Annotated in this window: 52 protein-coding genes, 1 tRNA gene and 4 pseudogenes (2 of these 57 running past the window's edge); 26 read left to right on the top strand and 31 right to left on the bottom strand. The window is 71.3% G+C overall.

Features of this window, described 5'->3' with window-relative positions; all coding sequences use genetic code 11:
- The 3 genes from ACWC09_RS03470 to ACWC09_RS03460 form a co-directional block, all read left to right on the top strand.
- A protein-coding gene (locus ACWC09_RS03470) for an acyl-CoA dehydrogenase (RefSeq protein ID WP_450848040.1) crosses the window boundary here: on the top strand, positions 1-1593 show its 3' portion. The gene continues 234 nt to the left of window position 1, outside the view; only the last 1593 of its 1827 coding nucleotides appear in the window; the start codon falls outside the window, past its left edge; the stop codon is at positions 1591-1593.
- Between the two features lie 120 nt (positions 1594-1713).
- Positions 1714-3009 carry a M18 family aminopeptidase gene (locus ACWC09_RS03465; RefSeq protein ID WP_450848038.1) on the top strand — a complete coding sequence of 432 codons (1296 nt, stop codon included), beginning with the start codon at positions 1714-1716 and terminating at the stop codon, positions 3007-3009.
- A gap of 105 nt (positions 3010-3114) precedes the next feature.
- A complete protein-coding gene (locus tag ACWC09_RS03460; protein ID WP_450848036.1) occupies positions 3115-3366 on the top strand; it encodes a DUF6458 family protein in 252 nt (83 codons plus the stop codon).
- 259 nt (positions 3367-3625) lie between these two features.
- Here ACWC09_RS03460 and ACWC09_RS03455 read toward each other — a convergent pair whose 3' ends face one another.
- Together ACWC09_RS03455 and ACWC09_RS03450 are read right to left on the bottom strand one after the other, a co-directional pair.
- Positions 3626-4438 (bottom strand): calcium-binding protein, encoded by an 813-nt coding sequence (locus ACWC09_RS03455; protein WP_450848034.1) that lies wholly within the window; start codon positions 4436-4438, stop codon positions 3626-3628.
- Positions 4439-4633: 195 nt separating this feature from the next.
- The gene (locus tag ACWC09_RS03450) at positions 4634-5035 is read right to left on the bottom strand and encodes a cupin domain-containing protein (protein ID WP_450848033.1); all 402 of its coding nucleotides are present in this window, start codon (positions 5033-5035) and stop codon (positions 4634-4636) included.
- A gap of 51 nt (positions 5036-5086) precedes the next feature.
- On the opposite strand from ACWC09_RS03450, the gene ACWC09_RS03445 reads away from it, so the two are divergent.
- Positions 5087-6118: a helix-turn-helix domain-containing protein gene (locus tag ACWC09_RS03445; protein ID WP_450848031.1), complete on the top strand. Its 1032-nt coding sequence runs from the start codon at positions 5087-5089 to the stop codon at positions 6116-6118.
- Positions 6115-6609, top strand: a complete 495-nt coding sequence (locus ACWC09_RS03440) for an LURP-one-related/scramblase family protein (RefSeq protein WP_450848029.1) — start codon at positions 6115-6117, stop codon at positions 6607-6609. The genes ACWC09_RS03445 and ACWC09_RS03440 overlap by 4 nt, the downstream gene beginning before the upstream one ends.
- 15 nt (positions 6610-6624) lie before the next feature.
- Here ACWC09_RS03440 and ACWC09_RS03435 read toward each other — a convergent pair whose 3' ends face one another.
- Complete coding sequence (locus ACWC09_RS03435) at positions 6625-7422, bottom strand: carbon-nitrogen family hydrolase (protein ID WP_450848027.1); 798 nt, start codon at positions 7420-7422, stop codon at positions 6625-6627.
- A gap of 182 nt (positions 7423-7604) precedes the next feature.
- On the opposite strand from ACWC09_RS03435, the gene ACWC09_RS03430 reads away from it, so the two are divergent.
- The gene (locus ACWC09_RS03430; RefSeq protein ID WP_450848026.1) at positions 7605-8429 is read left to right on the top strand and encodes a maleylpyruvate isomerase family mycothiol-dependent enzyme; all 825 of its coding nucleotides are present in this window, start codon (positions 7605-7607) and stop codon (positions 8427-8429) included.
- A gap of 15 nt (positions 8430-8444) precedes the next feature.
- Here ACWC09_RS03430 and ACWC09_RS03425 read toward each other — a convergent pair whose 3' ends face one another.
- The 3 genes from ACWC09_RS03425 to ACWC09_RS03415 all read right to left on the bottom strand — a co-directional run bounded on the left by ACWC09_RS03425 (position 8445) and on the right by ACWC09_RS03415 (position 11358).
- Entirely contained in the window at positions 8445-9218 is a 774-nt protein-coding gene (locus ACWC09_RS03425) for a hypothetical protein (RefSeq protein WP_450848024.1), read from the bottom strand.
- Positions 9219-9394: 176 nt separating this feature from the next.
- Entirely contained in the window at positions 9395-10699 is a 1305-nt protein-coding gene (locus ACWC09_RS03420) for an MFS transporter (RefSeq protein ID WP_450848022.1), read from the bottom strand.
- Positions 10696-11358 carry a GntR family transcriptional regulator gene (locus tag ACWC09_RS03415; protein ID WP_450848020.1) on the bottom strand — a complete coding sequence of 221 codons (663 nt, stop codon included), beginning with the start codon at positions 11356-11358 and terminating at the stop codon, positions 10696-10698. The genes ACWC09_RS03420 and ACWC09_RS03415 overlap by 4 nt, the downstream gene beginning before the upstream one ends.
- Positions 11359-11555: 197 nt before the next feature.
- Between ACWC09_RS03415 and ACWC09_RS03410 the strand changes: the two genes are divergently transcribed.
- The 4 genes from ACWC09_RS03410 to ACWC09_RS03395 all read left to right on the top strand — a co-directional run bounded on the left by ACWC09_RS03410 (position 11556) and on the right by ACWC09_RS03395 (position 14855).
- Positions 11556-12467 (top strand): D-alanyl-D-alanine carboxypeptidase family protein, encoded by a 912-nt coding sequence (locus ACWC09_RS03410; protein ID WP_450848018.1) that lies wholly within the window; start codon positions 11556-11558, stop codon positions 12465-12467.
- Between the two features lie 73 nt (positions 12468-12540).
- Positions 12541-13080, top strand: coding sequence for an N-acetyltransferase family protein (locus ACWC09_RS03405; protein WP_450848016.1), 540 nt, complete (start codon positions 12541-12543; stop codon positions 13078-13080).
- Complete coding sequence (locus tag ACWC09_RS03400; protein WP_450848014.1) at positions 13077-13796, top strand: class I SAM-dependent methyltransferase; 720 nt, start codon at positions 13077-13079, stop codon at positions 13794-13796. Before ACWC09_RS03405 ends, ACWC09_RS03400 begins: the two co-directional genes overlap by 4 nt.
- A 99-nt stretch (positions 13797-13895) precedes the next feature.
- Positions 13896-14855: a BRO-N domain-containing protein gene (locus ACWC09_RS03395; protein ID WP_450848012.1), complete on the top strand. Its 960-nt coding sequence runs from the start codon at positions 13896-13898 to the stop codon at positions 14853-14855.
- An 84-nt stretch (positions 14856-14939) separates the two neighbouring features.
- Here the strand turns inward: ACWC09_RS03395 and ACWC09_RS03390 are convergent, their stop codons facing one another.
- From ACWC09_RS03390 to pdhA (ACWC09_RS03380), 3 genes are read right to left on the bottom strand one after another with little or no spacing between them, the layout of a single operon-like run.
- The gene (locus ACWC09_RS03390) at positions 14940-16352 is read right to left on the bottom strand and encodes a dihydrolipoamide acetyltransferase family protein (protein ID WP_450848010.1); all 1413 of its coding nucleotides are present in this window, start codon (positions 16350-16352) and stop codon (positions 14940-14942) included.
- 11 nt (positions 16353-16363) lie between these two features.
- The gene (locus ACWC09_RS03385; RefSeq protein WP_450848008.1) at positions 16364-17344 is read right to left on the bottom strand and encodes an alpha-ketoacid dehydrogenase subunit beta; all 981 of its coding nucleotides are present in this window, start codon (positions 17342-17344) and stop codon (positions 16364-16366) included.
- Position 17345: 1 nt separating this feature from the next.
- Positions 17346-18494: a pyruvate dehydrogenase (acetyl-transferring) E1 component subunit alpha gene (gene pdhA / locus ACWC09_RS03380; protein WP_450848006.1), complete on the bottom strand. Its 1149-nt coding sequence runs from the start codon at positions 18492-18494 to the stop codon at positions 17346-17348.
- 324 nt (positions 18495-18818) lie between these two features.
- On the opposite strand from pdhA (ACWC09_RS03380), the pseudogene ACWC09_RS03375 reads away from it, so the two are divergent.
- Positions 18819-18926, top strand: a pseudogene (locus tag ACWC09_RS03375) (DNA-binding response regulator); the annotation flags it as partial.
- A gap of 204 nt (positions 18927-19130) precedes the next feature.
- Positions 19131-20174, top strand: a complete 1044-nt coding sequence (locus ACWC09_RS03370; RefSeq protein WP_450848291.1) for a phosphotransferase — start codon at positions 19131-19133, stop codon at positions 20172-20174.
- Between the two features lie 107 nt (positions 20175-20281).
- On the opposite strand, the gene ACWC09_RS03365 is transcribed toward ACWC09_RS03370, so the two are convergent.
- A complete protein-coding gene (locus tag ACWC09_RS03365; protein WP_450848004.1) occupies positions 20282-21874 on the bottom strand; it encodes a protein kinase domain-containing protein in 1593 nt (530 codons plus the stop codon).
- A 334-nt stretch (positions 21875-22208) separates the two neighbouring features.
- On the opposite strand from ACWC09_RS03365, the gene ACWC09_RS03360 reads away from it, so the two are divergent.
- On the top strand, positions 22209-23852 hold the full coding sequence (locus ACWC09_RS03360) for a protein kinase domain-containing protein (protein WP_450848002.1): 1644 nt from the start codon (positions 22209-22211) through the stop codon (positions 23850-23852).
- A gap of 98 nt (positions 23853-23950) precedes the next feature.
- Here the strand turns inward: ACWC09_RS03360 and ACWC09_RS03355 are convergent, their stop codons facing one another.
- Together ACWC09_RS03355 and ACWC09_RS03350 are read right to left on the bottom strand one after the other, a co-directional pair.
- Entirely contained in the window at positions 23951-24496 is a 546-nt protein-coding gene (locus tag ACWC09_RS03355; RefSeq protein WP_450848000.1) for a bacterial proteasome activator family protein, read from the bottom strand.
- Between the two features lie 85 nt (positions 24497-24581).
- On the bottom strand, positions 24582-25127 hold the full coding sequence (locus tag ACWC09_RS03350) for a PadR family transcriptional regulator (RefSeq protein ID WP_450847998.1): 546 nt from the start codon (positions 25125-25127) through the stop codon (positions 24582-24584).
- A 79-nt stretch (positions 25128-25206) separates the two neighbouring features.
- Here ACWC09_RS03350 and ACWC09_RS03345 point away from each other — a divergent pair, with 79 nt between their 5' ends.
- Entirely contained in the window at positions 25207-25842 is a 636-nt protein-coding gene (locus ACWC09_RS03345; RefSeq protein WP_450847996.1) for a hypothetical protein, read from the top strand.
- Positions 25843-25844: 2 nt separating this feature from the next.
- Here ACWC09_RS03345 and ACWC09_RS03340 read toward each other — a convergent pair whose 3' ends face one another.
- From ACWC09_RS03340 to pdhA (ACWC09_RS03310), 7 genes and pseudogenes are all read right to left on the bottom strand, one after another.
- Complete coding sequence (locus ACWC09_RS03340) at positions 25845-26825, bottom strand: NAD(P)H-quinone oxidoreductase (protein ID WP_450847994.1); 981 nt, start codon at positions 26823-26825, stop codon at positions 25845-25847.
- Between the two features lie 76 nt (positions 26826-26901).
- Positions 26902-27412, bottom strand: a pseudogene (locus tag ACWC09_RS03335) (NAD-binding protein); the annotation flags it as partial.
- A 134-nt stretch (positions 27413-27546) separates the two neighbouring features.
- Positions 27547-28926: a molybdopterin molybdotransferase MoeA gene (locus ACWC09_RS03330; protein ID WP_450847993.1), complete on the bottom strand. Its 1380-nt coding sequence runs from the start codon at positions 28924-28926 to the stop codon at positions 27547-27549.
- Positions 28923-29861: an NTP transferase domain-containing protein gene (locus ACWC09_RS03325; RefSeq protein ID WP_450847991.1), complete on the bottom strand. Its 939-nt coding sequence runs from the start codon at positions 29859-29861 to the stop codon at positions 28923-28925. Before ACWC09_RS03325 ends, ACWC09_RS03330 begins: the two co-directional genes overlap by 4 nt.
- A gap of 102 nt (positions 29862-29963) precedes the next feature.
- The gene (locus ACWC09_RS03320; RefSeq protein ID WP_450847989.1) at positions 29964-31262 is read right to left on the bottom strand and encodes a dihydrolipoamide acetyltransferase family protein; all 1299 of its coding nucleotides are present in this window, start codon (positions 31260-31262) and stop codon (positions 29964-29966) included.
- On the bottom strand, positions 31262-32266 hold the full coding sequence (locus ACWC09_RS03315; RefSeq protein ID WP_450847988.1) for an alpha-ketoacid dehydrogenase subunit beta: 1005 nt from the start codon (positions 32264-32266) through the stop codon (positions 31262-31264). Before ACWC09_RS03315 ends, ACWC09_RS03320 begins: the two co-directional genes overlap by 1 nt.
- Positions 32266-33399, bottom strand: a complete 1134-nt coding sequence (gene pdhA, locus ACWC09_RS03310) for a pyruvate dehydrogenase (acetyl-transferring) E1 component subunit alpha (RefSeq protein WP_450847986.1) — start codon at positions 33397-33399, stop codon at positions 32266-32268. The genes ACWC09_RS03315 and pdhA (ACWC09_RS03310) overlap by 1 nt, the downstream gene beginning before the upstream one ends.
- Before the next feature lie 174 nt (positions 33400-33573).
- Here pdhA (ACWC09_RS03310) and ACWC09_RS03305 point away from each other — a divergent pair, with 174 nt between their 5' ends.
- Complete coding sequence (locus ACWC09_RS03305; protein ID WP_450847985.1) at positions 33574-34074, top strand: Lrp/AsnC family transcriptional regulator; 501 nt, start codon at positions 33574-33576, stop codon at positions 34072-34074.
- Between the two features lie 18 nt (positions 34075-34092).
- Here ACWC09_RS03305 and ACWC09_RS03300 read toward each other — a convergent pair whose 3' ends face one another.
- Both ACWC09_RS03300 and ACWC09_RS03295 read right to left on the bottom strand, forming a co-directional pair.
- Positions 34093-34683 carry a TetR/AcrR family transcriptional regulator gene (locus tag ACWC09_RS03300; protein ID WP_450847984.1) on the bottom strand — a complete coding sequence of 197 codons (591 nt, stop codon included), beginning with the start codon at positions 34681-34683 and terminating at the stop codon, positions 34093-34095.
- Positions 34680-36197 carry a 3-hydroxyacyl-CoA dehydrogenase gene (locus ACWC09_RS03295; protein WP_450847982.1) on the bottom strand — a complete coding sequence of 506 codons (1518 nt, stop codon included), beginning with the start codon at positions 36195-36197 and terminating at the stop codon, positions 34680-34682. The genes ACWC09_RS03300 and ACWC09_RS03295 overlap by 4 nt, the downstream gene beginning before the upstream one ends.
- A 182-nt stretch (positions 36198-36379) precedes the next feature.
- Between ACWC09_RS03295 and paaN the strand changes: the two genes are divergently transcribed.
- Positions 36380-38071 (top strand): phenylacetic acid degradation protein PaaN, encoded by a 1692-nt coding sequence (paaN, locus tag ACWC09_RS03290; protein WP_450847980.1) that lies wholly within the window; start codon positions 36380-36382, stop codon positions 38069-38071.
- Here the strand turns inward: paaN and ACWC09_RS03285 are convergent.
- The 3 genes from ACWC09_RS03285 to ACWC09_RS03275 are packed head-to-tail and all read right to left on the bottom strand — an operon-like array spanning position 38068 to position 40833.
- Complete coding sequence (locus tag ACWC09_RS03285) at positions 38068-38823, bottom strand: TrmH family RNA methyltransferase (RefSeq protein ID WP_450847979.1); 756 nt, start codon at positions 38821-38823, stop codon at positions 38068-38070. The two genes, paaN and ACWC09_RS03285, sit on opposite strands and share 4 nt — an antisense overlap.
- 10 nt (positions 38824-38833) lie before the next feature.
- Positions 38834-40066: an HTTM domain-containing protein gene (locus ACWC09_RS03280; RefSeq protein WP_450847977.1), complete on the bottom strand. Its 1233-nt coding sequence runs from the start codon at positions 40064-40066 to the stop codon at positions 38834-38836.
- Entirely contained in the window at positions 40063-40833 is a 771-nt protein-coding gene (locus ACWC09_RS03275; protein ID WP_450847975.1) for a DUF5819 family protein, read from the bottom strand. Before ACWC09_RS03275 ends, ACWC09_RS03280 begins: the two co-directional genes overlap by 4 nt.
- A 216-nt stretch (positions 40834-41049) precedes the next feature.
- Here ACWC09_RS03275 and paaA point away from each other — a divergent pair, with 216 nt between their 5' ends.
- The 6 genes from paaA (at position 41050) to ACWC09_RS03245 (ending at position 45932) form a co-directional block, all read left to right on the top strand.
- Entirely contained in the window at positions 41050-42042 is a 993-nt protein-coding gene (gene paaA / locus ACWC09_RS03270) for a 1,2-phenylacetyl-CoA epoxidase subunit PaaA (protein ID WP_450847973.1), read from the top strand.
- A complete protein-coding gene (paaB, locus tag ACWC09_RS03265; RefSeq protein WP_450847971.1) occupies positions 42039-42326 on the top strand; it encodes a 1,2-phenylacetyl-CoA epoxidase subunit PaaB in 288 nt (95 codons plus the stop codon). Before paaA ends, paaB begins: the two co-directional genes overlap by 4 nt.
- The gene (gene paaC / locus ACWC09_RS03260) at positions 42323-43045 is read left to right on the top strand and encodes a 1,2-phenylacetyl-CoA epoxidase subunit PaaC (protein ID WP_450847969.1); all 723 of its coding nucleotides are present in this window, start codon (positions 42323-42325) and stop codon (positions 43043-43045) included. Before paaB ends, paaC begins: the two co-directional genes overlap by 4 nt.
- Positions 43039-43638, top strand: a complete 600-nt coding sequence (paaD, locus tag ACWC09_RS03255) for a 1,2-phenylacetyl-CoA epoxidase subunit PaaD (protein WP_450847967.1) — start codon at positions 43039-43041, stop codon at positions 43636-43638. Before paaC ends, paaD begins: the two co-directional genes overlap by 7 nt.
- Positions 43639-44694 carry a 2Fe-2S iron-sulfur cluster-binding protein gene (locus tag ACWC09_RS03250; RefSeq protein ID WP_450847966.1) on the top strand — a complete coding sequence of 352 codons (1056 nt, stop codon included), beginning with the start codon at positions 43639-43641 and terminating at the stop codon, positions 44692-44694.
- Positions 44695-44798: 104 nt separating this feature from the next.
- Complete coding sequence (locus ACWC09_RS03245; RefSeq protein WP_450847964.1) at positions 44799-45932, top strand: acyl-CoA dehydrogenase family protein; 1134 nt, start codon at positions 44799-44801, stop codon at positions 45930-45932.
- Positions 45933-45956: 24 nt separating this feature from the next.
- Here the strand turns inward: ACWC09_RS03245 and ACWC09_RS03240 are convergent, their stop codons facing one another.
- The 6 genes and pseudogenes from ACWC09_RS03240 to ACWC09_RS03215 form a co-directional block, all read right to left on the bottom strand.
- Positions 45957-46286 carry a rhodanese-like domain-containing protein gene (locus tag ACWC09_RS03240; protein ID WP_450848289.1) on the bottom strand — a complete coding sequence of 110 codons (330 nt, stop codon included), beginning with the start codon at positions 46284-46286 and terminating at the stop codon, positions 45957-45959.
- A 117-nt stretch (positions 46287-46403) separates the two neighbouring features.
- A complete protein-coding gene (locus ACWC09_RS03235; RefSeq protein WP_450847962.1) occupies positions 46404-47249 on the bottom strand; it encodes a J domain-containing protein in 846 nt (281 codons plus the stop codon).
- Positions 47250-47794: 545 nt separating this feature from the next.
- Positions 47795-48265 (bottom strand): hypothetical protein, encoded by a 471-nt coding sequence (locus tag ACWC09_RS03230; protein ID WP_450847960.1) that lies wholly within the window; start codon positions 48263-48265, stop codon positions 47795-47797.
- Positions 48266-48313: 48 nt separating this feature from the next.
- Complete coding sequence (locus ACWC09_RS03225) at positions 48314-49726, bottom strand: DUF2252 domain-containing protein (RefSeq protein ID WP_450847958.1); 1413 nt, start codon at positions 49724-49726, stop codon at positions 48314-48316.
- 157 nt (positions 49727-49883) lie between these two features.
- Entirely contained in the window at positions 49884-50498 is a 615-nt protein-coding gene (locus ACWC09_RS03220) for a response regulator (protein ID WP_450848287.1), read from the bottom strand.
- A gap of 17 nt (positions 50499-50515) precedes the next feature.
- Positions 50516-51349: pseudogene (locus ACWC09_RS03215) on the bottom strand (sensor histidine kinase); the annotation flags it as partial.
- Here ACWC09_RS03215 and ACWC09_RS03210 point away from each other — a divergent pair.
- Positions 51338-52453: pseudogene (locus tag ACWC09_RS03210) on the top strand (ABC transporter permease); the annotation flags it as partial. The pseudogenes ACWC09_RS03215 and ACWC09_RS03210 overlap by 12 nt on opposite strands.
- A gap of 90 nt (positions 52454-52543) precedes the next feature.
- Here ACWC09_RS03210 and ACWC09_RS03205 read toward each other — a convergent pair.
- Positions 52544-52630 (bottom strand) — tRNA-Leu (locus ACWC09_RS03205).
- Positions 52631-53106: 476 nt separating this feature from the next.
- On the opposite strand from ACWC09_RS03205, the gene ACWC09_RS03200 reads away from it, so the two are divergent.
- The 3 genes from ACWC09_RS03200 to ACWC09_RS03190 form a co-directional block, all read left to right on the top strand.
- A complete protein-coding gene (locus ACWC09_RS03200; RefSeq protein WP_450847956.1) occupies positions 53107-53943 on the top strand; it encodes an FhaA domain-containing protein in 837 nt (278 codons plus the stop codon).
- Positions 53944-53953: 10 nt separating this feature from the next.
- A complete protein-coding gene (locus ACWC09_RS03195) occupies positions 53954-54469 on the top strand; it encodes an FHA domain-containing protein FhaB/FipA (RefSeq protein ID WP_450847954.1) in 516 nt (171 codons plus the stop codon).
- Between the two features lie 98 nt (positions 54470-54567).
- Positions 54568-55908, top strand: partial view of a Stp1/IreP family PP2C-type Ser/Thr phosphatase gene (locus ACWC09_RS03190; RefSeq protein ID WP_450848285.1) — the 5' portion only. 234 nt of this gene lie beyond the right edge of the window; only the first 1341 of its 1575 coding nucleotides appear in the window; it begins with the start codon at positions 54568-54570; its stop codon lies beyond the right edge, outside the window.

Genomic DNA, 55908 nt, shown 5'->3' with positions numbered 1-55908 from the left:
TCCTTCAAGAAGAGTTACAAGGCCTTCATGGAGTCCGAGTACTGGCGGCTGGGGCTGCCCGAGGAGATCGGTGGTACGACCTCTCCGCGCTCTCTGATCTGGTCCTACGCGGAGCTGCTGCTCGGCTCGAACCCGGCCGTGTGGATGTACGCCTCCGGCCCGGCGTTCGCCGGCATCCTCTACGACGAGGGCAACGACGTACAGAAGCACATCGCGAAGATCGCCGTGGAGAAGACCTGGGGGTCGACCATGGTGCTCACCGAGCCCGACGCCGGTTCGGACGTGGGTGCCGGCCGCACCAAGGCGATCCAGCAGGAGGACGGCTCCTGGCACATCGAGGGCGTGAAGCGGTTCATCACGTCCGGTGAGCACGACATGGAGGAGAACATCCTTCACTACGTGCTGGCGCGGCCGGAGGGTGCCGGTCCGGGCACCAAGGGGCTGTCGCTCTTCCTCGTACCGAAGTACCTCTTCGACTTCGAGACCGGTGAGCTGGGCGAGCGCAACGGCGTCTACGCCACCAACGTCGAGCACAAGATGGGCCTCAAGGCCTCCAACACCTGCGAGATGACCTTCGGCGACCAGCACCCCGCCAAGGGCTGGCTGATCGGCGACAAGCACGACGGCATCCGGCAGATGTTCCGGATCATCGAGTTCGCGCGGATGATGGTCGGCACCAAGGCGATCTCGACGCTGTCCACCGGCTATCTCAACGCTCTCGAGTACGCCAAGGAGCGCGTCCAGGGCACCGACCTGGCGAACTTCATGGACAAGACCGCGCCCAAGGTCACCATCACGCACCACCCGGACGTGCGCCGCTCGCTGATGACGCAGAAGGCGTACGCGGAGGGCATGCGCGCGCTGGTGCTGTACACGGCCTCCCTCCAGGACGAGATCCAGGTCAAGGAGGCCGCCGGCGAGGACATCGCCGCGCTGGAAGCGCTCAACGACCTGCTCCTGCCGATCGTGAAGGGCTACGGCTCCGAGAAGGGCTACGAGCAGCTCGCCCAGTCGCTGCAGACCTTCGGCGGCTCCGGCTTCCTGCAGGAGTACCCGATCGAGCAGTACATCCGCGACGCCAAGATCGACACCCTGTACGAGGGCACGACCGCGATCCAGGGCCAGGACTTCTTCTTCCGGAAGATCGTCCGAAACCAGGGCGCGGCGCTGAACTCCCTCGCCGAGGACATCAAGAAGTTCCTGGCGCTGGGCACCGGCGGCGAGGAGCTGGCGGGTGCCCGCGAGCACCTCGCGAAGGCGGCCGTCGAGCTGGAGGCGATCGTCGGTCTGATGCTGACCGACCTCGCGGCCACCGAGCAGGACACCAAGAACATCTACAAGGTCGGCCTGAACACCACCCGCCTTCTGCTGGCCTCCGGTGACGTGGTCGTCGGCTACCTGCTGCTCAAGGGCGCCGCGGTCGCCGCCGAGAAGCTGGAGACGGCCTCGGCGAAGGACAAGGCGTTCTACACGGGCAAGATCGCGGCGGCGAAGTTCTTCGCGGCCAACGTCCTGCCGGGCGTCACCGGTGCGCGCAAGCTCGCCGCGAACGTCGAGCTGGACCTGATGGAGCTGGACGAGGCGGCGTTCTAGGCCTTCCGGTTCCGGGTTCCAGCTGGGCCGGTTCTGGGTAGCCAAAACTCCACATCGCCCTCACGAGGGCCTGCTCCCCGTACGCGGAGCGGGCCCTCGTACGTCGTTAAGGTGAACCCCATGAGCGAACCCCCCCGCTTCGACCGCGGCCACACCGACGACCTCATGTCCTTCCTCACGGCGAGCCCGTCGCCGTACCACGCGGTGGCGAGTGCCGCCGAGCGACTGGAGAAGGCAGGGTTCAGGCAGGTCGCGGAGACGGACGCCTGGGACGGGACGACCGGCGGCAGGTACGTGCTGCGCGGCGGCGCGATCGTGGCCTGGTACGTCCCCGAGGGCGCGGCGCCCCACACGCCGTTCCGTATCGTCGGCGCGCACACCGACTCCCCGAACCTGCGGGTCAAGCCGCTGCCGGACACCGGGGCGCACGGCTGGCGTCAGGTGGCCGTGGAGATCTACGGCGGACCCCTGCTGAACTCCTGGCTGGACCGGGACCTGGGGCTGGCCGGCCGGCTCACCCTGCGGGACGGCTCGACGCGGCTGGTGAACGTGGACCGGCCGCTGCTGCGCGTTCCCCAGCTCGCCATCCATCTGGACCGTTCGGTGTCGGCGGAGGGGCTCAAGCTCGACAAGCAGCGCCATCTGACGCCCGTCTGGGGTCTGGGCAACGAGGTGCGCGACGGTGACCTGATCGCCTTCCTGGAGGAGACGGCGGGGCTGGGCGCCGGCGAGGTGACCGGCTGGGACCTGATGACGCACTCCGTGGAGCCGCCGGCGTATCTGGGCCGGGACAAGGAGCTGCTCGCCGGGCCGCGCATGGACAACCTGCTGTCGGTGCATTCCGCGGTGGCCGCGCTGACGGCGGTCTCCGGCGGTGGCGACCTGCCCTGCATCCCCGTGCTCGCCGCTTTCGACCACGAGGAGAACGGCTCCCAGTCGGACACCGGTGCGGACGGGCCGCTGCTCGGGAGCGTGCTGGAGCGGTCGGTGTTCGCGCGCGGCGGATCGTTCGAGGACCGGGCGAGAGCCTTCGCGGGCACGGTGTGCCTGTCGTCGGACACGGGCCACGCGGTGCACCCCAACTACGCGGAGCGGCACGACCCGACGCACCACCCGCGCGCCAACGGCGGCCCCATCCTCAAGGTCAACGTCAACAACCGCTACGCCACGGACGGTTCGGGCCGCGCGGTGTTCGCCGCGGCCTGCGAGAAGGCGGACATCCCGTTCCAGTCCTTCGTCTCCAACAACTCCATGCCCTGCGGCACGACGATCGGCCCGATCACCGCGGCCCGGCACGGCATCCGGACCGTCGACATCGGCGTCGCGATCCTCTCCATGCACAGCGCCCGTGAGTTGTGCGGCGCCGACGACCCGCACATGCTGGCGAACGCGCTGGTGGCGTTCCTGGAGGGGTAGCTTCCGCAGGAGGGACAGGTTCCGTCAGTCGCCCTGTGGGTACCCGGAGTTGACCCGGCCGGCCGGAGTGGCCGGACGACCGGAACCGACAGGGAGGCGACGCGCATGGGCCTCGGCGGATGCATCATCCTCATCGCCGTGGGAGCCATTCTCACGTTCGCGACCGACTGGCACATGAACGGGGTCAACCTCGACCTCGTCGGCATCATTCTCATGATCGTCGGACTGATCGGCGTCAGCACGTTCAGCGGTATCGCCCGCCGCCGCCGGGTGGTCGTACCGCCGACGACGCCGGTCATCGACGAGGAGGTCCACCACCACCGGCGGGACGGTTACGGCGACGGCTACGGCGTCTGATCGTCCATGCCGGCCAGGACCAGGGGCAGGCGGTCCGTCCCCTCCGCCGTGAGGCGGACGGACACGCCCCGGTCCTGCTGGTGCACGTGGCAGGCCGGGTGTGCGTCACCCGGATCGTCGTCGCGTGTCCACTCCTTCGCCCGCGAGCGTCCAACCGGAGCGGTCTGCCACCCGCCTCTGACAACGGCCCCGGCCGCCCGTCCTGGGCCCGTCGTCCCCGAGGCCGTCGGGCCCGTCACCCCCGATGCCGTCGGTGCCGTCAGCCCTGGCGGATCACGTCCGTGCCGGGGCCGCCGGAGAGCGTGTCGCTGCCCGGGCCGCCGTACAGCTTGTCGTTCCCGCTGTTGCCGTACAGCTTGTCGTTGCCGCTGTTCCCGTACAGGACGTCGTTGCCCTTGCCGCCGTAGAGGGTGTCGTCGTACGTCCCGCCGGTGATCGTGTCGTTGCCGTCGTCGCCGGACAGGTACTGGGCGCCGGAGCCGCCGTGCAGCGTGTCGTTGCCCGCGCCGCCCTGCACGATGTTGTCGCCGCCGCTCGCGGTGATCGTGTCGTTGCCGGCCTCGCCCCAGGCCAGGCCCTCCGCGCCCACGGTGATGGTGTCGTTGCCCGTGCCGCCCGAGACGTAGGCGCCGTCGAGACGGCCCGAGTCGGTGGACTTGTCGTTGCCGGTGCCCAGGGAGATCTGGGCGTAGGTGTAGATCTGGTCGGTGTTGTTGGCGTAGGCGAGCGTGTCGTTGCCGTCGCCGAGGTCCGCGATCAGGCCGGGGTACGGGTCCTGGCTGTCCACGAAGGTGACCGTGCAGGAGACCTTGGTGTGGTCCGAGCTGCTGGGGTAGGCACAGTCGTGGCCCGCGGTGATCGGGACGACGTCGTCGACCAGGTAGGTGATGCCCGTCTTGTCGGCGGTGAGCGACGCGGTGACGGTGGCCTTGTTGGTCTGGCCGGCGGCGGCCTTGTAGGTGAGCTGCCAGTCGTACTGGTTGACCGACGCGCCGGCCGACGACGTCGCCGCTCCGGCGGTTCCGGCCAGGGTGAGCGGGACGGCGAGGGCCGTACCGAGGACGAGCGTCACCGCTGAGACGGTACGTATCACCCGGCGGCGGACGGGACGAGAGAGCATGGTGGGACCTCCGAGAGGACTGTGCGGCGCTGTGCGCCCTGTGCATGATCCGACTCGGGGGTCGTCTGTTTGGTTGGTCAACTTTGTTGCACGCGCGCGAAGTTCACCTGCGGGACACCTCGTCGCCCGGTGGTGTGCGGGGGACGGTCAGGTGAGAGCGTGGCCGGCGGTCGCGTCCACATGGTCCGGCACCTCGTCGTGCCGGTCGCCCACCGAGAAGGTGCCGGTGGGTTCGAAGACCAGGATCTCGGCGGGCACCGGCGCACAGGGCTTGTGTTCGGTACCGCGCGGGACGGTGAACACCGAGCCCTTGGGGAGGACGACGGTGCGCTCGCCGGCCGGCTCCCTGAGGGAGATGTGCAGTTCGCCGTCGAGGACCAGGAAGAACTCGTCGGTGTGGTCGTGGACGTGCCAGACGTGCTCGCCCTCGACCTTCGCGACGCGTACGTCGTAGTCGTTGACGGTGGTGACGATGCGGGGGCTCCAGCGGTCGGTGAAGGACGCGAGGGCGGCGGAGAGGGAGACGGGTTCGCTCTGTGTGCTGGTCATGGGCTCATCGTCGGGGTGCCCGGGCCGGCGTACGAGTGCTAGGAATCGCACATGGCGCAAGAATCCTCTCAACCTCCTCCGCCCTCGCAGCCCTCTCGTCCCCGCCGGCCGCACCGGGTCGCGGTCGTCGTCGACGAGGGCACGAACCCCTTCGAAGTAGGCGTCGCCACCGAGCTGTTCGGGCTGCCGCGGCCCGAACTCGGGCTGTCGGGGCCGCTGTACGAGGTGACGTTGTGCGCGCCCGCGCGTGAGGTGCGCATGAACCACGGCTTCTTCACCCTGACCGGAGTGCCGGGTCTGGAGGCGGCGGACGACGCGGACACCCTCGTGGTGCCGGGCCGGCCCGACAACGTCGTCCCGCGCGCGGCGGCCGTCCTGGACGCGATCCGCCGTACGCACGCGCGTGGCGCGCGGGTGATGAGCCTGTGCACGGGAAGCTTCGCGCTCGCCGAGGCCGGGCTGCTGGACGGGCGGCGGGCCACCACCCACTGGATGTGGGCCGACCGCTTCCGGGCCCTGCATCCTGCGGTCCTGCTCGACCCGGACGTGCTGTTCGTCGACGAGGGCGACATCCTCACCGCCTCGGGCAGCGCCGCCGCCCTCGACCTGGGGCTGCACATCTGGCGGCTCGACCACGGCGCCGAGCTCGCCAACGCGGTCGCCCGGCGCCTGGTCTTCGCCGCGCACCGGGACGGCGGGCAGCGGCAGTTCGTGGAGCGGCCGGTGCCGGACGTGCCGGACGAGTCGCTCGGGCCGCTGCTGGCGTGGGCGCAGGAGCGGCTGGGGGAGCCGCTGACGGTGGCCGGGCTCGCCGCCCGCGCGGCCGTCTCCCCCGCCACACTGCACCGGCGCTTCCGGGCACAGCTGGGGACGACCCCGCTGGCCTGGCTGACGGGGGAGCGGGTGGCGCTGGCGTGCCGGCTCATCGAGCGGGGGGAGGAGCGGCTGGACGTGGTGGCGGCACGGAGCGGCCTGGGGACCGCGGCCAACCTGCGCGCGCGGGTGCGGGAGCGCACCGGACTCAGCCCGTCGGCCTACCGGCGGCGTTTCGGACCGGCCGCCGGGGAACCGGTGTGGGTATGAGATTCCTCGTACGCGACCGGCTCCTCGGCATCGGTGACGACTACTGGATCGAGGACGAGCACGGCTCCAAGGTGTTCCTCGTCGACGGCAAGGCCATGCGGCTGCGGGACACCTTCGAGCTCAAGGACACACGCGGGAGTGTCCTGATCGACATCCACCAGAAGATGTTCGCCCTGCGCGACACGATGGTGATCGAGCGGGACGGGAATACCCTCGCCACCATCAAGCGCAAACGACTGTCCCTGCTCCGCAACCACTACCGGGTGTCCCTGGTCGACGGCACCGAACTCGACGTCAGCGGCAAGATCCTCGACCGCGAGTTCGCCGTCGAGTACGACGGTGAGCTGCTGGCCGTCATCTCGCGCCGCTGGCTGCACGTCCGGGAGACGTACGGCGTCGACGTGGTCCGCGAGGACGCGGACCCGGCGCTGCTGATCGCGGTGGCGGTGTGCGTGATCCACCTGGCGGAGAAGGAGCGGGAGGACGACTGAGCGTCCGAGAGCCGACTACGCCCGGCGCGGGGGCTCCAGGCCGAGCAGGCGGTCCTTCAGTGCCGGGAACTGCTCGCGCGTCGTCGCGACCTTCGCCGGGTCGAGGTCCACGGTGAGGATCTCCTCGTCCGACCCCGCCTCCGCCAGCACCTCGCCCCACGGATCCACCACGATCGAGTGACCCGCCTGTGGAACCCCCGCATGTGTCCCGGCCGTTCCACAGGCAAGCACGAACGCCTGGTTCTCGACCGCCCGCGCCTGGGCCAGCAGCGTCCAGTGCGCCCGGCGGCGCTCCGGCCAGCCCGCCGGGATGACCAGGGTCTCGGCGCCGGCGTCGACGAGACCGCGGAAGAGTTCGGGGAAGCGGAGGTCGTAGCAGGTCGCCAGGCCGAGGGTCGTCTGCGGCAGACGAACCGTCACCAGTTCCTCGCCCGCGCCCATCAGCACGGCCTCGCCCTTGTCGAAGCCGAAGCGGTGGATCTTGCGGTAGGCGGCGGCCAGGTCGCCGGAGGGGGAGAAGACGAGGGAGGTGTTGTAGAGCGGACCTTCCGGGTCCCGCTCGGGAATGGACCCCGCGTGCAGCCACACGCCCGCGTCACTCGCCGCCTTGGCCATCGCCTCGTACGTCGGCCCGTCCAGCGGCTCGGCCTCGTCGGCGAACCCCTCGTAGGCGAACGCACCCGTGGTCCACAGCTCCGGCAGCACCACGAGATCGGCGCCCGCCTGCTCCCTTACCAGAGAAGCAACCCGGCCCCGACGCGATCCGACCGATTCGCCCGCTTCTACGGCGATCTGGATGAGAGAGGCGCGCATACTACCGCCGTCCTGGCATTCGAGCCGTTGATACGGGCCTACGATCGTCACACGAAAGCACTGCCGGGGTGCCTCACAGCAGCGTAACTTAGCGTCTCAAGACACCCGCCGAGTGCAGCCACCTCCCGCTGGCAACGCCGCCACCACCTGCCCGTGTACCGACCGCCGAGGGGTCCCGTTCCGTGAGTCTGCATCCCACCCTCCAGCCCTACGCCGACGCCTGGACCCACTCCATCGAAGCGATATCCGAGCTGGTGGGGCCGCTTGTGGAGGGAGAGTGGAATCGGCGGACGCCGTGCCCGGGCTGGTCGGTCCGAGACGTGGTCTCCCATGTCATCGGACTGGACTGCGAGATGCTCGGCGACCCGCGGCCCATCCACACTCTCCCCCGCGACCTCTTCCACGTCACCAACGACTACCAGCGCTACATGGAGATGCAGGTCGACGTCCGCCGCCACCACACGGCACCGGAGATGACCTCCGAGCTGGAGTACGTGATCATCCGCCGCAACCGCCAGCTGCGGAACGAGTCGCGCGACCCGGGCACCAAGGTGCGCGCTCCGCTCGGCAGCGAGCTCACGCTCGAGGAGTCCATGCGTCGGCACGCCTTCGACGTCTGGGTGCACGAGCAGGACCTGCGCGCCGCCCTCGGCCGCCCCGGCGACCTCGACTCCCCCGGCGCGCACATCGCCCGTGACGTGCTCCTCGCCGCGCTCCCCGAGGTGGTCGCCGAGAAGGCGGACGCGCCCCGGAGTTCGGCGATCGTCTTCGACGTGCACGGCCCGATCGAGTTCCTGCGCACCATCCGCGTCGACATCCAGGGCCGCGGCACCCTGGAGACGGCCCCCGCCCTGGGCCCCGCCGCCACCTTCACCCTCGACTGGGAGACCTACGTCCGCCTGGCCTGCGGCCGGGTGACGCCGGAGGCGGTGGCGGACCGGGTCAAGGCCGAGGGCGACCAGGAGCTGACGGCGGCGATCCTGCGGAACTTCGCGGTGACGGCGTAGCCGCGAGCCGGGGGCTCAGTGGTCCTCGGTGATCGTGGTGGCGACGCCGTCGGTGATCCGGACCTCGGCGTCCAGGCCCTTCTTCACGGCGGCCTCCAGCTGGTCCAGGGTGCAGCGCGTGGTGCCGGACGACGCCGAGTCACCGCAGATGGTGCCCGCGCCGTACACCTTGGTGTCGTCGGCGACGTAGAACGCCTGCTCGAAGCCCTTCTGGTCGGAGACCGTGTACTTGCCCGGTGCGAGGTAGGAGACGTTGCCGAACCAGGTGCCGTTGACGCCCTTCTTGCCGGTGCCGGTCGCGGCGTCGCGGCGCTCGCGTACGACAGTGGCGACGCCCTTGCTCATCGTCACGTCGGCGGTGACGGCGGCCTTCCTGGTCGCCGTCTCCAGCTCGTCCAGGGTGCAGCGCGCGCTGCCGCAGATGGTGCCGGCGCCGTAGACCTGTGTGCCGTCGGCGACGAAGAAGGCCTGGTCGGTCTTTCCGGAGATGTGCACGATGTACTTGCCCGGGGCGACGTAGCTGACCGTGCCGCCGGCGAAGGTGCCGCTCACGCCCTGCTGGGAGCTCGACGCGTTCTGGGCGGCCGTACCGGAGCCCTGCTTGCTCGACGAACCGGACGTCTTCGACGTCTTGGCCACGGACGTGTGCTGGGAGCCGGCGCTGCCCGTGGAGCTGTCGCTGCCCGTGGAACCGCTGCTGTGCGTCGAGCCGTTCTGGCACGCCGTCATCACCAGCCCGGCCGTGATCGCTGCGGTGACGACGGCGGCCTTGCGGAAGTGGCGGTTCATCGCGGGGTTCCCTTCGGAAGCGGGTAGTTCGTTCGAACGCGGTCGGTGCGTTCGACGACTATGAGGTTCCGAGAACCCCTCGGGTCACGCCCGTCCTCGCTTCACGACATCCCTGTCACACGCCCATGACAGAGCAACATCCCCGCTGTGAACGCCCGTTGGGGTGAACCGCGCCCTCAGGCGGGCACATGCACCGTCTCCACCCGGCTGGCCACCAGCCGCTCCCGCTCCCGGCGGGCGACCCGCCCGCGCAGCCGCAGGATCTGGCTGACGCCCAGGGCCTGGAGCACGAAGACCGCGGAGAAGGCGACCGCGTAGTTGTCGCCGGTCGCGTCGAGCAGTACGCCGATCAGGAACAGCGTGGTCATCGAGGCGACGAAGCCGCCCATGTTGGTGATGCCGGACGCCGTGCCCTGACGCTCCGGCGGGTTGGCCGGGCGGGCGAAGTCGAAGCCGATCATGGAGGCCGGGCCGCAGGCGCCGAGGACCGCGCACAGCACGACCAGCAGCCACATCGGCGCGTGGTCGGCCGGGTAGGCCAGCGTCACCGCCCACATCAGGGCCGTCGCGCCGACCGTGCCCAGCGCCAGCGGCAGCCGGGCCGTGTGGTGCCGGGCGACGATCTGGCCGTAGACGAGACCGACCAGCATGTTCGACAGGACGACCAGGGTGAGCAGTTCGCCGGCCGTGGCGCGGGACAGGCCCTGGGCCTGGACCAGGAAGGGCAGGCCCCACAGGAGCAGGAAGACCATCGCCGGGAACTGGGTGGTGAAGTGCACCCACATCCCGAGCCGGGTGCCGGGCTCGCGCCAGGAGGCGGCGATCTGGCGTCGCACGTAGGCCGCGCCCTGGTGCGGCATCGGCTCCGGCTCATGGCCCGCGGGGTGGTCCTTGAGGAACAGCAGCATCAGGACGAGGACCACGACACCGGCGAACGCGCTGCCCGCGAAGGCCGCGGTCCAGCCGACGCCGTGCAGCAGTCGGGCGATGACGAGGGTCGAGACCAGGTTGCCCGCCATGCCGACCAGGCCCGCGAGCTGTGCGACCAGCGGGCCGCGCCGGGCCGGGAACCAGCGTGTGCCGAGCCGCAGCACGCTGATGAACGTCATCGCGTCGCCGCACCCCAGCAGGGCGCGGGAGGCGAGGGCGGTGCCGTACGAGGGGGAGAAGGCGAAGCCCAGCTGACCGGCCGTGAACAGCACCACGCCGATGGTCAGCACCTTCTTGGTGCCGAGCCGGTCCACCAGCAGACCGACCGGTATCTGCATACCGGCGTAGACCAGCAACTGCAGGATCGAGAAGGTCGACAGCGCCGAGGCGTTGACATGGAAGCGGTCGGCCGCGTCGAGGCCGGCCACACCGAGGGACGTACGGAAGATGACGGCGACGAAGTAGACCGAGACGCCCACGCCCCAGACGGCCATCGCGCGCCGGCCGCCCGGAGGGTCGCCCGGGAGGGTGGTGTGGGCGGACGACCTCATCGGACCTCACCCCGCGCGAGGTGCGAGAACCAGCTGACGTGCCGGTTGACCACCGCGACCGCCGCCTCCGCGTCCCCCGAACGCAGCGCCTGAAGGATCTCCTCGTGCTCGACGAGGGTCTTGGCGATCCGGTCGGGGTGGGAGTGCAGGACGGCGACGCCCATCCGCAGCTGCCGGTCGCGGAGTTGGTCGTAGAGGCGGGAGAGGATCTCGTTCCCCCCGCTGCGGACGATCTCGGCGTGGAAGCAGCGGTCGGTGACCGCGGCCCCGGCGAGGTCACCGGCGGCAGCCTGCTGCTTCTGCTTGGCCAGCAGCTCCTCCAGGCGCTCCACCAGGCCCGCGGGGGCCGGTACGGCCTTGCGGGCGGCGTGCTGCTCGACCAGCAGCCGGGTCTCGACGACGTCCGCGATCTCCTGCGCGGAGACGGGCAGGACCAGGGCGCCCTTCTTCGGGTAGAGCTTGATCAGCCCTTCGACCTCCAGCCGCAGCAGCGCCTCGCGCACCGGTGTGCGCGAGACCCCGACGGCCTCGGCGAGCTCACCCTCCGTCAGAAGGGTGCCGCCCTCGTAGCGGCGCTCCAGGACACCCTGCTTGACGTGGGTGTAGACGCGGTCGGCGGCGGGTGGTTGCTTGATGGTCAGGGTCCCCGGCGTGGTCATGGGAACAGCATAGATACAACACGTACGCATGAGGTCGCCGGTCCACCATCCGGACGGTCGGGCCCCCGCCTCAGTAACCGCACAACCATCTGTGCTAGTTACGTGTCACACGAGTGCGGCCCCGTTTTCTCTCACCTCACTCTTGCCTCCAACTCGGCCGCACCGCAGGGGCATTCGACGTAATCGGGGTATTTCAGTTGATTACCGCCATCACCGGCATCAAGGGCAGCCGCTTCCGCCGAGCCGCCGCGGTCACCGTGACCGCAGGCGCCGTGCTCGCGAGCGGCGCCCTGGCCGCCGCGCCCGCGCAGGCTGTCACCAAGCCTTCGATCGTGGCCCAGGGCGGCTACGTGATGAACAACGCGAACGGCAAGACGCTGTACACGAAGGCAGCGGACACCAAGCGCTCCACCGGCTCCACCACCAAGATCATGACCGCCAAGGTCGTGCTCGCGCAGTCGAACCTGAACCTGGACAAGAAGGTCACGATCCAGAAGGCGTACAGCGACTACGTCGTCGCCAACAACGCCTCCCAGGCGCACCTGATCGTCGGAGACAAGGTCACCGTCCGTCAGCTGCTGTACGGGCTGATGCTGCCGTCCGGCTGCGACGCCGCGTACGCGCTCGCCGACACGTACGGCAGCGGCTCGACGCGGGCCAAGCGCGTGGCCAACTTCATCGGCAAGATGAACACCGCCGCGAAGAACCTGGGTCTGACGAACACCAAGTTCGACTCGTTCGACGGCATCGGCAACGGCAACAACTACTCGACGCCGCGCGACCTGACGAAGATCGCCAGCAGCGCGATGAAGAACTCCACGTTCCGCACGGTCGTGAAGACCAAGTCGTACACGGCGAAGACCATCACCAAGACGGGCTCCACCCGCACGATGTCGCCGTGGACCAACACGAACGGCCTGCTGAGCAGCTACAGCGGCACCATCGGCGTGAAGACGGGCTCCGGCCCCGAGGCCAAGTACTGCCTCGTCTTCGCCGCCACCCGCAACGGCAAGACGGTCATCGGCACCGTCCTCGCCTCCACCTCCATCGCCCAGCGCGAGGCGGACGCGAAGAAGCTGCTGAACTACGGGTTCGCGACGATCGGCTGACGTCGGTCGGGGCAGTAGCCCGAAGGGGCGCGGAGCGGGAACCACGCTTCGCGCCCTTCTCGTCCCCCGCACCATGACCCTCTTCTCCCTGCGCCCGGCCACCGCCGCCGACCTGGAAGCCGTGACGGACATCCACACGGCGGCCAGGATCGCGTACTACGAGGCGGGCGGATGGTCGGACGAGGAACTGACCTCGCCCGAGGCACGCGTGGAACGGCATGCGGCCTGGCAACGGGCGATCGAGCGCGAGGACCGGACGGTGCTGTGCGCCGTGCGGGCCGGAGGCGAGGTGGCCGGGGTGCTGTCGATGGGCCCGACCCACGAGGACGACGTCGCCCCCTCGACGGCCGGCCGGCTGTACCAGATCCATGTCCGGCCGGGCAGTTGGGGCGAGGGCATCGGCAGCCTGCTGCACGAGGGTTTCGTGAACCTTCTGCGCGAACGCTCGCTGACCACCGGCGTACTCGAGGCTTGGGAACGCAACACCCGGGCCCGGGCCTTCTACGCCCGTCACGGCTGGCGCCCCGACGGCCACGGCCGCCCGGGCCCGTGCGAGGCCGACTACGTACGCCTGCGGCTGGACTTGAACCGAGCCTCTGGAGTCGCGGGGTGACCGAGCCCACGTACCTCACCGCGATCCGCGAGTCGTACGACGCCGTCGCCGACGCCTATGCCGAACAGGTCCCCAGGCCGGCGGAACTGGATCCGCTGTCGCGCGCGTTGCTGAGAATGTTCGCGGAGACCGTGCGCGACTCCGCACTCGGCCCGGTGGCCGACGTCGGTTGCGGACCGGGCTTCGTGACGGCATATCTGGCCGGACTGGGCGTCCCCGCCTTCGGCATCGACCTGTCACCGAGGATGGTCGAGCTGGCCCGCGAGTCCCACCCCGAACTGCCCTTCAGCGTGGGCTCGATGACCGCCTTGGACATCGAGGACGGCACCTTGGGCGGCATCCTGGCCTACTTCTCCACCCACCACACCCCACCGGACCAACTCCCGCTCATCTACGCCGAATTCGCCCGCACTCTCGCGCCCAACGGCTGCCTGCTCCTGTCCGGCCACGTGGGCACCGAGGCCCACCTCCGTCCGACCCAGGCCTACGGTGGCCGCCCGGTCTCCTACGAGTCCCATCTCCTGCCGCTGGAACGGCTCGTGGAGCTCCTGGAGGAGGCGGGCCTGGCGGTGACGGCTCGGGTGGCACAGGAGCCGGCGGGGGGTGCGGGGAAGCGGGGGTTCGGGACGGTGGTGGCGCGGCGGCCTGCCTCGGTCCGACTGAAGAGCGCTGCTACACGGGCGCACGCGCGTACACCTGAGGACGCCGTTTCGTAGCGGAGTCTGCGATCTCTTCCCTCGTGATCGTGAACTTCCTTGTGTGGGTTGGCATATTCGATTTTCCCCGCCCTAGCGTCCGGGGCGGAGGTGGTTCACATGATCGAACCCAGCAAGCACCAGCCTCATCCCGGGGCGCAGAAGGACGCGATCGACCTCGGCGACTTCGTGTACGCGGCTACGGGAGCCCGCGTACGACGGCTGACGATGTCGGACGGGGCGCATTGGTTTCCGGCGGTGGATGTGTGCAAGGAGTTGGGGCACACCAACCCGCAGAAGGCACTCTCCGACCATGTCCCAGAGGACCATCGAGAAACTCTTGAGACCCTAACTGGAGGTTACGGTCTCAGCATTCCCGCAGGTAGGGAGTGGCGTCGAGACCTGAACGTCATCTCTCTGCAAGGTCTAATCCTTCTGGTCAACGCTTGTACCAAACCCGCCTGTCTGCCCTTCAAACAGTGGGCCGCAGAAGTGATCGCGACCGTCCAGCGAGAGGGTTCCTACACTCTCGAAGAGGCCGAGGTACAGCCCGCCGACCCCGGTGCCCCCATCGCGTACGCCATGCCGGATCAGGTCGCCGAGGCCATCGTCCGGCTGGAGGAGCGCAATCTTCAGGCCGACGAGCGGTTCGCCACCACTCAGGACAGGATCCTGGCCCTGCAGGAACAGATGGTGGAGCTGCAACGTGCCACCCTCGCCGCCCAGCAGATGATGGCCCAGGCCATGGAGCGCATCGCCGACCGGTTGGACGCGTTGACCCTCCACCATCCGGCACCCGCTGCCGAGTTCCCCACCCGCCCCACCACGGAGACCGTCCTGGCCGACTGGCGGCGGCGTCTGTCCGTGACCGAGGACGTCTGGACGGTCGCCGTGGTCATCGCGCCCGTTCTCGTCGAAGAGGGCGAGCTCCGGCAGCCGCTGGAATCGATCGCTGCCCGAACGGGACTCTCCGTGCACCGGGTCAATGAGTGCCTGCGGCTGTTGCGCAAGCACGCCTGTATCCGCTCGCAGGGTGCGGCGGCGGACGGGGCGCCGGTGTACGTGCTCAACCGGGGCTGATCAGTCCACCGAATGACAGAAGGGGCGGCCGCAAGCTGAAGTTGCGGCCGTCCCTTCAGTGTTCAACCTATCGTGCCCGGACCGTCACGCCCAGCTGATCAGCCTCTTGGGCTGTTCCAGGATGGCCGCCACGTCGGCGAGGACCTTGGAGCCGAGTTCGCCGTCGACCAGGCGGTGGTCGAAGGAGAGGGCCAGGGTGGTGACCTGGCGCGGCTTCACCTTGCCCTTGTGGACCCACGGCTGGAGCTTGATCGCACCGACCGCGAGGATCGCGGACTCGCCGGGGTTGAGGATGGGCGTGCCGGTGTCGATGCCGAAGACGCCGACGTTGGTGATGGTGACGGTCCCGCCCTGCATCGCGGCGGGCGAGGTCTTGCCCTCGCGGGCCGTCGACACCAGCTCCCCCAGCGACTCGGCCAGTTGCGGCAGTGTCTTGGCGTCCGCGTCCTTGATGTTCGGGACGATCAGGCCGCGCGGGGTGGCCGCGGCGATGCCCAGGTTGACGTAGTGCTTGAGCACGATCTCCTGGGCCGCCTCGTCCCAGGACGCGTTGATGTCCGGGTTGCGGCGGATGGCGACCAGCAGCGCCTTGGCGATCAGGAGCAGCGGGTTCACCCGCAGGCCCGTGAACTCCTTGTCCTGCTTGAGCTCCTCGACCAGCTTCAGCGTGCGGGTCACGTCCACCGTCACGAACTCCGTGACGTGCGGCGCCGTGAACGCCGAGCCGATCATCGCCGCCGCCGTGGCCTTGCGGACACCCTTGATCGGGACACGGGTCTCGCGAGCCGTGTCGTACGAGGAGACGGGAGCCGGGGGCACGGAGACGGCCGGGGTCGGAGCTGCCGTGACCGGCTCCGCCGCGGGTGCAGGTGCGACCGCCGCGTGCACGTCCTCGCGCGTGATGATGCCGTCCGGGCCGGACGGGGTGATCGTCGCGAGGTCGACGCCGAGGTCCTTCGCCAGCTTACGCACGGGCGGTTTGGCGAGCGGGCGCTCCTTCGGGGCCTCGACCACCGGCCCATGGCCGTTCAGCTCCGTCTGGAGCGCCGTCGAGGCCTGGGAGACCACGACCTCGGGGCCCTTGCGGGGGCGGCGCTTGGTCGAGGAGGCGGCGACGCCGTAGCCGACGAGCACCGGCTGGCGGCCGGAGCCCGCGGGCTTCTTCTCCTCGACGGCGGTCGGCGCGACAGCCTCCGCCGAAGCCGCAGCCGGGGCCTGGACCGGAGCCGCGGTGCCGCCCGAGACGTCCACCGCGATGATCGGCGTGCCGACATCCACGGTGGTGCCCTCGGGGAAGTGCAGGTCGCGGACCACGCCGTCGTACGGGATGGGCAGTTCCACCGCCGCCTTGGCCGTCTCGACCTCGCACACCACCTGGCCGTCGGTGACCGTGTCGCCGGGCTGGACGTACCACTTGAGGATCTCGGCCTCGGTGAGCCCCTCACCCACGTCCGGCATCTTGAACTCGCGTACGGACGCTTCCGTCATCGTCGTCACGAACCCTCTCCTCAGTACGCCAGGGCGCGGTCGACTGCGTCGAGCACCCGGTCCAGGCCCGGCAGGTACTCCTCCTCCAGGCGGGCCGGCGGGTACGGCGCGTGGTAGCCGCCGACCCTTAGCACCGGTGCCTCCAGGTGGTAGAAGCAGCGCTCGGTGATCCGGGCGGCGATCTCCGCGCCCGAGCCGAAGAACACCGGCGCCTCGTGGACCACCACGAGCCGGCGGGTCTTCTCCACCGAGGCCTGGATCGAGTCGAAGTCCAGCGGCGAGATCGAGCGCAGGTCCAGGACCTCCAGGCTCTTGCCCTCCTCGGCCGCCGCGTCGGCGACCTCATGGCAGAGCTTCACCATCGGGCCGTAGGCGACCAGCGTCACATCGGTGCCCTCGCGGACGACCTGGGCCCTGTGCAGCGGGCCGGGGATCGCCTCGGGGTTGACCTCGGCCTTGTCCCAGTAGCGCCGCTTGGGCTCGAAGAAGATCACCGGGTCGTCGGACTGGATGGCCTGCTGCATCATCCAGTACGCGTCCGACGCGTTCGACGGCGACACCACCTTCAGGCCCGCCACATGCGCGAACAGCGACTCCGGGGACTCGGAGTGGTGCTCGACCGCGCCGATGCCGCCGCCGTACGGGATGCGCACGACGACCGGGAGCTTGACCTTGCCGAGCGAGCGCGCGTGCATCTTCGCGAGCTGGGTGACGATCTGGTCGTAGGCCGGGAAGACGAAGCCGTCGAACTGGATCTCCACGACCGGGCGGTAGCCGCGCAGCGCCAGGCCGATCGCCGTGCCGACGATGCCGGACTCGGCGAGCGGGGTGTCGATGACGCGGCTCTCGCCGAAGTCCTTCTGCAGACCGTCCGTCACGCGGAAGACGCCGCCGAGCTTGCCGACGTCCTCGCCCATGACGAGGACCTTGGGGTCGGAGTCCAGGGCGCGGCGCAGCGACTCGTTGATCGCCTTGGCCAGAGCCATCTTTTCGGCTGCCATGTCAGGCCCCCTCTCCGTCCGCGAACGACGCCTGGTAGGCGGCGAACTCGGCTCGCTCCTCGTCGACGAGCGCGTGCCCGTCCGCGTATGCGTTCTCGAAGATGGCGAAGTGGTCCGGGTCCGGCATGGCACGGACCGCCTCACGCACTCGTTTGCCCAACGCCTCGGACTCGGCCTCGAGTTCCGCGAAGAATCCCTCGTCCGCGTGGTTTGAGGCCTCGAGGTACCGGCGAAGGCGCAGGATCGGGTCCTTCGCCTCCCAGGCCAGCCGCTCGTCGTCGCCGCGGTAGCGGGACGGGTCGTCGGAGGTGGTGTGGGCGCCCATGCGGTAGGTGTAGGCCTCCACCAGCGTCGGTCCCTCGCCGTTGCGGGCGCGCTCCAGCGCCCACTTGGTGACGGCCAGGCAGGCCAGGACGTCATTGCCGTCGACGCGGACGCCCGGGAAGCCGTAGCCCTGTGCGCGCTGGTAGAGCGGGACGCGGGTCTGCTTCTCGGTCGGCTCGGAGATCGCCCACTGGTTGTTCTGGCAGAAGAAGACGACCGGGGCGTTGTAGACCGCGGAGAAGGTGAAGGACTCCGCGACGTCACCCTGGCTGCTCGCCCCGTCGCCGAAGTACGCGATCACCGCGCTGTCCGCGCCGTCCTTGGCGACGCCCATCGCGTAGCCGGTGGCGTGCAGCGTCTGGGAGCCGATGACGATCGTGTAGAGCTGGAAGTTGTTGCTGTTGGGGTCCCAGCCGCCGTTGTTCACGCCGCGGAACATGCCCAGCAGGTTGGTCGGGTCGACCCCGCGGCACCAGGCGACGCCGTGCTCGCGGTAGGTCGGGAAGACGTAGTCGTCCTCGCGGGTGGCCCGCCCGGAGCCGATCTGCGCGGCCTCCTGGCCGAGCAGCGAGGCCCACAGGCCCAGCTCGCCCTGGCGCTGCAGGGAGGTGGCCTCCGCGTCGAAGCGGCGGGTGAGCACCATGTCGCGGTAGAGCCCGCGAAGCTCATCGGGAGTGATGCCGGCGACGTACTTGTCGTACTCGGCGTTCTTGACGCGCTTGCCCTCCGGCGTCAACAGCTGAACGAGTTCGGGCTTGGTGCTCGGGGACTTCCTGGTCCCGGCGCTGCGTCGCGGCTTGCTCGCGGCAGTGCTCTCCACGGTCACGTGTGCTCCTCCGTCGGTCCGGCCCCCGGGGTTGCCGGGTAAACCAGTGCGGCTCACCTGTTTCCGACACCCGTGCACGGGGTGGGTGCCACTCGGCCGGAACAGGCGTGACAGGTGCCCCGGCGAGCGCCCTGCAAGAATCACGTTACCCAGTGCGCCACATTTCTGTGAAACCCCCTTTGACCTGCGATTTTGCTTGGATTTCCAAGTAAATCGAGAAGGGGTCGAAGGGGCGCTGGTCACAGCCTTGCAGGAGGCCGGAGCAACGGCACGTTATCCCGTCTACCCAGGTCACCGGAAGAGTTTCCGTGTTTCACTTACCGCGTGCACGAAGCGGGAAGAATCAGGGTATTTCTTCTCGACGATCACGTGGTGGTCCGGCGCGGGGTCCGTGAGGTGCTCTCGGTCGAGGACGACATCGAAGAGGTCGGCACATCCTTCGCCCGGCGCCTCGTGGTCGGCGTCGAGCCGCAGTTCGGGACCGTGCACTCCACCGACGGTGCCCTGGGACGCCACATCGCGCCCACCCTGTGACCGAAAGCGACTGACGACGACTGCCTGTGACAACGCCCAGCTCACAGGCCTGTCCCGTGCCCTAGCATCTGGCGCGTGCCGCGCTCCCCTGTACCACCCCAAGTGCCTCACGCGCCCCCGCTGGGCGCCCTGCTGCGCCAGTACGGCGCCGGTTCCGCGCTCTCCTGCGAGCCCGTCGAGCAGGGCCTGCTGAACCGCGGCTACCGCCTGTGCACGACCCGCGGCCGCTACTTCCTCAAGCACCACTTCGACCCCGAGACCGCCGACCCGGCCGCCATCGCCCGCCAGCACCGCGCCACCCAGCGCCTGGCCGACCTCGGCGTTCCCGTGGCGCCCCCGCTGCCCGCCCGGGACGGCCGCACCGTCGCCGTCGTCGGCGGCCACGCCTACGCCCTGCACCCCTGGATCGACGGCCGACACCGCCACGGCGGCCAGCTCGGCACCGGCCAGTGCGAGCGACTGGGGGCGCTCCTGGGCGTCGTACACGCGAGTCTGGAGGAGGTGATGTCGGCGCGGGCTCGGGGGCGTGCGGAGGCCCAAGGGACGGCGCGGGCCTGCGCAGAACCGCCCGGTGCCGTCGGCAGTGCCGATCCCGCCGACACCTTCGCCCTCATCGACGAACTGCTCGGCCACGTTCGCCGGCACCGCCCCGCCGACTCCTTCGACGAGCTGGCCCGCCACCGGCTTCTGGAGCGGCGGGCGCTGCTGGAGCGGCATGCCGACCGGCGGCCTCCCCGTGGTGGTTCGGTGGGCTGGGTGCACGGTGACTTCCACCCGTTCAACCTGCTCTACAGGGGCGACGCGCCCGCCGCGATCGTCGACTGGGACCGGCTCGGTCTGCGCCCGCGCGCGGAGGAGGCCGTACGCGCCGCCGCGATCTTCTTCGTACGGCCCGTCGGGGAGCTCGACCTGCCGAAGGTGCGGGCGTACGCGCGCGCGTACCGGCGCGCGGCCGGGGCCACGCCCTCCCAGCTGGAGGCGGCCGTGCACCGCGTGTGGTGGGAGCGGCTCAACGACTTCTGGATGCTGCGCTGGCACTACGAACGCGGCGACACCCGCGCGGACTGCCAGTTCCCGGCGGCCTCGGCGCTCGCCGTCTGGTGGACGCGGGGGTATGACACGGTGTGCGAGGCCTTCGCGGGGTGAGGCGGGAACCCGGAAGCGGCGTGCCCCGGGGACCCGGAAACAGCACGCGCGCGTAGAGGCGTTTTACGCCCCTGCGCGCGCGAGGAGTCGACCGGCCGGGTCCTGGGTCAGTTGCCGCCCACGATCCCGGTCGACACACCGCCGTCACTGCTCGCCCCCGGGTCCGTCGGGTCGTCCGACGGCGGGGCGGTCGTCGGGTCGTCCGACGGTGCGGCGGTCGTCGGGTTGCTCGTCGTCGGCTGGTTGGTCGGCTGGCTGCTCGCCGTCGGCGACTGTGTGTACGACGGCGTGGAGGACGGTGTGTAGTCCCCCGAGCCGGAGTTCGTCGAGGTGTCCGTCGACGTGTCCGTCGGCTCGTCCGTCGCCGTGTCGGTCGGCGACTCGGTGGCCGTGTCCTTGCTGGTCTGCGAGGTCGTCGGCGACTCCGAGGAGCCCGAACCGCTGCCTGAGCCGCCGTTGTGCTGCAACGCCAGAGCGACGCCCGCGGCGATGGCGATCACCGCGAGGACGGCCAGGATCCACAGCTTGCCGCGGCCGCTGCCGTGGTTGCCGTGGCCCTCGAACCCGCCGTCGTCCCCGCCGCCGTAGCCCTGGGGCAGGATCTGCTGCGGAATCTGCGTGGTGCCCGAGGCGGGGTCGGCCGGGTGGGGCATCACGGTCGTGCCGGCGAAGCCCCCGGCCGGGGTGTTGCGGCCCTCGTGCATGGCGACCGGGCCGGTGTTCCAGGTGCCGGTGTGGCCGCCCTGGTCGTAGAGCATCTGCAGCCCGTACTGGACCAGCCCGCGCATCTCCTCGGCGGTCTGGAAGCGGTCGTCGGGGTCCTTGGCGAGGGAGCGCATGACCAGGCCGTCGAGCTCCGGCGGGGCCTCGCCGTTCGAGATCTGCGACGGCGGGACCGGGATGTCCTGGACGTGCTGGTAGACCACCGAAAGGGGGGTCTCGCCGACGAACGGGGGCCTGAGCGCGAGGAGTTCGTACAGCAGGCAGCCCGTCGCGTACAGGTCGGAGCGGTGGTCGACGGCCTTGCCGAGCGCCTGCTCCGGGGAGAGGTACTGGGGCGTGCCCATGACCATGCCGGTCTGCGTCATCGTCGACTGCGCGCCGTGCAGGGCACGCGCGATGCCGAAGTCCATCACCTTCACCGCACCGGTGTGCGTGATGATGACGTTCGCCGGCTTGATGTCACGGTGCACGATGCCGTGCTGGTGCGAGTAGGCGAGCGCCTCCAGGACCCCGGAGACGATGATCAGGGCCTGCTCGGGGCCCGGCGCCTCGGCGTTGATCAGAAGGTCGCGGATGGTCCGCCCCTCGACGATCTCCATCACGATGTACGGGACGCTCTGGGCGCCCCCCGCGCCGTAGCCGCTGCCCGGCACCGTGTCCTCGCCGGAGTCGTACACGGCGACGATCGCGTGGTGGTTGAGGCCGGCCACCGACTGGGCCTCGCGGGTGAAGCGGGCCTTGGAGACCGGGTCCTCGGCGAGGTCGGCGCGCAGCAGCTTGACCGCGACGGTGCGCCCGAGGCGCACGTCCTCCGCGGCGAACACCTCCGCCATTCCGCCCCGGCCGAGTCTGCGGGTCAGCCGATATCGGCCGTCGCCGACCAGCCCGCCGTTACCCCACAGCTCCGGCGCATCTGACATACCGCCGCCAGTCGCCTCGGGGTCGGACGGGCCCTGAGCGCGCTGCTGCTGTGCCATCGGTCCTCGCCGTCGTTTCTGCCCGCGGTGCGCGCGGTGTTGTTACGGTCTCCGTCGGCCACGCTACAGCCTCAACGCAAGCCGCCGGTCCGAGAAGGGGGCCGGAACCGGCATGAGACGGACCGGCCATCAAACCGTCACCCGATGCCATCGTGCAAATTCTGTGTACCGGCCGTACAGCCTCTGTAACGCTCCCGCGACGCTTCTTTCGCGTACGGTCACGGAACGGGCACCTGGCTTGACGTGTCAGTGCCCTCGGGCAGACTTGGCCGGGAATGAGCCATTCGATCAACAAGACGGCCGGCGCCGGAAGGCCGATGGGGGACGCGGACAGATGAGCCAGGACGGCGCGCAGGGCCAGTACGCCGGGCAGTCGCTCGCCGGCGGCCGCTATCAGCTGCGCGACTTGCTCGGCCAGGGTGGCATGGCCTCCGTGCATCTCGCCTACGACTCGGTGCTCGACCGGCAGGTCGCGATCAAGACCCTGCACACCGAGCTCGGCCGGGAGCCGGCCTTCCGCGAGCGCTTCCGCCGTGAGGCGCAGGCCGTGGCGAAGCTCACGCACACCAATATCGTCTCGGTCTTCGACACCGGCGAGGACACCGTCGGCGAGGCGACGACGCCGTACATCGTCATGGAGTACGTCGAGGGCCGCCCGCTCGGCTCCGTGCTCGACACGGACGCACGGCAGTTCGGCGCGATGCCCGCCGACAAGGCGCTGAAGGTCACCGCGGACGTGCTGGCCGCGCTGGAGATCAGCCACGAGATGGGGCTGGTCCACCGGGACATCAAGCCGGGCAACGTGATGGTGACCAAGCGCGGCGTGGTCAAGGTGATGGACTTCGGCATCGCCCGCGCGATGCAGTCCGGTGTCACCTCCATGACGCAGACCGGCATGGTCGTCGGCACCCCGCAGTACCTCTCGCCCGAGCAGGCCCTGGGCCGCGGTGTGGACGCCCGGTCCGACCTGTACTCGGTCGGCGTCATGCTGTTCCAACTGGTCACCGGGCGGCTGCCGTTCGACGCGGACTCGCCGCTGGCGATCGCGTACGCGCATGTGCAGGAGGAGCCGGTCGCGCCCTCCTCGATCAACCGCGCGCTGCCGCCCGCGGTGGACGCGCTGGTCGCCCGCGCGCTGAAGAAGAACCCGAACGAACGCTTCCCGAACGCCGTGGCCATGCGCGACGAGTGCCTGCGCGTGGCCGCCTCCTTCCAGGCCGCCCCGCCCAGCATCGTGCCGAGCGCCCCGGCGCAGAGCGGCGCGGGCGTCGGCGCCGCGGTGTTCCCGCCGGTCAGCCACGCGACCCCGCCGCCGGCCCCGGTCCAGCAGCCGTACCAGCCGACGCCGCCCCCGAACCCGTACGGCACACCGGCCCCCGTGCCCACGCCCTCGCCCTCGTACGGCTATCCGCAGCAGGGCGGCTACCGGACGCCGCCGCCGTTCCCGCAGCAGGGGCAGACCCCGCCGCCGTACAACATCGCCCCGCAGCCGGTGACGACCGTGCCCTCGGGGGGCGACAAGAACAACAAACCGGTGATCGTCATCTCGGTCATCGTCGGCATCATCGCCGTCACCGCCCTGCTCGCGGCCCTGCTCTTCAACAGCGGCGGCAGCAGCAACCAGGGCAGCAGCGGCGGCACCAGCGACGTCACCTCCGAGACGACCACGTCGGCCACGCACGCGGCGGGCTGGCGCGGGCCGGACAAGACGAAGACGATGGACACGACGGAGTGCACGGAACCGAACGAGTCGTACACCGACGAGAACAAGATCCAGGTGCCCGACTTCCGGTTCAAGTACATCGACTCGGTCAAGGACTGTGCCGACGCCGCGGGCTGGACGGTGAAGACCGAGGAGTACGACGAGAACACGTACGGCCAGGGCGCGGTGATCGACCAGAGCCCCGAGGCCGGCTCGGACACCGACCCGGACAACGTGGTGATCACGCTCCAGGTGTCGACGGGCAACCCGTCCTGACTCGGTGAAGCCGAAGGGCCCGGCAGCCGCTCGGCCGCCGGGCCCATGTACGTGTGCCCTTGTATGTGTGCGCTTGTGTGTGCGCTTGTGTGTGCGCTTTAGAGGTACGGCCCGCCCGAACGGCCCGCCGTCTGTCCGTCCTCGCCCATCTCGTGACCGCCGACACCCGGCGGAAGGGCGCGGCGCATCTGCTCCAACTGCGCCCGCGCGGCCATCTGCTGGGCGAACAGCGTGGTCTGGATGCCGTGGAAGAGACCCTCGAGCCAGCCCACCAACTGGGCCTGGGCGATGCGCAGTTCGGCGTCGCTCGGAGTGCCCTCGTCGGTGAACGGCAGCGACAGCCGCTCCAGTTCCTCGACCAGCTCCGGCGCCAGACCGTCCTCGAGTTCCTTCACCGAGCTGCGGTGGATCTGCTTGAGCCGGGCGCGGCTGGCCTCGTCCAGAGGAGCGGCGCGCACCTCCTCGAGCAGCTGCTTGATCATGCTGCCGATCCGCATCACCTTGGCCGGCTGCTCGACCTGCTCCGTCACCGGAATCTCGCGGGAGTCCTCGTCGCCGCCTACGCCGCCAATCGCCATGCCGTCCTGGCCCACGACCAGGATCTGGGGATTCTCCGGCGACCGTTCGTTCCTCGGCATCTCCATGCCGCCATTCTCTCGCACCCGTGCATCTCATCACCGTGGTGCCCCCCGTGAAGGGTGATCCACCGTTTGGGGGCGGGAGATTCCGTCACTCCGGTGGGGTGCTGTTCAGCCGCAGCAGCCGGGCCTCGCAGTGGTCGAGCCAGCGGATCTCGGCCTCCGCGTGGCAGATCAGCTGCTCCAGGACCAGCAGCCGCGCGATCTCGTCCGGATGCCCCGGCGCCTGGGCCAGCGCCTGCGCCCGCTGCCGTACGTACTCGTGCATGGCGTCGGCCACATGCCGGCGCTGCGCCTCGACGACCTTGCGTACGTCGACACCGGGTGCCCCGACCGCCAGGGCCAGCTTGATCGCCAGTTCGTCGCGCGGCGGACTGGCCCGCTCCACGGGCCGCGCGAACCAGGCCCGCAGCTCGCCCCGGCCCACCTCGGTGAGCGAGTACAGCACCCGCCCCGCCTCGTCCTCCCCGTCCTGCACGACCATCCCGTCCCGCTCCAGCCGGCCGAGGGTCGTATAGACCTGCCCGATGTTCAACGGCCACGTCCCCCCGGTCCGCGCCTCGAACTCGGTACGCAGCCGTGAGCCGTAGCGGGGGCCGCGTTCCAGGAGCACCAGCAGACCGTGACGAATCGACATAACCGGATTGTGCAGTGGGTTCGGGGCATTTGGCGGAACTACGCGTGCCGGACCCGTGGAGCGGCGTGACGCTGGGGGCGTGACTGGATGCGTACGCAGAGTGGGGGCTACGGGACTGGTGGTGGGGGCGGGGGTGATGGGGTTGTTGTACGGGGGCGGGGCGTCGTACGCGGCGGCTTCGGTGTGTGCCGCCGCTCCTGTGCACGCCGGTGCTGCTCTCGGTGCGACCACCCCCACGCAGGGGGCCGTTTCACCGTCGGCCACTGTTCCGTCGTACAAGGCCGGGCCCACGCGGGATGCCGACAGGGCACCCACTGCCGGGCAGACCCCCACACCGGGCCCCTCCGGCTCCGCGTCGCCCGGTGCGCCCTCGCGGGCCGGCAGTGTGGCCGGGGAGGGGCGGGAGCGGCCAGGGCGGCCGGACGAGCCGACGGCCACGGCGACGGACGGGGGCACCGACCAGGCGGAGGGCGACGAGGACGGCGCGTACCCGGAGGACGACGGGGGTGCGGCCGAGAGCCCGGACGCCGTCGACTCGGCTCAGGCCACGGCGGTCACCCCCGAGGTCCCGGCCCGGCCGGTGGGCCAGACCGTCGCCCGGCCCGGGACCCCCGCCGAGCCGGTCCTGCGGATCCTCCCGCTGGGCAGCGGCCTGGTCCTGATCGGACTCGGCCTGGGCCTCGCCTTCATCGGGCTACGGCTGCGGCGGAGCTAGGACTACGGCACGACCAGCAGCACCTTGCCGATGTGCCCGCTCTCCTCCACCACCCGGTGCGCGGCCGCCGCGTCGCTCATCGGCAGCTCCCGGTCGACGATCGGACGGACATGGCCGCCCGCCAGCAGCGGCCACACATGCTCCTGTACGGCCGCCACGATCGCCGCCTTCTCGCCGAGCGGCCGGGCCCGCAGCGAGGTCGCGCTGATGGCGGCGCGCTTGGTGAGGAGCGCGGCGATGTTCAGCTCGCCCTTGATGCCGCCCTGCATGCCGATGATGGCGAGGCGCCCGTTGACGGCGAGGGTCCGGACGTTGCGGTCGAGGTACTTGGCCCCCATGTTGTCGAGGATGACGTCCGCCCCCGCGCCGTCGGTGGCCTGCCTGACCTCCTCGACGAAGTCCTGCTCCTTGTAGTTGACCAGGATGTCGGCGCCCAGCGCGGCGCAGTAGTCCAGCTTCTCCTTGGTGCCCGCGGTCACGGCGACGTTCGCCCCGACGGCCTTGGCCAGCTGGATCGCCATCGTGCCGATGCCACTGGAGCCGCCGTGCACCAGCAGAGTCTCGCCGGGCCGCAGGTGGGAGATCATGAAGACGTTCGACCAGACCGTACAGGTCACCTCGGGCAGCGCGGCCGCCTGCCGCAGATCGATGCCCTCCGGCACGGGCAGCAGCTGCCCCGCGGGGACGGCGACCTTCTCGGCGTAACCGCCACCCGACAACAGCGCACACACCTCGTCGCCGACCGCCCACCCGGAGACCCCGGGCCCGACCTCGGCGATACGGCCCGCGCACTCCAGGCCTGGATAGACGGAGGCACCCGGCGGAGGGTTGTAGAAGCCCTGCCGTTGCAGGATGTCGGCCCGGTTGACGGCACTGGCCACCACCTCGACCAGCACCTCGCCCTCACCGGCCACCGGATCGGGGACCTCGTCCCACACCAGGGCCTCGGGTCCACCAGGTTCGGGAATCGTGATCGCATGCATGGGCCCGACGCTACTCCTCGGCCCCCTGCCCACCCCCGACCGACCTGAGCCCCAGCCGCCCTGGCCCATTCCGCCGTCAGTCCTGCCGGAGCGGTCGGGAGTCGGACGTGACAGGTGCGCCCGGCGTCGCCGACATGATGATGAGACGGTCCGTCAACTGCACTGGGCCGACGGCCGGATCGTCGTGTCCGAGCACCCGGTGCCCGCGTACGACACGCACCACCAGGTCGTCGGTCTCCCGCGGCCTTCTGCCCACCTCGGCCCGCACCACCGGCCGTTCGACGATGTCGAGCCCGCTGCCCTACTGGTGAGGTCGCCCATCACCACGCCGGCGGCGGGGCTGAGACGGACAGCCCGCGCAGCCGCACGGCCGCGCCGGCACTCGTGATGACGGCGTCGTCGCCGGACCGCTGGAGTAGCGCCGCGTTCTCCCCCTCGGGCACCGCGGCCACGATCTCCGCGCCGCGGTTGAGCTGCCGGGCCGTCAGCGTCACCAGCACCGCGGTGTCGTCACGCTGGGTCGCGATGATGATCTGCCGCGCCCGCTGCACCTCGTCCCGCTTCAGCAGCTCGCTGAGGGTCGCGTCCGACGACGACGGTGTGATCGCGCAGGGCGGGCCTCCGTCTCATCATCGACGCCGACAAGTGGGAGGAAGCTTCACCCGATGGGTCACGAGATGTTCGCCCGCCTGGTGGGCGATCGCGTCATGGCCCGGTTGTTTCACGTGAAACACACCTCGATCCCGGCGGAGGCCCAGGGCAGGTCGAGGAGTTCGAGCTCCTGACCCGCACGGGCCCCGCCCGGCGGTACGACGGCGAGGGCGTCGGCTGCCGCGATGCCGCGCAGCATGGCCGGCCCGTTGTAGTGCAGTGCCACGGCCTGGTCGCCGCGTAGCACGACGGGGATGAGCCGGGTGTCGTACGGGTGCCCGTGCGCCTCGTCCCGCAGCGGCAGTGCGTACGGCTCCGAGGCAGGGTGGGCGGCGAGGGTACGCAGGAGCGGCTCGGCGAGCGTGAGCAGGCCGGAGACGGCGGCGAGGGGGTTGCCGGGAAGGCCGACGAGGTGCTGGTTCTCCTTGGTGCGGGCCAGCAGCATGGGGTGGCCGGGGCGCACCTTGACGCCGTCGACGAGGAGTTCGGCGCCGATGCGCCGCAGAGTGGGATGGACGTGGTCGACGGGTCCGGAGGCGGTGCCGCCGGTGGTGACGATCAGGTCGGCGGCAGAGGAGGTGATCGCCTTGTGCAGCGCTTTTGCGTCGTCACCCAGCCTTCGTACGGCGGTGACCTCGGCGCCGAGCGCACGCAGCCACGGCGGCAGCATCGGGCCGAGGGCGTCCCGGATCAGACCGTCGTGCGGGCGGCCCTCGGTGAGCAACTCGTCGCCCAGGACGAGGACTTCGACGCGGGGGCGGGGGACGGCGGCGAGGGTGTCGTAGCCGGCGGCCGCGGCGAGCCCGAGGACGGCCGGGGTGACGAGGGTGCCCAGGGGCAGGAGCTGGTCGCCGGACCGGCACTCCTGGCCGCGGGGGCGGATGTCCTGGCCGTGCTGCATGTCGCGGGTGGCGTGCAGACGGTCCTGGGCGTCGGTGCGGCCGTGTTCGCTGCGCAGGACGGCGGTGGTGTCCGGGGGGATGCGGGCGCCGGTGGCGATCCGGACGGCCTCGCCGTCGGTGAGCGGCTGCGGCTCGGCGTGCCCGGCCAGCACTCCCTCGTCCCGTACGTCCCAGGGGCCGGGTCCCGCGACCGCCCAGCCGTCCATCGCCGAGGTGTCGAAGGAGGGCAGGTCGGTGAGGGCCGTGAGGGGCGCGGCGAGGGTGAGGCCGAGGGCGGCGTCCAGGGTGACCGAGACGGGGGCGCGGCGGCCGCCCCGGGCGGCCCGGGCGGCGATCGCACGGGCCTCGGGCCAGGGGGTGGCCCTGTGGTGGGCATCGGGCTTGTGGGCGGCGACGTGATCGGCCTCCGCTGCGGGCGTGGGCACGGGCGGGGGGCCGCCGGGCCGGTTCGTGTGGCCGTGGCCGCCGTGGTCGTTCACCAGCGCGAGCACCTCCTCGACGTCGAGGTCCTCGGCGTCCTCGCCGGTCCGGGCGGAGCGGGCGGTCATCCGGCGTCCGCGTCGGGCTTGGCCTCTTCGGCGTTCTCCTGCTCCCAGCGCAGGGCGAGGGCGACGGCATTGCGGGCGGCCTCGGCGACGGCTTCGGGGCCTCCACCGGCCCGCCCGGCCGCGTAGCCGACGAGGAAGGTGGTCAGCGGCGCCGCGGGCCTCGCCACGTTGTGGGCGGCGTCGCGAGCGAGATCGAGCAGAACGCCGGTGTCGACGTCCAGGTCGATGCCCAGCTCGTCCTTGACTGCGGAAATCCATTCATCCAACACGTGCCCATGCTCCCTGATGCGTGCCCTGGCGGTGGCGATGTCGTCCCAGGTGTCGCAGTCGAAGGAGGCGACGGGGTCGGGGACGCGGGTGAGGTGGAGGGCGGCGGTCAGCCGGCGCAGCGGCAGCCCGGTGAGGCCGGTGGACGCGGCCGGGCGGCCGGTGGACGCGGTGTCGCCGCCGGATGCCGCCGTGGCGAGTGCGGTCAGCTCGCGGTGCAGCGCGGACGCCCGGTAGGCGGCCACGAGCGGCTGGTCACGGCCGTCGGCGTCGGTGAGCAGCGCGCCGTCCGCGCCGCTCGTCCGCAGGGCGGTCAGCAGGTGCCGGACGGTGTCCGCCGCAAGAAACGGCAGGTCGGCGGAGAGGACGACGACGTCCTCGGCCGTGGTGCGGTGCAGCCCGGCGCCGAGCGCGGCCAGCGGGCCGCCGCCGGGCGGGTCCTCGCGGGCCCACAGCACGGTCCGGGCGGTGGGGCGTTCGTCGGCGACGACCACGGTCGTGCGCGCGTCGGCGCAGGCCGCGAGGACCCGGTCGAGCAGCGCCCGTCCGCCGACCCGCACCCCGGGTTTGTCGGCGCCGCCGAGCCGCCGGGCGGCGCCCCCGGCGAGGACCACGGCGTCGTAGGCCGCGTCGCTGCCGGGGGTGCCCGAGGGCTCGTACGAGGTCACCCCACGAGTATGCGTGCCCTCACGATCACAGGGAACGTGCGGACGGTGCCGCAATCACAGCGTGTGCGACCGCACCCGGCACCGCCTCGGCAGCCGTCCCCGTCACAGCGTCCGCAGCAGCAGCGTCGGCTGTTCCACACAGTCCGCCACGTACCGCAGGAAGCCGCCCGCCGTGCCGCCGTCGCACACCCGGTGGTCGAAGGTGAGCGACAGCTGGACGACCTGTCGCACCGCCAGCTCGCCCTCGTGCACCCACGGCTTGGGGACGATGCGGCCGACGCCGAGCATGGCCGCCTCGGGGTGGTTGATGATCGGCGTGGAGCCGTCGACGCCGAACACTCCGTAGTTGTTCAACGTGAAGGTCCCGCCGGTGAGTTCCCCGGGCGTGAGGGTTCCCGTGCGGGCCGCCCCGGTCAGCCGGGCGAACTCCGCGGTCAGCGACTCGGCGTCACGCGCGTGGGCATCCCGTACGACCGGTACGACCAGCCCGCGCTCGGTCTGCGCGGCGAAGCCGAGGTGCACGTGGTCGAGCTGGACGACCTCCCTGGCCGCCATGTCGACGGTGGAGTTGAGCTCCGGGAAGCGGGCGAGGGCCGCGGTGGAGATCCTCGCCAGAAGGGCGAGCAGGGAGATCTTCGGGCCGCCGGCGGCGTTCATCGCGGCACGCGCGCGCATGAGCTCCGTCGCGTCCGCGTCCACCCAGCAGGTCGCGTCCGGTATCTCGTGCCGGCTGCGGGAGAGCTTGTCGGCCACGGCGCCTCGGATGCCCTTGAGGGGGATGCGGGTCCCTCCGGGGGCGACGGGTGCGGGCGACGGTGTCGTTTCCGGGGCGGCGGCCGATGCCGGTGCCTGCGTGGCCGTGGCCCGCAGCGCGCGCTCCACGTCCGCCCGCAGGATCAGCCCGTCGGGGCCGGAACCGGTCAACTGCCGCAGGTCCAAGCCGTTCACACGGGCCAGACGGCGAACGAGGGGGGAGATCACCGGGACGGGTCCGTCGCCGCGCGCCTCGGTGAGCGTCGCGGTGGCCGTGCCGTCCCGCTTCGGCGACCCCGTGGGTGCCGTCGGCCGCACCCGCCGTCTGCGCGCCGGAGGTGCCCCCGTGCCGTAGCCCACCAGCACGTTCCCGGAGCCCTCGGTCTCGCCCCCGGAGACCTGCGGCCCCACCGCGACGGTCAGCAGGGGCGCCCCGACGGGCAGTTCCGTGCCCTCCTCGCCGAAGCGGGCGGTGACCACGCCGCCGTAGGGGCAGGGCACCTCGACCATCGCCTTGGCCGTCTCGACCTCGACGACCGGCTGGTCGATCGCGACGACGTCGCCGACCTGGACCAGCCAGCGCACGATCTCCGCCTCGGTGAGCCCCTCCCCGAGGTCGGGGAGCTTGAACTCCAGCACCTGTGCCATCAGTTCTCGGCCTCCCACTGCAGACGCCCGACGGCGTCCAGGATCCGGTCCACGCCGGGCAGGTGGTGACGCTCCAGCATGGGCGGCGGATACGGGATGTCGAATCCGGCCACGCGCAGCACCGGCGCCTCCAGATGGTGGAAGCAGCGCTCGGTGACGCGGGCCGCGATCTCCCCGCCCGGTCCGCCGTAGGTGCCCGACTCGTGCACGACGACCGCGCGCCCGATCCGCCGTACGGAGGCGGCGACCGTCTCGTCGTCGAACGGCACCAGGGAGCGCAGGTCCACGACTTCGAGGTCCCAGCCCTCGGCCCGCGCGGCCTCCGCGGCTTCGAGGCAGACGGGTACCGACGGCCCGTACGTGAGGAGCGTGGCGCTCCGGCCCGGGCGCCGCACCACCGCGCGGCCTATCGGTTCGACATCCGTCGGATGCTCCGGGTTCCAGGAGTCCTTCGACCAGTACAGGCGCTTGGGTTCGAGGAAGACGACCGGGTCGTCGGAGGCGATCGCGGCGCGCAGCAGCCCGTAGGCGTCGGCGACCGTGGCGGGCGTGACGACATGGAGCCCCGGAGTCGCCATGTAGTACGCCTCGGAGGAGTCGCTGTGGTGCTCGACGCCACCGATGCCGCCGCCGTAGGGGACCCGGATGGTGATCGGGAGGGGCATCGCCCCGCGCGTGCGGTTGCGCATCCGGGAGACGTGGCTGATCAGCTGCTCGAAGGCGGGGTACGCGAACGCGTCGAACTGCATCTCCACGACCGGCCGCAGTCCGTACATCGCCATCCCGACCGCCGTGCCGAGGATGCCGGCCTCGGCGAGCGGGGTGTCCGTGCAGCGGTCCTCGCCGAACTCCTCGGCGAGACCGTCGGTGACGCGGAAGACGCCACCGAGGGTGCCGACGTCCTCGCCCATGACGTGCACGGTGGGGTCGGCGGCCATGGCGTCGCGGAGCGCACGGGTGAGGGCCTGCGCCATGGTGGCCGGCTTGAGGGCGACGGTGGTCATCAGTGCCCGCCTTCCTGTTCCGCGTGCAGCTCGGCCCGCAACAGGGCCTGCTGTTCGCGCAGTTGCGGGGTGGGCTCGGCGTACACGTGGGCGAAGAGGTCCATGGGGTCGAGCGCCGGGTCCCGGTTCATGCGCTCGCGCAGGTCGGCGGCCATGGTCTCGGCGGCCTCGCGCGCGCGGAGGACGCCGTCCTCGTCGATGAGGCCGCGCTCGGTCAACTCGTGCTCCAGGAGCGCGATCGGGTCGTGCGCGCGCCAGGCCTCGACCTCGGTGTCGCCGCGGTAGCGGGTGGCGTCGTCGGCGTTGGTGTGGGCGTCGATGCGGTACGTGATCGCCTCGACCAGCGTGGGGCCGCCGCCCTCGCGCGCGTGCCGTACGGCGGCGGCGAGGACCTCGTGCACGGCGGCCGCGTCGTTGCCGTCGACGAGGCGTCCGGGCATGCCGTAGCCGACGGCCTTGTGGGCCAGTGACGGCGCCGCGGTCTGCTTGGCGAGCGGCACGGAGATCGCGAAGCCGTTGTTCTGGACCAGGAAGACGACCGGGGCCTGCCAGACGGCGGCGAAGTTCAGCGCCTCGTGGAAGTCGCCCTCGCTGGTGCCGCCGTCGCCGACCATGGCGAGCGCGACCACGTCGTCGCCCTTGAGGCGGGCCGCGTGCGCGAGGCCGACGGCGTGCGGGAGCTGGGTGGCGAGGGGGGTGCACAGCGGGGCGACACGGTGCTCGTGCGGGTCGTAGCCGGTGTGCCAGTCGCCGCGCAGGAGGGTGAGCGCCTGGACGGGGTCGAGGCCGCGGGCGACGGCGGCGAGGGTGTCGCGGTAGCTCGGGAAGAGCCAGTCCTGCTCCCTCAGGGCGAGCGCGGCGGCGACCTCGCAGGCCTCCTGGCCGGTGCTGGACGGGTAGACGGCGAGGCGGCCCTGCTTGGTGAGGGCGGTGGCCTGCGCGTTGTAGCGGCGCCCGCGGACCAGTTCGGCATACAGGCGGCGCAGCAGCGCCGGGTCGGCCTTCGCCACCCGCTCGGTGCCGAGGACGCGGTAGGGCTCCGCGTCGGGCAGCAGCGGCGCGGGGTCCGTGCGGGGCTGCCAGGCGGGCGGCGGCGATGGCCGGTACGCGCCCCGCTGCTCCATGACCGTCATGACGGCACCTCCTCGTGGGAGCGGCTTCAGGCGCGCCACGGATGTGATGCGCCCCACCTACCGATTGTTCGGTCGTCGGCACATTTCGGCTACAGGCACCTTCAGGTTGTGGACAAACGGTTCTCCACAACCTGAAATGAACGCAGTACGTCCATGGTAGGGAGGCGGGGGGACATGGCACCTGAACAAATGGCCGAGGGCCCGGAGGAAACGACCTCGCTGCCGCCCGCCCGTCCCCTCGACGCCATCGATCTGGACATCCTCCAGATGCTCCAGGCGGACGGCCGCGCCTCGATACGGTCGGTCGCCGAACGGGTGCACGTCTCACGCGCCAACGCCTACGCGCGCATCAACCGCCTCATCGAGGACGGCGTCATCCGCGGCTTCGGCGCCCGCGTCAACCACGAGCGGGCGGGCCAGGGCACCTCGGCGTACATCACCCTGAAGATCGTCCAGAACTCCTGGCGCACGGTCCGCGAGCAGCTCAGGCAGCTCCCCGGCGCCTCCCACATCGCCCTCGTGGGCGGGGACTTCGACGTGCTGCTCCTGGTGCACACGTCCGACAACAAGGCGCTCCGCGAACTGGTCCTCACCCGGCTGCAGAACATGCCCGAGGTTCTCAGCACCCGCACCCTGCTGGTGTTCGAGGAGGAGGACCTGGAGCCGCAGAGCTGAACCCTCTCCGCGGCTCTCTCAGGCCTCCTGGCGCAGGCCCCCGAAGACCAACTGCACGACCGCGTCGGCCACTTCGCGCTCGTTCATCCCGCGGCCGTCCGGCCGGTACCACTCGACGATCGAGTTGATCATCCCGAAGACCAGACGGGTCGCGAGCCGTACTTCCACGTCGCCGCGTACATCCCCCTCGGCGGCCGCCGCCTTCAGGAGCTCGGCCACCTGGTGGTCGAAGTCGCGGCGCCGGTCCAGGGCCCACCGCTCGGTGTCCGTGTTGCCGCGCACGCGCAGCAGCAGGGTGACGTACGGGAGTTCACCGATCAGCACCTCGACCATGCGCCGCACGACGTGCTCCAAGCGGTCCAAGGCGCACCCCACGCGTGCGTGCTCCTCGTCGAGGATGCCGAAGAGGCCGTCGAGCGCCCGGCTGACGGCGCGGCGCAGCAGCTCCTCCTTGCCGGCCACATGGTGGTAGATCGACGACTTGGAGATGCCGGCCGCCTTGGAGAGGTGCTCCATGGAGGTGCCGTCGTAGCCGCGCTCGTTGAAGACCTGCACGGCGACGGACAGCAGAGTCTCCGGGGTGTACGTGTCGCGCTTGGCGGTGGTCATGAGGTGCTGCCCTCCCGCTTGTCGGAGGCGTACGCGTGCCGGTACAGCGCCAGGGACGGCGCGTAGCGGCCGCAGGGGTCGCGCAGGTGGAGGTCGTCCAGGAGGGCGTAGGCCCAGTTCCGGCCGAGCTTGCGGCTCCACTCGAAGGGGCCCAGCGGGTAGTTGACGCCCAGCCGCATCGCCGTGTCGATGTCCTCCTCGGTGGCCACGCCCTTGGCGACGGCGTCGTGCGCGAGGTCGACGATCCGGGCGACCGTACGGGCGACGATCATCCCGGGGATGTCACCGATGACGCTGACGTCCTTGCCGAGCGCCTGGAAGAGGCCGATGGCCTCGGCGAGGGTCTGCTGCGAGGTGTCCTGGGAGGCGGACAGGGCGATGCGGGTGGCGCGACGGTAGTCGAGGGCGAGGTCGAAGTAGACGACGTCCCGGAACTCCACGGAGGTCTGCCCGTCGGCGAGCGCCAGCTGGCCGCCGCCCGGGAGTACCAGCCGGGTGCCGTGGTCCTCTTCCTCCTCACGCACCGGGATACCCGCCTCGCGGATCAGCGCGAGCAGTTCGGCCGCGGGGCCCAGGTCGCCCTCGGCGACGACGTAGGCGGGCCGCTGGGCCTCTTCCGCGGTGTGCGGTTCGGCGGCCTCGGCGTCGTCCGCGTAGTCGTACCAGCCGTGTCCGCTCTTGCGGCCGAGCCGGCCCGACTCGACCAGGCGGCGCTGGGCGAGCGAGGGCGTGAAGCGCACGTCCTGGAAGAAGCTCTGCCACACCGAGTGGGTGACGGACTCGTTGACGTCCTGCCCGATGAGGTCGGTCAGCTCGAAGGCGCCCATCCGGAAGCCGCCCGACTCGCGGAGGATCGCGTCGATGGTGGCGGGGTCGGCGCCCTGGGCCTCGTAGACCGCGAAGGCCTCGGCGTAGAAGGGCCGGGCGATGCGGTTGACGATGAAGCCGGGGGTGTCGGCGCAGGCGACCGGTGTCTTGCCCCAGGCGCGCGCCATCTCGTACGCGCGCGTGGCCGACGTGACGTCGGTGGCGAACCCGGAGACGACCTCGACGAGCGGCAGCAGCGGCGCGGGGTTGAAGAAGTGCAGGCCGACGAAGCGGCCGGGGTTGCGCAGGGCGCCGCCGATGGCCGTCACCGACAGGGACGAGGTGTTGGTGGCGAGCAGACAGTCCTCGTCGACGATGTCCTCGAGCGCCCGGAACAGCTCCTGCTTGGCGTCCAGCCGCTCCAGGACGGCCTCGACGACCAGGGAGCAGTCGGCGAGCTCGGCGAGCTCCTCGGCGGGCAGCAGACGCGCGCGCGCCGCATCCCGGTCACCCGCCGTGAGGCGGTCCTTCTCGACGAGCCGGTCGAGGCGGGCGCCGATCGCTTCGGCCGCATCCCGGGCGCGCCCGGGGACGGCGTCGTACAGCCGCACACGATGGCCGGCGACCAGCGCGACCTGGGCGATGCCCTGGCCCATGGTGCCGGTGCCGACGACGGCCACGGGGCTGCTGAGGTCGAGTGCTGTCATGTGCGCGATCCTCCCGCACGGGGTTTTCCACAGATGCGGCGGACCCCCTTGTCCCGACCGATCGTTCGGTTACTCTAACTCTGACTGGCTGTCCCTGCCCATGTTCTGTCCATGTTCTGTCCAGAGTTCCGCCCAGGTCATGAGCTCGACGAAGAGTTCACAAGACGAGGAGTTGGTCCCGCATGGCCGCCGAACTGACCGCCCACGAGCTGATCGCCAAGCACCGGCCCACCCTCGACCAGGCGCTGGAAGCGATCCGCACGCGTGCGTACTGGTCCCCGCACCCGGAGCACCCCAAGGCCTACGGCGAGAACGGCAGCCTGGACATGGCGGCGGGCAAGGCCGCCTTCGACGCCGTGCTGGGCACCCGTCTCGACCTCGGCCAGCCCGGCACGGACGACTGGGTGAGCGGTGAAGTCTCGCCGTACGGGATCGAGTTGGGCGTCGAGTACCCGCACGCGGACGTGGACGTGCTGCTGCCGGCCATGAAGGTGGGCCAGAAGGCCTGGCGGGACGCGGGCGCGGAGGCGCGCGCGGTGGTGTGTCTGGAGATCCTCAAGCGGATCAGCGACCGGACGCACGAGTTCGCGCACGCGGTCATGCACACCTCCGGCCAGGCGTTCATGATGGCGTTCCAGGCGGGCGGCCCGCACGCGCAGGACCGCGGCCTGGAGGCGGTGGCGTACGCGTACGTGGAGCAGGTCCGCACGCCGGACACGGCGGAGTGGACCAAGCCGCAGGGCAAGCGCGACCCGCTGGCGCTCACCAAGCAGTTCACTCCGGTGCCGCGCGGGATCGCGCTGCTGATCGGCTGCAACACCTTCCCGACGTGGAACGGCTATCCGGGCCTGTTCGCCTCCCTCGCGACCGGCAACGCGGTCCTGGTCAAGCCCCATCCGCGTGCGGTGCTGCCCCTCGCGCTGACCGTGCGGGTCGCGCGTGAGGTCCTGGGCCAGGCGGGCTTCGACCCGAACCTGGTCGCGCTGGCCGCCGAGCGCCCCGGCGAGGGCATCGCGAAGACGCTGGCCACGCGCCCGGAGATCCGGATCATCGACTACACGGGCTCGACGGCGTTCGGCGACTGGCTGGAGACCAACGCCCGTCAGGCGCAGGTCTACACGGAGAAGGCCGGCGTCAACACGGTCCTGGTGGAGTCGGCCGGCAGCTACAAGGGGATGCTGTCCAACCTGGCCTTCTCGCTCTCCCTCTACAGCGGCCAGATGTGCACCACCCCGCAGAACCTGCTGATCCCCCGGGACGGCATCCGTACCGACGAGGGCCCCAAGACCTTCGACGAGGTGGTCGCCGACCTCGCCCGCTCCGTCGACGGCCTGCTCGGCGACGACGCGCGCGCGAACGCGCTGCTGGGCGCGATCGTCAACCCGGATGTGAAGGCGCGGCTGGAGGCGGCGGCCGGTCTGGGCGAAGTCGCCCTCGCGTCAAGGGAGATCAGCAATCCGGAGTTCCCGGACGCGGTCGTGCGCACCCCGGTGATCGTGAAACTCGACGGGGCCAAGCCGGACGACGAGGCCGCCTACATGAGCGAGTGCTTCGGTCCCGTCTCCTTCGCCGTCGCGGTCGACTCGGCGGCGGACGCCGTGGAGCTGCTGCGGCGCACGATCCGCGAGAAGGGGGCGATGACGGTCGGGGCATACACGACCGACGAGGAGGTCGAGCAGGCCGTCCAGGAGGTCTGCCTGGAGGAGGCGGCCCAGTTGTCGCTGAACCTGACGGGCGGGGTGTACGTCAACCAGACGGCCGCCTTCTCCGACTTCCACGGGTCCGGCGGCAACCCGGCGGCCAACGCGGCGCTCACGGACGGGGCGTTCGTCGCCAACCGCTTCCGCGTGGTGGAAGTCCGCCGGGAGGCCTAGACCTCAGCCGTGGCGCTCCAGTGGTAGAGCGTCATGGCCACGCTGGTCGCCAGGTTGTAGCTGGAGACCTGGGGGCGCATCGGCAGGGACAGCAAGTGGTCGGTACGCGCGCGTAGTTCTGCGGACAGGCCGCTGCGTTCGGAGCCGAAGGCGAGGACGGCGTCGTCCGGGAGTTTCACGCCCCGGATGTCGTCGCCCTCGGGGTCGAGGGCGAACAGCGGGCCCGGGGGCAGCTCCGCCACCTCCAGGTGCTCGACGGCGGTCGCGAAGTGCAGGCCGGCGCCGCCGCGCACGACTGTCGGGTGCCAGGGGTCGAGCGTGCCCGTGGTGACCACGCCGGTCGCGCCGAAACCGGCGGCCAGACGGATCACGGCGCCCGCGTTGCCCAGGTTGCGCGGGTTGTCGAGGACCACGACCGGGGTGGTGCGGGGGGTGTGCGCCAGCCTCTCGAGGTTGGTCGCGCGGGGCGGTCGTACGGCCAGGGCGGCCACGGCGGTCGGGTGCGGGCGCGCCACCAGGGTCCGGTACGTCGGCTCCGGGACCTCCGTCAGCAGCGCGGCCAGCGTCTCCCGTACGTCGGGCGCCAGCTCGTCGGCGAGGGCGAGCGCCGCCCGCCGGTCGGCGGTGACCGCCACCGGGACCTCGGCCCCGAAGCGCACGGCGTGCTTGAGGGCGTGGAAGCCGTCGAGCAGCACGGCGGTGTCGGCGATGCGCCGCCAGGTGCTCAGCGGGTCGCGGGCGGGGTCGGTCATGGCGTGCAGCCTACGTGCGCGTGGGCGCGGGACTGACCGAGTCGGAACCCGGCTCGGGGTTCTCCGCGGCCCGCGGCCCGGGCAGGCTCGTGCGGCCCGTACGGGCGAATACGCGGGCACGCGCGCGGGCCGCCCAGCCGCCCAGGCGGTGCAGGAACGTCGTCGGGAGGAAGACCGCGTCCGTCGCGATCATCGCCAGCGAGAAGAACGGCAGTCCCAGGACCACGGCGATCACCGCGTGCTCGGTCATCATGACCGCCAGCAGGACGTTCTTGACCCGCCGGTTGAACAGCGTGAACGGGAACGCGACCTGCACCATCACGGTCCCGTAGGTCACCAGCATCACCATCGTGCCGCTGGAGGACAGCAGGTCGGCGAGGGCGGGCCAGGGCGAGAAGTAGTCCAGGTGGAGCGGGTAGTAGACCGCGGTGCCGTCCTGCCAGCGGGAGCCCTGGATCTTGTACCAGCCGGCCGTCGCGTAGATCAGACAGGCCTCGGTCATGATCACGAACAGGGCGCCGTTGTGCACGACGTTGGCGACGACGTCGAGCAGGATCCGGGGCTCGGCGCTCCTCGCCAGACGCCCGACCACCCACCGGACGCCCTGCGCCACCCACACCAGCCAGAGGATCACCGGCACGGTCGGGTCGGCCCCGTCGAAGCGGCCCCCGGCCGTCACCGCGACCAGCGCGAACCCGAGCACGCCCCACAGGGCGGGCCCCACCCGGTCCACGACCCGCTGCTCTCCACGCGCGCGTGCCTCGCTCGCGAGCCGGGCCCGTCGCGCGTCCAGCGACCACACCCGACCGCACCGCGTGAACACCAGGTAGACGGACATCAGATGCAGGACGTTGTCACCGCCGTCGCCCATGAAGACGCTGCGGTTCTGCAGCGAGAGCACGCCGACCATGAACAGCACGGACATGGCGCGGGTGCGCCAGCCGAGCAGCAGCAGGACGCTGGTCAGGGCGGCGAGGGCGTAGACGAGCTCGAACCAGACGCGGCCGTCGGACCACATGAGGGCCGTGAAGGCGCCGTTGTCCGAGATCAGCTGCTGGGCCAGGCCCCAGCTCCACGGGGCGTCGGGACCGTACATCTCCTGGCGGTGCGGGAACTCGCGCAGCAGGAACAGCAGCCAGGTCGCGCTGAAACCGATCCGGACCACGGCGCTCTGGTACGGGCCGAGCGCCGACTCGGTGACACGGGCGATGCCGGCCGAGACCGACAGGGCGAAGCGGTTCACTCGGCGCCTCCGTCGGTGTCGGCGGCCGTGACCGGCCACCAGGGCAGCACGCGGTACATGGGCTGGTCCGAGATCTTCTCCCCGCTCCACTTCGGCGGGGGCACATTGGTGGTACGGGAACGGACCTGGACCTGCGAGATCGAGCCGCCCTTGCCGGCCGCGTCGTCGCGGTCCAGACGCAGCACGACGATGCGCCGCAGATACGTCTCGGACAGGGAGCCGCGCAGGCCGCTCGGCCGGTTGTCGCTGTCGTGGGTGGAGACGAAGAAGTCGAAGGCCCGGCGCAGCTCGTTCTGCTGGGTGTGGCTCGGCAGCAGATTGCCGTCGATGGCCCGACCGTCCTCGGCGGACAGGTCGTACCAGCCGGTGGTCTCCACCCCGCCGTCCCCCGTGCGCACCTCGGCGCGCACCTGGACGGCGATGTTCTGCTGCAGCGGGTTCGGCGCGAACAGCTTCCAGTTCTGCTCGAACTCCGGGTAGATCCAGTCGTCGATCGCCTTGCCGTGCTGCTTGGTGACCGTGTTCGCCGGCGCGACATGCAGAAAGACCATGCCCACGTGCACACAGACGACGACGCCGACGACCGCGATGGCGAGTGCGGCGCCGATCCGGTAGCGCAGCGAGAGGGCGGCGACACCGGTGCGGGGCTCGGGGTACGGGGCGGCGAGGTCGGGAAGGTCGGGCGCGGGGGCCTCGGGCCGAGAGGGCTGCGGATCGGCCGGCCGGTCGGTTCCGGCGTCCTCCCAGCCTGTGTCGTGCGCGTTCATTCCGCCCCGTCTCCCGATCCGGTCCCACTTCGCTCGAACGCGAACGGTACTCAGACCCGCCCAGGAGGCAAGCCCCTGTCCGCGTTGTCCACAGGCAATGCCCGCGGGTTGTCCACAGCGGTTGACACCTTACGGCGCCCGACCCACCATGGAATGCGACGAACCGAACGATCGGTCGGGAGCCGGTTCCGGCAGAGCACAGGTCGAGGGGGCCTCATGGCGACAGCAGCCGCGCACGAGACGTACGGCACCGAGGACGTACGCGACACCGCCGCGTACGAGCGTGCCTTCGACGCCGCCGTGGCCGCCGACGAGCGCATCGAGCCACGGGACTGGATGCCGGACGCCTACCGCGCGACCCTGGTCCGCCAGATGGCACAGCACGCCCATTCGGAGATCATCGGCATGCAGCCGGAGGCCAACTGGATCACACGCGCGCCCTCCCTGCGCCGCAAGGCCATCCTGATGGCCAAGGTCCAGGACGAGGCGGGGCACGGCCTGTACCTCTACAGCGCGGCGGAAACCCTCGGCACCGGCCGCGACGAGCTGCTCGACAAGCTCCACTCCGGCCGCCAGAAGTACTCCTCGATCTTCAACTACCCGACCCTGACCTGGGCGGACGTCGGCGCGATCGGCTGGCTGGTGGACGGCGCCGCGATCACCAACCAGGTCCCGCTGTGCCGCTGCTCCTACGGCCCGTACGCGCGCGCGATGGTCCGTATCTGCAAGGAGGAGTCCTTTCACCAGCGCCAGGGTTACGAGCTGCTGCTGGCCCTCGGCCGCGGCACCCCGGAGCAGCACGCGATGGCGCAGGACGCGGTGGACCGCTGGTGGTGGCCGTCCCTGATGATGTTCGGCCCGCCCGACGACGAGTCGGCGCACTCGGCGCAGTCGATGACCTGGAAGATCAAGCGGCATTCGAACGACGAGCTGCGCCAGCGCTTCGTCGACATCTGCGTCCCCCAGGCCGAGTCTCTCGGCCTCACCCTCCCCGACCCGGACCTGCGGTGGAACGAGGAGCGGCAGCACTACGACTTCGGCCCGATCGACTGGACGGAGTTCAAGGAGGTCCTCAGGGGCAACGGGCCGTGCAACGAACAGCGGCTCACCCAGCGCAGGCAGGCCCACGAGGAGGGCGCCTGGGTGCGGGAGGCGGCCGCGGCCTACGCGGCGAAGCACACCGGCGAGACAGGAGCGACGCGCGCATGACGAACACCGACTGGCCCCTGTGGGAGGTCTTCGTGCGCTCGCGCCGGGGCCTGTCCCACACCCACGCCGGCAGCCTGCACGCGCCGGACGCCGAGTTCGCCCTGCGCAACGCCCGCGACCTGTACACCCGCCGTGGCGAGGGCGTCTCGATCTGGGTCGTCCCCTCGTCCGCGATCACGGCCTCCTCGCCGGACGAGAAGGACCCGTTCTTCGCGCCGGCCGGCGACAAGCCGTACCGGCATCCGACGTTCTACGAGATCCCGGAGGGGGTGAAGCACCTGTGACCGTCGACCTGACCGTGCACAGCGCCGCCCTCGCCCTCGGCGACGACGCCCTGGTGCTCTCGCACCGCCTGGGGGAGTGGGCGGGCCACGCACCGGTGCTGGAGGAGGAGGTCGCCCTCGCCAACATCGCGCTGGACCTGCTCGGCCAGGCCCGCGTCCTGCTGTCCATGGTCGGCGACGAGGACGAGCTGGCGTATCTGCGCGAGGAGCGTGCCTTCCGCAACCTCCAGCTGGTGGAGCAGCCCAACGGCGACTTCGCCCACACCATCGCCCGCCAGCTGTACTTCTCCCTCTACCAGCACCTGCTGTACACCGAACTGGCCGCCGGGGACGGCCCGTTCGCGGGCCTCGCCGCGAAGGCGGTCAAGGAGGTCGCCTACCACCGCGACCACGCCGAGCAGTGGACCCTGCGGCTGGGCGACGGCACGGAGGTCGGTCACGAGCGGATGCAGTCGGCGGTGGACGCCCTGTGGCGGTTCACCGGCGAGATGTTCCAGCCGGTGGACGGGCTGGACGTCGACCCGGCGCCGCTGGAGGCGGCCTGGCTCGGGTCCGTCACGGACGCGCTGCGCCGGGCCACCCTGACGGTCCCCGAGGGGTCCCGGACCGGCGCGTGGAGGGCCGGCGCGGGGCGTCAGGGCCTGCACACCGAGTCCTTCGGGCGGATGCTCGCCGAGATGCAGCATCTGCACCGCAGTCACCCGGGGGCGTCATGGTGACGGCCACCGCACTGGAGGCGGAGCTCCTCGACATCGCCGGTTCGGTCCCCGACCCCGAGCTGCCGGTGCTGACCCTGCGGGAGCTCGGCGTCGTGCGTGCGGTGCGGGTGCGCGGGGCCGACTCGGTCGAGGTCGAGCTGACCCCGACGTACACCGGCTGCCCCGCGATAGAGGCGATGTCCCTGGACATAGAGCGGGCCCTGCACGCGCACGGCATGCGCGAGGTCGCGGTCCGTACGGTGCTGAGGCCGGCCTGGTCGACGGACGACATCACGGCCGAAGGGCGGCGCAAACTGCGGGAGTTCGGGATCGCACCGCCGCGCGTGCGGCGGGACTCCGGGCCAGTGGCGCTGCGACTGGGCCCGACCCGCACGCTCGGGGCGGACGCGGGCGCGGATGCCGCGGCGGAGGCGGACGCAGGCCCGGACGCGGGCGTCGGCCCGGAGGCGAGCCCTGCCCTCGACCCCGTTCGCTGTCCCCACTGCGGCTCCCCCGACACCGAGCTGCTCAGCCGTTTCTCCTCGACCGCGTGCAAGGCGCTGCGCCGTTGCCTCGCCTGCCGTGAACCCTTCGACCACTTCAAGGAGTTGTAGATGGCCCGCTTCCACACGCTCCGGGTGGCGGCGGTCGACCGGCTCACCGACGACTCCGTGGCCCTCACCCTCACCGTCCCGCCGGAACTGCGCGAGGAGTACCGGCACGCCCCGGGCCAGCATCTCGCGCTGCGGCGGACGGTCGACGGCGCGGAGATACGGCGCACGTACTCGATCTGCTCCCCGGCGCCCGACGGGGAGGGCCCGCGCACCCTGCGGGTCGGGGTGCGGCTGGTCGAGGGCGGGGCCTTCTCGACATACGCGCTCAAGGAGATCAACGTCGGCGACGGGCTGGAGGTCATGACCCCGGCCGGCCGCTTCACGCTCGACCCGGCGCCGGGGCTGTACGCGGCGGTCGTCGGCGGCAGTGGCATCACCCCGGTGCTGTCGATCGTCTCGACGCTGCTCGCGCGGGAGCCGGGGGCGCGGTTCTGTCTGATCCGCAGCGATCGTACGGCCGCCTCGACGATGTTCCTGGAGGAGGTCGCCGACCTGAAGGACCGCTACCCCGGCCGGCTGCAGCTGGTGACGGTGCTGTCCCGGGAGGAGCAGCAGGCGGGACTGCCGTCCGGGCGGCTCGACCAGGAGCGGCTGACGGAGCTGCTTCCGGCGCTGCTGCCGGTGGGCCAGGTGGCGGGATGGTTCCTGTGCGGGCCGTTCGGGCTGGTGCAGGGGGCGGAGCGGAGCCTGCGCGGACTCGGCGTCCCGCGCACCCGCATCCACGAGGAGATCTTCCATGTGGACGCCGTACCACCACCGGCCGCCGCGACCGCCCCCGCGCACAGCACGGTCACCGCCCGCCTCGACGGCCGCGGCGGCACCTGGCCGGTGCAGGACGGCGAGTCCCTGCTGGAGACGGTCCTGCGCAACCGCCCCGACGCGCCCTACGCCTGCAAGGGCGGGGTGTGCGGGACGTGCCGGGCGTTCCTGGTCGCGGGCGAGGTGCGCATGGACCGCAACTTCGCGCTGGAGCGGGAGGAGACGGAGGCGGGGTATGTGCTGGCGTGCCAGTCGCATCCGGTGACGGAGAAGGTGGAGCTGGACTTCGACCGCTGAACCGAGAGCGCCCTGTTGAACCAGGAGCACCCCGTTCCCTTCTTCTAGAACCTGTTCTATCTTGACGGTCCGTCAGATCAGCGGACCGCCGGAGGGACAGGACCGTGGACTTCACCTTCACCGAGGAGCAGCAGGCGGCGGCCGAGGCGGCGCGCGGGGTGTTCGCCGGGGTCGCGCCGGACACGGTGCCCTCGCCCTCGCTCGTGCCGGGCGCCGTCGCCGACGACTTCGACCGTGCGCTGTGGGCGAGGCTCGCCGAGGCGGACCTGCTGAGCCTGCTGCTGGACGCGGAGTACGGCGGGGCGGGTCTGGACGTCATCGCGCTGTGCCTGGTGCTGCGGGAGTCGGCGAAGGTCCTGGCACGGGTGCCGTTGCTGGAGAGCAGCGCGGCGATGGCGGCCGTACAGGCTTATGGCGGCCAGGAGTTGAGGTCGGCGCTGCTGGAGCGGGCGGGGCGCGGGGAGCTGGTGCTGACCGTCGCCGCGAACGGCCGCAGTGGCCACGACGGGGCCGAACTCTCGGTGACCGCGCGGCGGGACGGGGAGGACTGGCTGCTGGACGGGGTGCAGACCGCGGTGCCGTGGGCGCACAACGCCGACTTCGTCCTCGTACCCGCCCGGTCGGCGTCGGACCGGACGCTCCTCGCCGTGGTCCCCCGCGTCCACGAGGGTGTGGTGCTCGCCGAGCAGATCTCCACCACCGGCGAGCGGCTCGGCGAGCTGCGGCTGGAGTCCGCGCGGATCGCGGCCGGCGAGGTCGTCGAAGCGGACGGGGCATGGGAGTGGCTGCGGGGGCTGCTGGCCACCGGGACGTGTGCGCTGGCCCTCGGGCTGGGTGAGCGGGTCCTCGGGATGACCAGTGAGTACGCGGGCAAGCGGGAGCAGTTCGGGTATCCGATCGCCACGTTCCAGGCGGTGGCCGTGCAGGCCGCCGACCGGTACATCGACCTGCGGGCGATGGAGGCCACGCTGTGGCAGGCGGCGTGGCGGCTCGCCTCGGGGGCGCCCGGCGCGCTGCCCGCCTCCGGGGATGTCGCGGTCGCCAAGATCTGGGCGTCGGAGGGGGTACGGCGGGTCGTGCAGACGGCACAGCATCTGCACGGCGGGTTCGGGGCGGACGTCGAGTACCCGCTGCACCGGTACCACGCCTGGGCCAAGCACCTGGAGCTGTCGCTCGGCCCGGCGGCGGCGCACGAGGAGGCGCTGGGCGACCTGCTGGCGGCGCACCCACTCGGCTGATTGGCCGGCGCCGCCCCGAAGGTCCTACAGGACGAACCCGGGCTGCCCCTCGTCCGTCACCACGGGTCGGCCCGCGGCCGCCCACACCTGCATGCCGCCGTCGACGTTCACGGCGTCGATGCCCTGCTGGACGAGGTACATCGTGACCTGGGCGGAGCGGCCGCCGGAACGGCAGATCACGTTGACGCGGCCGTCCTGCGGGGCGGCCTCGGTCAGCTCGCCGTAGCGGGCCACGAACTCACTGATGGGGATATGCAGCGCCGCTTCGGCATGACCCGCCTGCCACTCGTCGTCCTCCCGGACGTCCAGCAGGAAGTCGCCGTCCTTGAGGTCCGAGACCTCGACCGTGGGCACACCAGCTCCGAAACTCATGCCCCGACGCTACCGGACGCGTGCGCTCGCGAAACCGGCGCCCGAGCAGCGCCGACCGGCCGGCCCCCCTGGTCCAGGCGTCGGTGCGCCACCGGCCCGCTACTGCGCCAGCAGCTCCGCCAGTTCCTGTTCCCGATGGGAGACGTCCGCCAGGAGCTGTTCGGCGATCTCGTCGAGGAGGCGGTCGGGGTCGTCCGGCGCGAGCCGCAGCATCGAGCCGATCGCACCCTCCTCCAGTGCCTTGGCGACCAGCGTGAGCAGTTCCTTGCGCTGGGCGAGCCATTCGAGGCGGGCGTAGAGCTCCTCGCTGCGGCTCGGGCCGCGCTCCGCCGGTACCGGGCCCTTGGCCCACTCCTCGGCGAGCTCGCGCAGCAGCGTCTCGTCGCCGCGGGCGTAGGCGGCGTTGACGCGGGTGATGAACTCCTCGCGCCGGGCCCGCTCGGTGTCATCCGGGGCCAGGTCGGGGTGGGCCTTGCGGGCCAGTTCACGGTAGAGCTTGCGGGCCTCGTCGCTCGGGCGCACCCGCTGCGGGGGACGCACCGGCTGGTCGGTGAGCATCGCCGCGGCCTCCGGGAACAGCCCGTCGCCGTCCATCCAGCCGTGGAACAGCTCCTCGACGCCCGGCATGGGCAGGACACGGGCCCGTGCCTCCTCCGCCTTGCGCAGGTCCTCCGGGTCGCCGGTCCTCGCGGCCCTGGCCTCGGCAATCTGCGCGTCCAGCTCGTCGAGGCGGGCGTACATCGGGCCGAGCTTCTGGTGGTGCAGCCGGGAGAAGTTCTCGACCTCGACCCGGAAGGTCTCCACCGCGATCTCGTACTCGATCAACGCCTGCTCGGCGGCCCGCACGGCCCGCTCGAGCCGCGCCTCGGGCCGCGGCGCACCGTCCTCGGGCGTCGCCTGCGTCTCGCCGGCGACGCCACCTTGCTCAGCTTCCGGGCTCGTCACCCGACCAGCGTAGGCCACGGGAGGGGCAAGCCCTTCAGGGCAGCCGACGGGAACAGGGCCACGGCACTACTCAGAGCCGACTTCTCACAGCCGACCAGCCGAGCAGCCGAGCAGCCGCGCCGCCGCTCGCCCGCCGTTGCGTCGCCCCGGAACCCGCCCCGCCGGGCGCTCGCACGCCGTGACATCGCCCCGCGGGAACCCGACCCGCCGGGCACCCCTCGTGGAGCACTCCCCACAGGACACCTCTGGCCGGACGCCCCTCGCAGGACACCCCTGGCCGAGCACTCCCAGCAGGACACCCCTGGCCGGACACCCGCCGAGCACTCCCAGCACGACACCCCTGGCCGGACACCCGCCGAACACGGCACGACACCCCTGGCCGGACACCCGCCGAGCACTCCCAGCACGACACCCCTGGCCGGACACCCACCGAGCACTCCCAGCACGACACCCCTGGCCGGACACCCACCGAGCACTCCCAGCACAACACCCCTGGCCGGACACCCACCGAGCACTCCCAGCACGACACCCCTGGCCGGACGCCCCTAGCCACGAGCCTCCGGGCAGTCCGCCCCCACCCACTCCGCCGCCAGATCCCGGCACGCCACCACCAGCGTCCCCGGTCTGCAGGCGATCTCGTGCGTGCAGCCGTCGGCGTGCGGCAGCAGCTCGTCGAGGATCACGTCCCCGAGGGCACTCACGTCGCTGATGTCCAGGACGTCCACCTGGAAGCGGGAGACGCCGGTGTAGCGGACGAGGAGGTCCTCGTCGTGCTTGAAGCAGTTGTGCCCGAAGCGGAGCTCGATCTCGTCGTCGCCGGTCCGGCGCACCCCCTGCGGCCTGAGGTCCTTCACGCACCGCTTGCCGTGGAAGTCGTAGTGGGCCGGGTCCGTGGCGAACGCCCGTGCCCCCGGCGGCAGTTGCTCCGCCAGCACCGGCAGCCGCGCCAGATAGGGCCGTGGGTCGACGACCCCGGTCACCTCCCCGTCCCGCCCGTCGAGGTCGACGTACTTCACCAGACGCTCCTCACCGATCCGACGCTTCTGACGCCCCTGTCTCCGCCGTCACACCCCTGTCTCCGCCGCGACCCTCCCCGCCCGCACCGCCGTCACCAGCTCCGTGTGATCCGCCTCGGTCCGGTCCGCGTACGCCACCGCGAAGTCGGCGATCGCCTCGTCCAGTTCCTCGTTCTTGCCGCAGTACCCGGCGATCAGGCGCGGGTCGGCGCTGTGGGAGTGGGCGCGGGCCAGGAGGGCACCGGTCATGCGGCCGTAGTCGTCGATCTGGTCGGCGGCCAGGGCCGCGGGGTCGACGCTGCCCTTGCGGTTGCGGAACTGGCGAACCTGGAAGGGCTGTCCGTCGATCGAGGTCCAGCCCAGCAGGATGTCGCTGACGACCTGCATGCGCTTCTGGCCGAGGACCACCCGGCGGCCCTCGTGCTCGACGACCGGTGCCTCGAAGCCGGCGGTCACCAGGTGCGGTACCAGCGCCGAGGGCCGGGACTCCTTCACCTGCAACACCAGAGGCTCCCCCCGATGGTCCAGCAACAACACCACGTACGAGCGCGTCCCCACGCTGCCCGTGCCCACGATCCGGAACGCCACGTCGTGCACCGCGTGCCGCGCCAGCAGCGGGAGACGGTCCTCGGAGAGGGTCTCCACGTACTGCTCAAGGGACGCCGTCACCGCCGCCGCCTCCGCGTCGCCCACCCGCCGCAGCACCGGCGCCGCGTCGACGAAGCGGCGTCCGCCCTCGTCCGTCGCCTCCGTCGACTTCGCCGCGAAGCGCCCGCTGGTGTTGGCTCGCGCCTTCTCCGAGACCCGCTCCAGCGTGCCGAGCAGGTCGTGGGCGTCGGTGTGGGAGACGAGCTCCTCGTCCGCGATCGCGTTCCACGCGTCCAGCACCGGAAGCCTGGCCAGCAGCCGCATGGTGCGGCGGTAGGCGCCGGTCGCGTCGTAGGCGGCCTTGCGGCACTGGTCCTCGTCGGCGCCGGCCTCCCGGCCGGCGAGCACCAGGGAGGCGGCGAGCCGCTTGAGATCCCACTCCCAGGGACCGCTGACCGTCTCGTCGAAGTCGTTCAGGTCGATGACCAGCTCGCCGCGCGCGTCCCCGTACAGACCGAAGTTCGCGGCATGCGCGTCCCCGCAGATCTGCGCGCGGATCCTCGTCATCGGCGTCCGCGCGAGGTCGTACGCCATCAGGCCCGCCGAGCCGCGCAGGAAGGCGAACGGCGTGGCCGCCATCCGGCCCGCCCTTATCGGCGTGAGCTCGGGGATACGGCCGCGGTGGGACTCCTCGATCGCGGCGACCGCGTCGGGCCGGGCGCCGTCGAGGTCGAGCGCCGCGTGCGTATGGCGCGGGACCAGCTTGCGCAGCGCCTTGCCCTCGTCCTTGGGCGACCCCTCCACGGGCCACTCGGCGAATCCCCGCACCCGGGGCACCCGGCGCACGCTCGCCCCCGCAACACCCTCAGTCACACCGACCGCCTCCCCCGCACATCCGTATGCACGCACTCATGAACATCAACTCGTGCAGACCGTACAGCCGGTGGCCGAAACCCGTCACACCCTGTGGACAACTGACCGGTCACCGACCGGATGACCGACCCTGTGGACAACTGACCGGCCGGCCGACTCACGCCCGCAGATACGCCAGCACGGCCAGCACCCGCCGGTGGGTCCCGTCGGCCGGCGGCAGGTCCAGCTTCGCGAGGATCGCCCCGATGTGCTTGCCCACGGCCGCCTCGGAGACGACGAGTTCACGGGCGATCGCCCCGTTGGACCTGCCCTCCGCGATCAGGGCGAGGACCTCCCGCTCGCGCGGGGTGAGCCGCTCCAGCGGGTCGCGGCGGCGCCGCAGCAGCTGCCGTACGACTTCGGGGTCGAGGACCGTGCCGCCGTCGGCGACCTCGCACAGGGCGTCGACGAACTCCTCGACCTGGCCGACCCGGTCCTTGAGCAGGTAGCCGACTGCGGTGCCGTCGCCGGAGTCGAGGAGTTCGGCGGCGTACGTCCGCTGCACGTACTGGCTGAGCACCAGGACCGGAAGGGCGGGCCGGCTCTCGCGCAGGCGGATCGCGGCGTGCAGGCCCTCGTCCTGGAAGCCGGGCGGCATCCGGACGTCCGTCACGACGATGTCGGGGGTGTGCTCCTCGACGGCGGCGACGAGCGCCCCGGCGTCGCCGACCGCCGCGACGACCTCGTGGCCGCAGCGGGCGAGCAGGCCGATGAGGCCCTCGCGCAGCAGCACGCTGTCCTCGGCCAGTACTACGCGGAGCGATCGGCCCCCTCGGTCAACTCGCAAGGAAACTCCACCCGCAGCAAGGTCGGTCCGCCGGTCGGGCTGGACAGGGAGAGTCTGCCATCCAGCACCGACACCCGGTCCGCGAGTCCGGTCAGTCCGCTGCCCGCCGAGGGGTCGGCGCCGCCGCGGCCGTCGTCCCGCACTTCGAGCAGCAGCCGTCCCTCGCGGTGGCCGCCGCGCACCTCGGCGCGGTGGGCGCCGCTGTGTCTGGCGATGTTGGCGAGGGCCTCGCAGACCACGAAGTAGGCGGCGGCCTCGACCGACTGGTCGAGCCGTCCCGGCACCGTCAGATCGACGTCGACGGGGACCACGGAGCGGTCGGCGGCGTCGGCGACGGCGGCGGGCAGGCCGTGGTCGGCGAGGACCTTGGGGTGGATGCCGTGGATGAGTTCGCGGAGCTCGGCCAGGGCCCTGCCCGCCTGGTCGTGGGCCTTGGCGAGCTGCTCGGCGAGGGGGCCGGGCGGGGCGTCGAGGCGGGCCAGCCCGAGGGTCATGGTCAGGGCGACGAGGCGTTGCTGGGCGCCGTCGTGCAGATCGCGTTCGATGCGCCGGCGTTCCGCCTCGAAGGCGTCCACCAACCGCACGCGGGAACGGCTCAGTTCGACCACCCTGGCATCCAACTCGCCGTCCCCGGAAGCGATCAGCAGACGGGTGAGCGCGGCCCTGGCCCCGGCCAGGACACCCAGCGCATAGCCGCCGAGCGTCAGGAGCAGCAGCCCGAGTACGCCGACCGCCCACGCCGTCGGCCATGTCGTGACCGTCCACTGCTTGAGCACCTTCGTCTGCTGCCCGGCGCCGGCGGGATGCTGGTGCGGGAGAACGCGGCCGCGGGCATCCGCCGTACCGCAGCCGTTGCGGCTCCCGTCCTGGTCACGGTCGCCCTCACGGGTTCCCTGCTCGGCGCGACCGCCACGCTGAACGAGGCCAGGGCCACCGAGACGCGCGAGCGGACCACCGCCGCCTTCGTGGTCACCCCGCCCGGGGACACGGGCTTCGACACGGCGACCGTGCGGAAGCTGCGGGCGGTGCAGGGCGCGGAGGTGTCCGTGACCTCGTCGAGCGCCGTGTACGTCCTGGAGGACGGGGTGGCCCTCGTCAGGTCCGAGGCCCGCGCGGCCGATCCGGGCCCGCTCGAAAGGACGGCCGAGCTGCCGCTGGCGGCCGGGAAGGTGAGCGGCCTCGACGACGCGTCGATCATCGTCAACGAGGAGTGGGCTCAGCACACCGTCGGGCAGAGCGTCGACGTGTGGCTCGGTGACGGCACGAAGAAGTCCCTGCGGATCGCCGCGGTCATGACGACCGGCACCGGCGACAACGGCGTCTACGTCACCCCGGCCAACGCCCCCGGCGCGCGCGTGGACCGCGTCGACGTGGCCCTCACGGACGGCGCCGACGCCACCACCGTGGCCGCCGCGCTGCGGAACACGGTCGGCGCGGTCGGCGGGCACGTCCTCACCAAGGAGCAGTGGGTGCGCGCGAGTTACCCGAAGACCGACCGGACCACCCGGTACGGCTTCCTGCTGGTCCTCGGCATCGCCCTGCTCTACACCGGCATCTCCCTGGCCAACACCATGGTCATGGCGACCTCCGACCGGGTCCGCGACCTGGCCGTGCTGCGGCTGGCCGGGGCCACCCGGTGGCAGGTGCTGCGCCTGGTCGGCGCCGAGGCGCTGACGGTGGTCACGGTCGGCGGGGTGCTGGGGCTGTCGGCCACCGCGCTCGATCTGCTGGGCCTGTGGAGCGCTCTCGGCCTGCTGTCGGTGTGGAGCCCGGTTCTGATCCCGTGGGCGCAGCTCGGAGCGGCTGTGGGCGCCTGCGCGGTGCTCGCCGTGATGTTCTCCGTGGCCCCCGCCGCCCTCGCCCTGCGGCGCCGACCAGGGGAACGGGTCGGCGCCCGGTGACCGGGCTCACGTGAGAAAGACCTCACACCCGACACCCCCCGCCCCGGACAACGCGGAAGCCCCCAGGTCTGGGACCTGGGGGCTTCCGGCTGGTGCGCGAGGGGGGAGTTGAACCCCCACGCCCTTGCGGGCACTGGAACCTGAATCCAGCGCGTCTGCCTATTCCGCCACCCGCGCATTGGGTGTGTCTCCGGCCCCGTCCCCCTTGGGTTTGGCGCCTTCCGACACGCAGAACATTAGCACGCTGGCCGGGGTGGGTTCACATCGCTTTCCACGGGGCAGCCGCCGACCAGGGAGGTCGTGCGAACCGGTCGCCGGCCGACCCGCGCTCGGAGTCGTGCGTTCCGTATCAGGGAGTGCCGGTTCTCGTATCAACCTCGTACCGGTACGGCCCGTCTCCCCAGGAGCCGGGTCAGGTCCACAGTCAGGTGCGGGACACTTGTCTGCGGCCGCCTCTACGATCCTGGGCAGAAGGAGTTCGAGGGACGAGTTCGAAGGGGAGCTTCGGAGGGAACTTCCGGAGGGAACTTTCGACAGTCGTCGACACCCGTCGACGGGGCCGACAGGGGGAACCAGCCGATTCACCGGCGCGTGGATACGATCAGTAAGCAGTACCAGGCACGACACAGTGGCAACGACGGAGGAGGTGCCCCATGGGAGTCCTGAAGAAGTTCGAGCAACGCCTCGAAGGTCTGGTCAACGGCACCTTCGCCAAGGTGTTCAAGTCCGAGGTCCAGCCCGTGGAGATCGCAGGCGCGCTCCAGCGCGAGTGCGACAACAACGCGACGATCTGGAACCGCGACCGGACCGTCGTACCCAACGACTTCATCGTGGAGCTGAGCGCCCCCGACTTCGAGCGCCTCAGCCCCTACTCCGGCCAGCTCGGCGACGAGCTCGCCGGCATGGTGCGCGACTACGCCAAGCAGCAGCGCTACACCTTCATGGGCCCCATCAAGGTCAACCTGGAGAAGGCCGAGGACCTCGACACCGGCCTGTACCGGGTGCGCAGCCGTACGCTCGCCTCCTCCACCAACCAGCAGGCCCCCGGGAGAGCCGCTCCGGCGGCGCCCCCGGCCGCGGGCCGGCCCGGCGGCTACGGCTATCCGCCCGCCGCCGCCCCGCCCATGCCGGCCGCACCGCCGCCGGGAGGCCCCCGCGGCTCCGCGCCCTATCTCCAGTCGGCCCCGGCCGCCCCGGCGGCCGGTGTGCGGATGCGCTACTGGGTGGAGATCAACGGCGCCCGCCATCAGATCTCCCGCCCGACGTTGGTGATGGGCCGCAGCACCGAAGCCGACGTGCGGATCGACGACCCCGGCGTATCCCGCCGGCACTGTGAGATCCGGACCGGAACGCCCTCGACGATCCAGGATCTCGGGTCCACCAACGGCATCGTGGTGGACGGGCAGCACACCACCCGCGCTACGCTCCGCGACGGCTCGCGGATCGTCGTGGGCAGCACCACCATCATTTACCGGCAAGCCGAAGGGTGAAGCGGGGGCAATGTCAGAGCTGACCCTCACGGTCATGCGGCTGGGTTTCCTGGCCGTACTGTGGCTGTTCGTGATCGTGGCCGTGCAGGTCATCCGCAGCGACCTGTTCGGTACGCGTGTCACCCAGCGCGGGTCACGGCGCGAGGCCAACCGGCCACAGCAGGCCGCCCGGCAGCAGGCGGCACCGCCGCCCCAGCGCCAGCAGGCCACGGGCGGGCGCCAGCGCCGCAACGCCCCCACCAAGCTGGTCGTGTCCGAGGGCACCCTCACCGGCACCACCGTCGCGCTCCAGGGCCAGACGATCACCCTGGGCCGGGCGCACGACAGCACGATCGTGCTGGACGACGACTACGCCTCCAGCCGCCATGCCAGGATCTACCCGGACCGCGACGGCAACTGGATCGTCGAGGACCTGGGTTCCACCAACGGCACGTACCTCGACCGGAGCCGGCTCACGACCCCCACGCCGATTCCGCTGGGCGCGCCGATCCGCATCGGCAAGACAGTCATCGAGCTGCGGAAGTAGTGCTACGTCATGAAAGAGCGCGAGCGGAGCGAGCACGCAGCGGCGGCCGACATCCACGGCCCCGACGCGCTCCCGACCGGAGGGTGGGCACCGTGCGGATGTACCCGGAGCCGACGGGCGAGGTGCGCATGAGTCTGTCACTGCGCTTCGCCGCCGGATCGCACAAAGGCATGATCCGCGAGGGCAACGAGGACTCCGGATACGCCGGCCCGCGCCTGCTCGCGATCGCCGACGGCATGGGCGGCGCCGCCGCGGGTGAGGTCGCCTCCTCCGAGGCCATCTCCACCATCGTCGCCCTCGACGAGGACGTGCCCGGCTCCGACCTCCTCACCTCCCTCGGCACCGCCGTGCAGCGCGCCAACGACCAGCTGCGCGCCATGGTCGAGGAGGACCCCCAGCTGGAGGGCATGGGCACCACGCTCACCGCCCTCCTGTGGACCGGCCAGCGCCTCGGCCTGGTCCACGTCGGCGACTCGCGCGCGTACCTGCTGCGCGACGGCGTCCTCACCCAGATCACGCAGGACCACACCTGGGTGCAGCGCCTGGTCGACGAGGGCCGCATCACCGAGGAAGAGGCCACCACCCACCCCCAACGCTCCCTCCTCATGCGGGCGTTGGGCAGCGGCGAGCACGTCGAGCCCGACCTCTCCATCCGCGAGGTCCGCGCCGGCGACCGCTACCTGATCTGCTCCGACGGCCTCTCCGGCGTCGTCTCCCACCAGACCCTCGAGGACACCCTCGCCAGCTACCAGGGCCCCCAGGAGACCGTCCAGGAGCTCATCCAGCTCGCTCTGCGCGGCGGCGGCCCCGACAACATCACCGTCATCGTCGCCGACGTCCTCGACCTGGACACCGGAGACACCCTCGCCGGGCAGCTCTCCGACACCCCGGTCGTCGTCGGCGCCGTCGCCGAGAACCAGAACCACCTGCACGACCCCGGCTTCATGGAGACCCCTGCCGGCCGCGCCTCCGGCCTCGGCCGGCAGGTGCCCGGACAGGGCGGAGGCGGCGAGTTCGGGCCGCCCGGCTCCGGCGACACCACCGGCTACATCCCGGCGGGCAGCTTCGGCGACTACACCGACGAAGACTTCGTCAAGCCGCGCAAGGGCCGCAAATGGCTGAAGAGATCCTTCTACAGCGTCCTCGCCCTCGCCGTCATCGGCGGCGGACTCTACGGCGGCTACCGCTGGACGCAGACCCAGTACTACGTCGGCACCAACGGCACGCATGTCGCCCTCTACCGGGGCATCAGCCAGGACCTGGCCTGGGTGTCCCTGTCGAAGGTCGAGAAGGACCACCCCGAGATCGAACTCAAGTACCTGCCGCCCTACCAGCAGAAGCAGGTCAAGAGCACCATCGCCGAGGGCGGCCTCAAGGACGCCCGGCAGAAGGTCGACGAGCTGGCCGTGCAGGCCTCCGCCTGCAAGAAGCAGTCCGAG

This window comes from Streptomyces sp. NPDC001617 (assembly GCF_053596855.1).
The sequence above is the reverse complement of the archived record's forward strand: the minus strand, read 5'-3'. Positions and strand labels throughout refer to the sequence as shown.

Excerpts from the sequence above, each read along its gene's own strand:
- ACWC09_RS03465 (WP_450848038.1), top strand. The coding sequence starts at position 1,714 with ATGAGCGAACCCCCCCGCTTCGACCGCGGCCACACCGACGACCTCATG.
- ACWC09_RS03460 (WP_450848036.1), top strand. The coding sequence starts at position 3,115 with ATGGGCCTCGGCGGATGCATCATCCTCATCGCCGTGGGAGCCATTCTC.
- ACWC09_RS03450 (WP_450848033.1), bottom strand. The coding sequence starts at position 5,035 with ATGACCAGCACACAGAGCGAACCCGTCTCCCTCTCCGCCGCCCTCGCG.
- ACWC09_RS03445 (WP_450848031.1), top strand. The coding sequence starts at position 5,087 with ATGGCGCAAGAATCCTCTCAACCTCCTCCGCCCTCGCAGCCCTCTCGT.
- ACWC09_RS03440 (WP_450848029.1), top strand. The coding sequence starts at position 6,115 with ATGAGATTCCTCGTACGCGACCGGCTCCTCGGCATCGGTGACGACTAC.
- ACWC09_RS03435 (WP_450848027.1), bottom strand. The coding sequence starts at position 7,422 with ATGCGCGCCTCTCTCATCCAGATCGCCGTAGAAGCGGGCGAATCGGTC.
- ACWC09_RS03425 (WP_450848024.1), bottom strand. The coding sequence starts at position 9,218 with ATGAACCGCCACTTCCGCAAGGCCGCCGTCGTCACCGCAGCGATCACG.
- ACWC09_RS03420 (WP_450848022.1), bottom strand. The coding sequence starts at position 10,699 with ATGAGGTCGTCCGCCCACACCACCCTCCCGGGCGACCCTCCGGGCGGC.
- ACWC09_RS03415 (WP_450848020.1), bottom strand. The coding sequence starts at position 11,358 with ATGACCACGCCGGGGACCCTGACCATCAAGCAACCACCCGCCGCCGAC.
- ACWC09_RS03405 (WP_450848016.1), top strand. The coding sequence starts at position 12,541 with ATGACCCTCTTCTCCCTGCGCCCGGCCACCGCCGCCGACCTGGAAGCC.
- ACWC09_RS03395 (WP_450848012.1), top strand. The coding sequence starts at position 13,896 with ATGATCGAACCCAGCAAGCACCAGCCTCATCCCGGGGCGCAGAAGGAC.
- ACWC09_RS03385 (WP_450848008.1), bottom strand. The coding sequence starts at position 17,344 with ATGGCAGCCGAAAAGATGGCTCTGGCCAAGGCGATCAACGAGTCGCTG.
- ACWC09_RS03365 (WP_450848004.1), bottom strand. The coding sequence starts at position 21,874 with ATGGCACAGCAGCAGCGCGCTCAGGGCCCGTCCGACCCCGAGGCGACT.
- ACWC09_RS03360 (WP_450848002.1), top strand. The coding sequence starts at position 22,209 with ATGAGCCAGGACGGCGCGCAGGGCCAGTACGCCGGGCAGTCGCTCGCC.
- ACWC09_RS03355 (WP_450848000.1), bottom strand. The coding sequence starts at position 24,496 with ATGGAGATGCCGAGGAACGAACGGTCGCCGGAGAATCCCCAGATCCTG.
- ACWC09_RS03350 (WP_450847998.1), bottom strand. The coding sequence starts at position 25,127 with ATGTCGATTCGTCACGGTCTGCTGGTGCTCCTGGAACGCGGCCCCCGC.
- ACWC09_RS03340 (WP_450847994.1), bottom strand. The coding sequence starts at position 26,825 with ATGCATGCGATCACGATTCCCGAACCTGGTGGACCCGAGGCCCTGGTG.
- ACWC09_RS03330 (WP_450847993.1), bottom strand. The coding sequence starts at position 28,926 with ATGACCGCCCGCTCCGCCCGGACCGGCGAGGACGCCGAGGACCTCGAC.
- ACWC09_RS03320 (WP_450847989.1), bottom strand. The coding sequence starts at position 31,262 with ATGGCACAGGTGCTGGAGTTCAAGCTCCCCGACCTCGGGGAGGGGCTC.
- ACWC09_RS03315 (WP_450847988.1), bottom strand. The coding sequence starts at position 32,266 with ATGACCACCGTCGCCCTCAAGCCGGCCACCATGGCGCAGGCCCTCACC.
- pdhA (WP_450847986.1), bottom strand. The coding sequence starts at position 33,399 with ATGACGGTCATGGAGCAGCGGGGCGCGTACCGGCCATCGCCGCCGCCC.
- ACWC09_RS03305 (WP_450847985.1), top strand. The coding sequence starts at position 33,574 with ATGGCACCTGAACAAATGGCCGAGGGCCCGGAGGAAACGACCTCGCTG.
- ACWC09_RS03300 (WP_450847984.1), bottom strand. The coding sequence starts at position 34,683 with ATGACCACCGCCAAGCGCGACACGTACACCCCGGAGACTCTGCTGTCC.
- ACWC09_RS03295 (WP_450847982.1), bottom strand. The coding sequence starts at position 36,197 with ATGACAGCACTCGACCTCAGCAGCCCCGTGGCCGTCGTCGGCACCGGC.
- paaN (WP_450847980.1), top strand. The coding sequence starts at position 36,380 with ATGGCCGCCGAACTGACCGCCCACGAGCTGATCGCCAAGCACCGGCCC.
- ACWC09_RS03285 (WP_450847979.1), bottom strand. The coding sequence starts at position 38,823 with ATGACCGACCCCGCCCGCGACCCGCTGAGCACCTGGCGGCGCATCGCC.
- ACWC09_RS03275 (WP_450847975.1), bottom strand. The coding sequence starts at position 40,833 with ATGAACGCGCACGACACAGGCTGGGAGGACGCCGGAACCGACCGGCCG.
- paaA (WP_450847973.1), top strand. The coding sequence starts at position 41,050 with ATGGCGACAGCAGCCGCGCACGAGACGTACGGCACCGAGGACGTACGC.
- paaB (WP_450847971.1), top strand. The coding sequence starts at position 42,039 with ATGACGAACACCGACTGGCCCCTGTGGGAGGTCTTCGTGCGCTCGCGC.
- paaD (WP_450847967.1), top strand. The coding sequence starts at position 43,039 with ATGGTGACGGCCACCGCACTGGAGGCGGAGCTCCTCGACATCGCCGGT.
- ACWC09_RS03250 (WP_450847966.1), top strand. The coding sequence starts at position 43,639 with ATGGCCCGCTTCCACACGCTCCGGGTGGCGGCGGTCGACCGGCTCACC.
- ACWC09_RS03200 (WP_450847956.1), top strand. The coding sequence starts at position 53,107 with ATGGGAGTCCTGAAGAAGTTCGAGCAACGCCTCGAAGGTCTGGTCAAC.
- ACWC09_RS03195 (WP_450847954.1), top strand. The coding sequence starts at position 53,954 with ATGTCAGAGCTGACCCTCACGGTCATGCGGCTGGGTTTCCTGGCCGTA.